At 43.8% G+C, this 57,671-nt stretch carries 53 protein-coding genes and 3 tRNA genes (1 of these 56 running past the window's edge); 44 read left to right on the top strand and 12 right to left on the bottom strand.

The features are described from left to right. The 5 genes from hflD to ACXAH2_RS16055 all read right to left on the bottom strand — a co-directional run. Window positions 1–478, bottom strand: partial view of a high frequency lysogenization protein HflD gene (hflD, locus tag ACXAH2_RS16075; protein ID WP_475079897.1) — the 5' portion only. The gene continues 152 nt to the left of window position 1, outside the view; the window shows 478 of its 630 coding nt (coding positions 1–478); it begins with the start codon at window positions 476–478; its stop codon lies beyond the left edge, outside the window. A 38-nt stretch (window positions 479–516) separates the two neighbouring features. After that, complete coding sequence (gene mnmA / locus ACXAH2_RS16070) at window positions 517–1,638, bottom strand: tRNA 2-thiouridine(34) synthase MnmA (RefSeq protein ID WP_475079901.1); 1,122 nt, start codon at window positions 1,636–1,638, stop codon at window positions 517–519. Window positions 1,639–1,795: 157 nt separating this feature from the next. Next, entirely contained in the window at window positions 1,796–2,191 is a 396-nt protein-coding gene (locus ACXAH2_RS16065) for an NUDIX domain-containing protein (RefSeq protein WP_475079895.1), read from the bottom strand. Next, window positions 2,124–2,837 (bottom strand): pseudouridine synthase, encoded by a 714-nt coding sequence (locus tag ACXAH2_RS16060; protein WP_475079893.1) that lies wholly within the window; start codon window positions 2,835–2,837, stop codon window positions 2,124–2,126. The genes ACXAH2_RS16065 and ACXAH2_RS16060 overlap by 68 nt, the downstream gene beginning before the upstream one ends. A gap of 118 nt (window positions 2,838–2,955) precedes the next feature. After that, window positions 2,956–3,231: a cold shock domain-containing protein gene (locus ACXAH2_RS16055; RefSeq protein ID WP_475079892.1), complete on the bottom strand. Its 276-nt coding sequence runs from the start codon at window positions 3,229–3,231 to the stop codon at window positions 2,956–2,958. A 305-nt stretch (window positions 3,232–3,536) separates the two neighbouring features. Between ACXAH2_RS16055 and clpS the strand changes: the two genes are divergently transcribed. Both clpS and clpA read left to right on the top strand, forming a co-directional pair. Continuing rightward, window positions 3,537–3,884, top strand: coding sequence for an ATP-dependent Clp protease adapter ClpS (gene clpS, locus ACXAH2_RS16050; RefSeq protein WP_475079899.1), 348 nt, complete (start codon window positions 3,537–3,539; stop codon window positions 3,882–3,884). A gap of 20 nt (window positions 3,885–3,904) precedes the next feature. Then, window positions 3,905–6,157, top strand: coding sequence for an ATP-dependent Clp protease ATP-binding subunit ClpA (gene clpA, locus ACXAH2_RS16045; RefSeq protein ID WP_475079891.1), 2,253 nt, complete (start codon window positions 3,905–3,907; stop codon window positions 6,155–6,157). Between the two features lie 121 nt (window positions 6,158–6,278). Here clpA and infA read toward each other — a convergent pair whose 3' ends face one another. After that, window positions 6,279–6,497 (bottom strand): translation initiation factor IF-1, encoded by a 219-nt coding sequence (gene infA, locus ACXAH2_RS16040; protein ID WP_013795500.1) that lies wholly within the window; start codon window positions 6,495–6,497, stop codon window positions 6,279–6,281. Window positions 6,498–6,720: 223 nt separating this feature from the next. Beyond that, window positions 6,721–7,512: a leucyl/phenylalanyl-tRNA--protein transferase gene (aat, locus tag ACXAH2_RS16035; protein WP_475079889.1), complete on the bottom strand. Its 792-nt coding sequence runs from the start codon at window positions 7,510–7,512 to the stop codon at window positions 6,721–6,723. Between the two features lie 619 nt (window positions 7,513–8,131). Here aat and ACXAH2_RS16030 point away from each other — a divergent pair. The 7 genes from ACXAH2_RS16030 (at window position 8,132) to cobA (ending at window position 16,424) form a co-directional block, all read left to right on the top strand. After that, a complete protein-coding gene (locus tag ACXAH2_RS16030) occupies window positions 8,132–8,968 on the top strand; it encodes a hypothetical protein (protein ID WP_475079887.1) in 837 nt (278 codons plus the stop codon). Between the two features lie 152 nt (window positions 8,969–9,120). Next, window positions 9,121–11,880 (top strand): DNA translocase FtsK, encoded by a 2,760-nt coding sequence (locus ACXAH2_RS16025; RefSeq protein ID WP_475079886.1) that lies wholly within the window; start codon window positions 9,121–9,123, stop codon window positions 11,878–11,880. 34 nt (window positions 11,881–11,914) lie between these two features. After that, window positions 11,915–12,541 carry an outer membrane lipoprotein periplasmic chaperone LolA gene (gene lolA, locus ACXAH2_RS16020; RefSeq protein WP_475079884.1) on the top strand — a complete coding sequence of 209 codons (627 nt, stop codon included), beginning with the start codon at window positions 11,915–11,917 and terminating at the stop codon, window positions 12,539–12,541. Next, entirely contained in the window at window positions 12,541–13,896 is a 1,356-nt protein-coding gene (locus ACXAH2_RS16015; protein WP_475079883.1) for a replication-associated recombination protein A, read from the top strand. Before lolA ends, ACXAH2_RS16015 begins: the two co-directional genes overlap by 1 nt. Next, window positions 13,896–14,267: a fluoride efflux transporter CrcB gene (gene crcB / locus ACXAH2_RS16010; RefSeq protein WP_475079881.1), complete on the top strand. Its 372-nt coding sequence runs from the start codon at window positions 13,896–13,898 to the stop codon at window positions 14,265–14,267. Before ACXAH2_RS16015 ends, crcB begins: the two co-directional genes overlap by 1 nt. A 55-nt stretch (window positions 14,268–14,322) precedes the next feature. Then, window positions 14,323–15,624: a serine--tRNA ligase gene (gene serS, locus ACXAH2_RS16005; protein ID WP_475079880.1), complete on the top strand. Its 1,302-nt coding sequence runs from the start codon at window positions 14,323–14,325 to the stop codon at window positions 15,622–15,624. 56 nt (window positions 15,625–15,680) lie between these two features. Further along, window positions 15,681–16,424 carry a uroporphyrinogen-III C-methyltransferase gene (cobA, locus tag ACXAH2_RS16000; protein WP_475079878.1) on the top strand — a complete coding sequence of 248 codons (744 nt, stop codon included), beginning with the start codon at window positions 15,681–15,683 and terminating at the stop codon, window positions 16,422–16,424. Between the two features lie 48 nt (window positions 16,425–16,472). Here cobA and ACXAH2_RS15995 read toward each other — a convergent pair whose 3' ends face one another. The 5 genes from ACXAH2_RS15995 to ACXAH2_RS15975 all read right to left on the bottom strand — a co-directional run bounded on the left by ACXAH2_RS15995 (window position 16,473) and on the right by ACXAH2_RS15975 (window position 18,583). Continuing rightward, on the bottom strand, window positions 16,473–16,790 hold the full coding sequence (locus tag ACXAH2_RS15995; RefSeq protein WP_475079876.1) for a TusE/DsrC/DsvC family sulfur relay protein: 318 nt from the start codon (window positions 16,788–16,790) through the stop codon (window positions 16,473–16,475). A gap of 5 nt (window positions 16,791–16,795) precedes the next feature. Then, window positions 16,796–17,083 carry a DsrH/TusB family sulfur metabolism protein gene (locus ACXAH2_RS15990; RefSeq protein WP_475079875.1) on the bottom strand — a complete coding sequence of 96 codons (288 nt, stop codon included), beginning with the start codon at window positions 17,081–17,083 and terminating at the stop codon, window positions 16,796–16,798. A gap of 2 nt (window positions 17,084–17,085) precedes the next feature. Then, window positions 17,086–17,433, bottom strand: a complete 348-nt coding sequence (locus tag ACXAH2_RS15985; protein WP_475079874.1) for a DsrE family protein — start codon at window positions 17,431–17,433, stop codon at window positions 17,086–17,088. Window positions 17,434–17,437: 4 nt separating this feature from the next. Beyond that, on the bottom strand, window positions 17,438–17,830 hold the full coding sequence (gene tusD / locus ACXAH2_RS15980) for a sulfurtransferase complex subunit TusD (RefSeq protein WP_475079873.1): 393 nt from the start codon (window positions 17,828–17,830) through the stop codon (window positions 17,438–17,440). A gap of 96 nt (window positions 17,831–17,926) precedes the next feature. Further along, window positions 17,927–18,583, bottom strand: a complete 657-nt coding sequence (locus ACXAH2_RS15975; protein ID WP_475079872.1) for a Bax inhibitor-1/YccA family protein — start codon at window positions 18,581–18,583, stop codon at window positions 17,927–17,929. 273 nt (window positions 18,584–18,856) lie between these two features. Between ACXAH2_RS15975 and ACXAH2_RS15970 the strand changes: the two genes are divergently transcribed. From ACXAH2_RS15970 to ACXAH2_RS15800, 35 genes are all read left to right on the top strand, one after another. Continuing rightward, window positions 18,857–19,756: a DnaT-like ssDNA-binding domain-containing protein gene (locus ACXAH2_RS15970; protein ID WP_475079871.1), complete on the top strand. Its 900-nt coding sequence runs from the start codon at window positions 18,857–18,859 to the stop codon at window positions 19,754–19,756. Beyond that, window positions 19,719–20,483, top strand: a complete 765-nt coding sequence (locus ACXAH2_RS15965) for a replication protein P (RefSeq protein WP_475079869.1) — start codon at window positions 19,719–19,721, stop codon at window positions 20,481–20,483. The genes ACXAH2_RS15970 and ACXAH2_RS15965 overlap by 38 nt, the downstream gene beginning before the upstream one ends. Window positions 20,484–20,618: 135 nt before the next feature. Then, window positions 20,619–21,260 carry a response regulator gene (locus ACXAH2_RS15960; RefSeq protein WP_475079868.1) on the top strand — a complete coding sequence of 214 codons (642 nt, stop codon included), beginning with the start codon at window positions 20,619–20,621 and terminating at the stop codon, window positions 21,258–21,260. Between the two features lie 15 nt (window positions 21,261–21,275). Then, a complete protein-coding gene (gene uvrC / locus ACXAH2_RS15955; RefSeq protein ID WP_475079866.1) occupies window positions 21,276–23,099 on the top strand; it encodes an excinuclease ABC subunit UvrC in 1,824 nt (607 codons plus the stop codon). Window positions 23,100–23,150: 51 nt separating this feature from the next. Beyond that, window positions 23,151–23,711, top strand: a complete 561-nt coding sequence (pgsA, locus tag ACXAH2_RS15950) for a CDP-diacylglycerol--glycerol-3-phosphate 3-phosphatidyltransferase (protein WP_475079864.1) — start codon at window positions 23,151–23,153, stop codon at window positions 23,709–23,711. A 96-nt stretch (window positions 23,712–23,807) separates the two neighbouring features. Next, window positions 23,808–23,882: transfer RNA gene (locus ACXAH2_RS15945), tRNA-Gly, on the top strand. Between the two features lie 21 nt (window positions 23,883–23,903). Beyond that, a tRNA-Cys gene (locus tag ACXAH2_RS15940) sits at window positions 23,904–23,977 on the top strand. A 9-nt stretch (window positions 23,978–23,986) separates the two neighbouring features. Further along, window positions 23,987–24,073 (top strand) — tRNA-Leu (locus ACXAH2_RS15935). 405 nt (window positions 24,074–24,478) lie between these two features. Beyond that, the gene (locus tag ACXAH2_RS15930) at window positions 24,479–25,186 is read left to right on the top strand and encodes a hypothetical protein (RefSeq protein ID WP_475079863.1); all 708 of its coding nucleotides are present in this window, start codon (window positions 24,479–24,481) and stop codon (window positions 25,184–25,186) included. Between the two features lie 17 nt (window positions 25,187–25,203). Continuing rightward, window positions 25,204–27,297 (top strand): MFS transporter, encoded by a 2,094-nt coding sequence (locus tag ACXAH2_RS15925; RefSeq protein WP_475079861.1) that lies wholly within the window; start codon window positions 25,204–25,206, stop codon window positions 27,295–27,297. Continuing rightward, window positions 27,294–28,310 carry an ABC transporter substrate-binding protein gene (locus ACXAH2_RS15920; RefSeq protein WP_475079860.1) on the top strand — a complete coding sequence of 339 codons (1,017 nt, stop codon included), beginning with the start codon at window positions 27,294–27,296 and terminating at the stop codon, window positions 28,308–28,310. The genes ACXAH2_RS15925 and ACXAH2_RS15920 overlap by 4 nt, the downstream gene beginning before the upstream one ends. Continuing rightward, window positions 28,307–30,370, top strand: coding sequence for a type VI secretion system Vgr family protein (locus tag ACXAH2_RS15915; RefSeq protein WP_475079858.1), 2,064 nt, complete (start codon window positions 28,307–28,309; stop codon window positions 30,368–30,370). The genes ACXAH2_RS15920 and ACXAH2_RS15915 overlap by 4 nt, the downstream gene beginning before the upstream one ends. Next, complete coding sequence (locus tag ACXAH2_RS15910) at window positions 30,370–30,948, top strand: DUF6931 family protein (RefSeq protein WP_475079857.1); 579 nt, start codon at window positions 30,370–30,372, stop codon at window positions 30,946–30,948. The genes ACXAH2_RS15915 and ACXAH2_RS15910 overlap by 1 nt, the downstream gene beginning before the upstream one ends. 24 nt (window positions 30,949–30,972) lie before the next feature. After that, window positions 30,973–31,272, top strand: coding sequence for a PAAR domain-containing protein (locus ACXAH2_RS15905; protein ID WP_475079855.1), 300 nt, complete (start codon window positions 30,973–30,975; stop codon window positions 31,270–31,272). A 63-nt stretch (window positions 31,273–31,335) separates the two neighbouring features. Continuing rightward, entirely contained in the window at window positions 31,336–32,403 is a 1,068-nt protein-coding gene (locus tag ACXAH2_RS15900; RefSeq protein WP_475079854.1) for a hypothetical protein, read from the top strand. A 41-nt stretch (window positions 32,404–32,444) separates the two neighbouring features. Next, window positions 32,445–33,782 carry a type VI secretion system protein TssA gene (locus tag ACXAH2_RS15895; RefSeq protein ID WP_475079852.1) on the top strand — a complete coding sequence of 446 codons (1,338 nt, stop codon included), beginning with the start codon at window positions 32,445–32,447 and terminating at the stop codon, window positions 33,780–33,782. A gap of 52 nt (window positions 33,783–33,834) precedes the next feature. Then, complete coding sequence (locus ACXAH2_RS15890; RefSeq protein WP_475079851.1) at window positions 33,835–34,359, top strand: Hcp family type VI secretion system effector; 525 nt, start codon at window positions 33,835–33,837, stop codon at window positions 34,357–34,359. Between the two features lie 23 nt (window positions 34,360–34,382). Then, window positions 34,383–34,880, top strand: coding sequence for a type VI secretion system contractile sheath small subunit (gene tssB, locus ACXAH2_RS15885; RefSeq protein ID WP_475079850.1), 498 nt, complete (start codon window positions 34,383–34,385; stop codon window positions 34,878–34,880). A 2-nt stretch (window positions 34,881–34,882) separates the two neighbouring features. Next, a complete protein-coding gene (tssC, locus tag ACXAH2_RS15880; RefSeq protein WP_475079848.1) occupies window positions 34,883–36,361 on the top strand; it encodes a type VI secretion system contractile sheath large subunit in 1,479 nt (492 codons plus the stop codon). Between the two features lie 36 nt (window positions 36,362–36,397). Further along, a complete protein-coding gene (locus tag ACXAH2_RS15875; protein WP_475079847.1) occupies window positions 36,398–37,819 on the top strand; it encodes a type VI secretion system contractile sheath domain-containing protein in 1,422 nt (473 codons plus the stop codon). After that, window positions 37,816–38,235 carry a type VI secretion system baseplate subunit TssE gene (tssE, locus tag ACXAH2_RS15870; protein WP_475079846.1) on the top strand — a complete coding sequence of 140 codons (420 nt, stop codon included), beginning with the start codon at window positions 37,816–37,818 and terminating at the stop codon, window positions 38,233–38,235. Before ACXAH2_RS15875 ends, tssE begins: the two co-directional genes overlap by 4 nt. Next, on the top strand, window positions 38,228–40,033 hold the full coding sequence (tssF, locus tag ACXAH2_RS15865; RefSeq protein ID WP_475079844.1) for a type VI secretion system baseplate subunit TssF: 1,806 nt from the start codon (window positions 38,228–38,230) through the stop codon (window positions 40,031–40,033). The genes tssE and tssF overlap by 8 nt, the downstream gene beginning before the upstream one ends. Then, window positions 40,024–41,013 (top strand): type VI secretion system baseplate subunit TssG, encoded by a 990-nt coding sequence (locus tag ACXAH2_RS15860; RefSeq protein WP_475079842.1) that lies wholly within the window; start codon window positions 40,024–40,026, stop codon window positions 41,011–41,013. Before tssF ends, ACXAH2_RS15860 begins: the two co-directional genes overlap by 10 nt. Next, window positions 41,013–43,631: a type VI secretion system ATPase TssH gene (gene tssH, locus ACXAH2_RS15855; protein ID WP_475079840.1), complete on the top strand. Its 2,619-nt coding sequence runs from the start codon at window positions 41,013–41,015 to the stop codon at window positions 43,629–43,631. Before ACXAH2_RS15860 ends, tssH begins: the two co-directional genes overlap by 1 nt. 21 nt (window positions 43,632–43,652) lie before the next feature. After that, window positions 43,653–44,363, top strand: coding sequence for a substrate-binding periplasmic protein (locus ACXAH2_RS15850; RefSeq protein WP_475079838.1), 711 nt, complete (start codon window positions 43,653–43,655; stop codon window positions 44,361–44,363). A gap of 51 nt (window positions 44,364–44,414) precedes the next feature. Further along, window positions 44,415–45,440 carry an FHA domain-containing protein gene (locus tag ACXAH2_RS15845; RefSeq protein WP_475079837.1) on the top strand — a complete coding sequence of 342 codons (1,026 nt, stop codon included), beginning with the start codon at window positions 44,415–44,417 and terminating at the stop codon, window positions 45,438–45,440. 35 nt (window positions 45,441–45,475) lie between these two features. Next, window positions 45,476–45,949 (top strand): type VI secretion system lipoprotein TssJ, encoded by a 474-nt coding sequence (tssJ, locus tag ACXAH2_RS15840; protein ID WP_475079835.1) that lies wholly within the window; start codon window positions 45,476–45,478, stop codon window positions 45,947–45,949. A 15-nt stretch (window positions 45,950–45,964) separates the two neighbouring features. Continuing rightward, complete coding sequence (tssK, locus tag ACXAH2_RS15835) at window positions 45,965–47,290, top strand: type VI secretion system baseplate subunit TssK (RefSeq protein WP_475079833.1); 1,326 nt, start codon at window positions 45,965–45,967, stop codon at window positions 47,288–47,290. Window positions 47,291–47,299: 9 nt separating this feature from the next. Beyond that, window positions 47,300–48,487: a type IVB secretion system protein IcmH/DotU gene (gene icmH, locus ACXAH2_RS15830; RefSeq protein ID WP_475079832.1), complete on the top strand. Its 1,188-nt coding sequence runs from the start codon at window positions 47,300–47,302 to the stop codon at window positions 48,485–48,487. 10 nt (window positions 48,488–48,497) lie between these two features. Then, window positions 48,498–51,899, top strand: a complete 3,402-nt coding sequence (locus ACXAH2_RS15825) for a type VI secretion protein IcmF/TssM N-terminal domain-containing protein (RefSeq protein WP_475079830.1) — start codon at window positions 48,498–48,500, stop codon at window positions 51,897–51,899. Window positions 51,900–51,901: 2 nt separating this feature from the next. After that, entirely contained in the window at window positions 51,902–52,708 is an 807-nt protein-coding gene (locus ACXAH2_RS15820) for a protein kinase domain-containing protein (RefSeq protein WP_475079829.1), read from the top strand. Then, window positions 52,705–54,108: an ATP-binding protein gene (locus tag ACXAH2_RS15815; RefSeq protein ID WP_475079827.1), complete on the top strand. Its 1,404-nt coding sequence runs from the start codon at window positions 52,705–52,707 to the stop codon at window positions 54,106–54,108. Before ACXAH2_RS15820 ends, ACXAH2_RS15815 begins: the two co-directional genes overlap by 4 nt. 20 nt (window positions 54,109–54,128) lie before the next feature. Then, window positions 54,129–54,812 (top strand): response regulator, encoded by a 684-nt coding sequence (locus tag ACXAH2_RS15810; RefSeq protein WP_475079825.1) that lies wholly within the window; start codon window positions 54,129–54,131, stop codon window positions 54,810–54,812. Between the two features lie 492 nt (window positions 54,813–55,304). Beyond that, a complete protein-coding gene (locus ACXAH2_RS15805; protein WP_475079823.1) occupies window positions 55,305–56,360 on the top strand; it encodes a lactonase family protein in 1,056 nt (351 codons plus the stop codon). A gap of 419 nt (window positions 56,361–56,779) precedes the next feature. Beyond that, a complete protein-coding gene (locus ACXAH2_RS15800) occupies window positions 56,780–57,550 on the top strand; it encodes a TIM barrel protein (RefSeq protein ID WP_475079822.1) in 771 nt (256 codons plus the stop codon). Window positions 57,551–57,671: the final 121 nt, after the last annotated feature.

Below are 57,671 nucleotides of genomic sequence, written 5' to 3'. Positions count from 1 at the left end.
AACGGCTGTCGCCATGTACTTGAATACGGAATGGCAACTTACTCAGTGAGTCCTGATATAAGCCAGAAATGGCGGCCATCATATTTTCATGCAATACCGAATCGTAGTGAGACTGCTTGGTGGCGATCTGCTCAATGCGTTGACCAATCAATGACAACATGTCGGTTTGTTTGGCCAGTTTGCTTTCCAAATGAACCAGACTTAACGCGTAGCGCAAAGTGTTTGGATTAAGGCTGTTTCTGTCTTTTCCCAAAGCTTGACGAGCAATGCGTCGCCCCATGGCCAGATTGGTTTGACAATCCCATTGGCCACCATAGATATCTTGTGTGGTTGGCGCGTCGAGAGTCAGTACACTCGTGATCAAGGGCTGCAAATAATCTTGCTCAACCTGACCTGTTTTGGCGAGATTGGCAACTAATTCTGCTGCTTGAAATACGGCGGATAGGGCAATAACTTGCTCTTTTTCTCGGTTACTCACGGCTTTTCTCTTTATCCATCAAGGTGAATCTGTCGCGATTATTTGTTAAACGCAGCGTTAATAATACCGCCACCTAGACACACATCGTCAAGATAAAACACCGCCGACTGGCCAGGTGTGATGGCACGCTGTGGCTCTTTAAAGCTCACTTCCACTCGGCCATCGGCTAATTCATTGAGTGTGCACTCTTGATCTGGTTGGCGGTAACGACACTTGGCTTTGCAAACCAGAGGGAAACTGGGTTTTTGTCTGGCAACCCAATCAAAATTGTCGGCAATCAAGTGTGTTTTGAACAAGGCTTTATGCTGACCACCTTGTGTGACCTTTAGCACATTACGCTCTAGGTCTTTTTCAACAACGTACCAAGGATCATCTGAGTAATTGGCTAAACCGCCAATCCCCAGCCCTTGACGTTGACCAATGGTGTGGTACATCAAGCCATGATGGCGACCAATTTTGTCACCTTCAAGGGTCTCGATATCACCAGGTTGCGCAGGAAGATATTGTTCAAGAAAATCTTTAAAGCGACGTTCGCCAATGAAGCAAATGCCTGTGCTGTCTTTTTTATTGTGAGTGACCAAATCATGTTCTTCCGCGAGGCGGCGAACTTCTGGCTTTTCCAGTTCACCCACAGGGAATAGGGTTTTAGCGATTTCGTCTTTCCCCACCGCGTATAAGAAGTAACTTTGATCCTTGTTGTTGTCTAACCCTTTAAGTAATAAAGGCTCGCCTTCTTTTTCACCACGACGAACATAATGACCCGTGGCAATGTAATCGGCGCCTAATGCTAAGGCGTATTCCAAGAAGGCTTTGAATTTGATTTCTTTGTTACAGAGTATGTCTGGGTTGGGGGTTCGACCGGCTTTGTATTCGGCAAGAAAATGCTCAAAGACATTGTCCCAGTATTCCGCTGCAAAATTCGCGGTGTGCAATTGAATACCGAGCTTGTCGCATACGGCTTGAGCATCGGCCAGATCTTCTTTTGCCGTGCAATATTCCGTTCCGTCGTCCTCATCCCAGTTTTTCATGAACAAACCTTCCACTTGGTAACCTTGCTGCATCAAAATGAGGGCGGAAACGGAAGAGTCTACACCGCCGGACATACCGACGATGACTTTTTGGGTGCTGTTTGTGTTCGTCGCAATGGCGCTGTCGTTCATTCTTTGTTCAATCTCACTCAAAATAGGCTTTTGCCATGAAAGGCTATAAATGGCCAAAATTGTAACATTTTACTCCGCTTGAATGTGACCTCTTTCTGGGATTTTGACATCTTCTTGCTAGGTTCTTAGTAATGGATATATTTAGGTTGACCCATTTTCAAGGCGTATCTGGTGTGAGGAATTGCTTTGATAAAAAATGCAATGGTATCGGTGCCTTGTTATTAGCATCTTCAATGCAAGCATTGATCAATGGGCTACGATGTGGCTGTGCTTGAATCTCTTCATAGGTAAGCCATTGGCTGGACAATATATCATCGTCTAATTGCTCAGAGACCTGTTTAATCGGCCGACACAAAAGACAGAGTCTATGGTAAGTGTCGGCGCCAGAATAAGGCGTGAAAGCGTATAAACCGACCAAACCTATGGGCTCCACTAACCAACCAGACTCTTCCTGTGTTTCACGGATGACGGCAGTGATGACATCTTCATTGTTTTCCACGTGGCCGGCGGGTTGATTGAGGACGATTTGCCCGTCCTGACGTTCCGTTACCATAAGATAGCGATCGCCCTGTGTGACCAGTGCGGCGACGGTGAGGTGAGGAAGTCGACTTGTTTCTTCGTTGTTCAAACTGGATTACCTCTTGTTGGAGTGCAGCGGTCGTCTCTGCGTATTGCCATTGTCCATGAGGTACCTGATCCAAGGTATAAGGTCCTATGGCATAGCGAATGAGTCTTAGTGTTGGAAAGCCTACAGCGGCGGTCATACGGCGAATTTGACGATTTTTGCCTTCTCGAATGGTTAGGCTAAGCCAGCTAGTAGGAACGGATTTGCGTTCACGAACCGGTGGCGTTCTTGGCCAGATTTGCGGTTCTGTCATGATCTCAGCCTGTGCTGGCTTAGTCATGCCATCTTTCAATTCAACACCTTGGCGTAACGTCTGTAGTGCTTGTTCATTGATTTCACCCTCCACTTGGACCCAGTAAGTTTTGGGCATTTTGAATTTAGGAGAAGCGATGAGATGTTGAAGTGCACCTTGATTGGTCAGTAACAACAAGCCTTCAGAGTCATAGTCTAAACGACCGGCAGGATAAAAATGCGCTGCTTGAATGTAATCTGCAAGAGTGGCTTTTTCACCCTCTGAGGTGAATTGGCTAAGTACTTGAAAAGGTTTGTTGAAAAGAATGAGGTTGCTTGGCATAACGCTGTAAGGTCATTAATCGACGAAAAGGGAAGGGCGAATCAAGGTCGCTTACTTCTTGACAGAAGCAAGATACCAAAAAACACCCCAAATATCGATACTGACAAGAGGGCGTCGCTTAGGCTGGAAGCGATTCTTTGCTGGTACTAACGGTTTCCTTTTTTACTGTCTCTTTTTTGGTGGTGTCTATTACAACAGGGTTGATGTCGATGGCATGAAGGCCACGTTCACCTGGTTCCACATCAAAAGTTACTGCTTGTCCGGCTTTTAGCGTCTTATACCCCTCGACGTTAATGGCAGAGTAATGAATAAACAAATCTTCATTAAAATCCTCTGAAACAATAAAGCCATAGCCTTTTGCATTGTTGAACCACTTTACGGATCCGTGATGCATGAGTCACTCCTTATCCACTCAAAATAATTACTCGATATTAATTTTGCTATAACCAACCTTGGTTGGTGAGCGCCAAAGGTGTCGCGTTTGTTGGGGTAGATTTCTAAATAGCTGCAAACTGTTTTGTGCCAGAGGTGGTAGAATCTTTTAGACAAAACATTGAATGCATTTTTAGATACCCTAATAATGAGCGTAGAAGTCGTTTTGGGATTTGTAAAATCCAATAGTCAATGTGTAGCGTAAATAAGTTGTAATGCGTCAGATTTGGCAAATTACGTGAAAAATTGTAGCCTCAGAGGCATATGATGATTGTAAATCAGAAAATTAAGCTAACATCAGAGGAAGATCAGCCGGGTCACTCTGGTGTTGCCATCGCACCAGAAGAAACCGAATTGAAACCACCTTCCATGTATCAGGTGGTGTTGTTTAATGACGACTATACGCCAATGGATTTTGTCGTATTTGTACTACAACGTTTTTTTTCAATGGACGGAGAGAAGGCCAAACAGGTAATGTTAGAAGTGCATACCAAAGGGAAAGGTGTTTGCGGCATTTACCCCTTTGATATTGCCGAAACGAAAGTGGCAATGGTTCAACAGTTCGTCCAGCAAAACGAGCACCCCTTAATGTGTGACCTACAAAAGGTTGATTGATTCAGAGAGAGGGAATAGCAATGTTAGATAAAGAACTAGAGCAAACCCTGAATACGGCTTTTAAAGCAGCACGAGACAAACGTCATGAATTCATGACGGTTGAGCACCTCTTGTTGGCTTTGATTGAAAATGGCGCCGCCTCAAGTGTATTAAAAGCTTGTGGTGTAAATTTAGAAACCTTAAGCAAGGAATTAATCGAATTCGTCGACAGTACGACGCCATTGATTCCTGAAGATGATGAAGAGCGTGAAGTGCAGCCAACATTAGGCTTCCAGCGCGTTCTGCAACGTGCCGTTTTTCATGTGCAATCCTCGGGTAAGCGTGAAGTGACGGGTGCTAATGTTCTTGTTGCTATTTTCAGCGAGCAAGAGAGTCAAACAGTTTACTTGTTAAAACGTCATGGTGTAGCACGCATTGATGTGGTGAATTACGTTGCCCACGGCATTTCTAAAATGGGCGATTCTACGGATGAAGTTGAGCAAGATGAGGAGACGGAAGAAACCAATACCGCGCCTCTGCAGAAGTTTGCACTCAATCTCAACGAAGAAGCGCGCAACGGTAAGATAGACAAACTGATTGGTCGCGAATACGAAGTAGAGCGTGTTATCCAGACTTTGTCCCGTCGTCGTAAAAATAACCCATTATTGGTTGGTGAATCTGGGGTAGGTAAAACCGCCATTGCAGAAGGCTTGGCCAAACGCATTGTCGATGGGCAGGTGCCAGATGTCATTGCCGATGGTGTTGTTTATTCCCTGGATCTTGGTGCGTTGTTGGCGGGTACCAAATACCGTGGTGACTTCGAAAAACGCTTAAAGCAGTTGCTAAGCGAGTTGAAGAAACTGCCTAACGCGATTCTGTTCATTGATGAGATTCATACCATCATAGGCGCAGGGGCGGCATCTGGTGGCGTGATGGACGCATCTAACTTGCTTAAGCCCGTCTTGAGTTCAGGTGGGTTGCGTTGTATTGGTTCGACCACCTTCCAAGAGTTTCGCGGTGTGTTTGAAAAAGACCATGCCTTAGCGCGTCGTTTCCAGAAAATTGATGTCAATGAACCTAGCGTTGATGATACCTATCAAATCCTCAAAGGCATCATTGGTGCCTTTGAAGAGCATCATCAAATCAAATACGAAGAACCGGCATTGTTGGCAGCGGCGGAATTGGCGCAACGTTATGTGACCGATCGTCATATGCCGGATAAAGCCATTGATGTGGTCGACGAAGCGGGCGCGTATCAAAGACTGCAGCCAGAAGAACAGCGTAAGTCTGTGATTACGGTGGCGGAAATTGAAGACATCGTCTCTAAAATTGCTCGCGTCCCTGTGAAAGCAGTGAATTCGGATGACAGACAGGTATTGGCAAACTTAGAACGTAACCTGAAAATGGTGGTGTTTGGGCAAGACGATGCGATTGATTCTTTGTCGGCGGCCATTAAGTTGTCGCGTGCTGGTCTGAAAGCCGAGCAGAAGCCGATTGGTTCCTTCCTAATGGCTGGCCCTACAGGGGTGGGTAAAACGGAAGTAACGAAACAGCTAGCCAAACAACTTGGTTTGGAGTTGATTCGTTTTGACATGTCCGAGTACATGGAACGCCATGCGGTATCGCGTTTGATTGGTGCACCACCGGGTTACGTGGGCTTTGATCAGGGCGGCTTGCTAACGGAAGCGGTGACCAAGAACCCACACAGTGTGGTTTTATTGGATGAGATTGAAAAAGCCCATCCTGAAGTCTTCAATTTGCTGTTGCAAGTGATGGACCATGGTACCTTGACGGACAATAATGGTCGCAAGGCGGACTTCCGCAATGTGATTTTGATCATGACGTCCAACGCCGGTGCGGAAGAATTGGCCCGTCGATCTATTGGCTTCTCGAATCAAGATAACTCTACCGATGGTATGGAAGTGATTAATCGTACTTTCACCCCGGAATTTAGAAACCGTTTGGATGCAGTGATTCAATTCCAGCAATTGGATGAACGCATCATCTTCAATGTGGTGGATAAATTCCTAGTGGAGTTACAGGCTCAGCTGGATCCAAAAGGCGTCTTGCTGGATGTATCAGACACCGCGCGGGGCTGGTTGGCCCACAAAGGCTATGATCGCCAGATGGGGGCTCGACCTATGGCGCGTGTGATTCAAGAGCATTTGAAGAAACCTTTGGCCGATAAGATACTGTTTGGCGATCTAAACGAAGGTGGTAATGTCAAAGTGACCTTGGACGAGAAAAAAGACATGCTTAAGTTTGACGTAGTGAAAGAAGCCGTTGTCCACTAACATGGCTAAAACATCACTTGCTTTACTTTATAAAGGTAAAAAAAACCACGCAATAGCGTGGTTTTTTATTAAGAAACAAACAAAGCTTCACAATGTAATTTGGTCGAGGAAGCAGGGATTATTAGCGAGCGCGGTAAACAATGCGACCCTTGGACAGATCGTAAGGGGTTAATTCTACTTTTACTTTGTCGCCAGTAAGGATGCGGATGTAGTTTTTGCGCATTTTTCCTGAAATGTGTGCGACAACAACGTGTCCGTTTTCTAATTCGACGCGAAACATGGTATTCGGCAACGTATCAATGATAGTGCCTTCCATTTCTAAGCCTTCTTCTTTTGCCACGATATGTGTCCTATGGTGTTAACTTAATTTGGTTTAATGACTTTACTGTTCAGTTTAGCGGCGCAGATGTAAAAAGCCTGTGAGAAGAATTCAGTGAGTATGTGCATTACTATAAATTCACTTCAATCAAGCCTAACGTTTTATTCACACCGAAAAAATTATCGAGGCATATTCTGCCTAAAAACCCAGCACAAGGCAAATTCCCATATGAGTTTTACGGGATTTATCCGAAAATTCGCTGCTTTTGCTGCATCTTAGCCAAGTCATTTAAGGCTTGGTTCTTGTCAGGTGAGACGATATTGCGCTCAAGTTGTGCCATGAAATCCCTGCGATGCATGAGCTTGGCTCCTAGTGATAACAAGTGTTCGGACTTTACTTGACAGTCGATAAGCTGGATGTGGAAGTCGTTTGCCCGGTCGCAGAAGGTTTTTAATGCTATTTTCGAAGCATTGGCCTCTAACGAAAACATAGATTCACCAAAGAAAACTTGTCCCATGGCCACGCCATAGAAACCGCCAATGAGCTGATCATCCTGCCAAACTTCAACAGAGTGAGCGTAACCCAATTTATGGAGTGATTGATAGGCTTGTTTGATGTCGTTGGAGATCCAAGTGCCTTCTTTGTCTGCGCGTAAGGCAGAGCAATGCCCAATGACCTCGTCGAAAACGGTATCGATGGAAAATTGATAACGCCCTTTTTTAATGGCTTTGCTGAGGGACTTTGAGGTATGGAAATCGTCAGGCCTGAGTACGCACCTGTGTTCGGGATGCCACCAGAGTATGGGATCTGGGTCACTGTACCAAGGGAAAAAACCGTGGCGATAGAGGTGAATCAATCGCTCGCATGATAAATCACCACCTAAAGCGGACAGGCCTTCTGGGTCTTGCAAGGCTTTATGAGGTTGTGGTGTATCGTAGGGGGACTCAGAGAGAATGATGAGTTCACAGGCGTCGTTACTGGTACTTTCCTGATGGTTTAAGTCATTTGAATGATTAGATTCTGAGTTAGTAGGCATGACGGTTAGGTTAATTCCTTACCATTTGATCATGAGTTTAGGCGCTTTTGTCATTTTTTCTGTCACCTTGTTCATATGACGGTCAAATTATCACCACTTTGAAAAAGTATAACCATTGTGAATGTAAATACCAAGCTTGATAAAAATCAAAAAAATCAAAAAAATCAAAAGAAAACAGTAAAGTTTTCCTAAAACCATTCGATATTGCCATTGTGGAAGAAAAGATATTCAAGTTGCGACTTGCTGTCACATTTTCACGATTATTTTGTACTAATGTGCACAAAGTAAAAAGGAAAAATGGCAGTACTGGTCAAAATTGACTGTTTTTTGTCCAAAAAAGGGTGCAAATAGAAAAAAAATAGAAAAAAAGTGCAAGGAGTGCTTGACCAATAAAGGAAAACTTGGTTTTAATCGATGCAGTCCTAAACGGTAATTCGAAAAATTGTTGGATGCAGTTTTGGAACTACTAGATGATTTGCTTTTATGGCAATTGTCACAAAAGTGAAACTGATTGGTTTTAAGATACATGAGTCGTTGATTTAACAACGTTTCTTGGTAAGACGAAAATCTATCAAAAGGTCTACAAGGCCACACAATATAATATAAAGGGGAATCTTGAATGAAAGCGATTAAACTTGCTTCTGTGTTTGCAGTATCTGCTGTGGCAGCTGCTGTGTCTACTACAACTCTAGCGGCTGAGCCTGTTTTTAAAGGTACTGCTGGTTTAAGTTACACATCAACTGACGATGCTAAAGATGCATCTTCTTCTAACGGTGAAGTAAACATCATCGGTGATACTGGTCTTGTTTATTTTGACCTAGATATGGATACTGATGAAGGTAATTTCGTTCTTGACGAAGCTTTCGTTAAAGCCGGTGCGGTTCAGTTCGGTGACTTCGATGGTACTTTGGCTGATGATGTTGCTTACAGTGCAGGTACTGAAAATGATGATGACGTTGCTAAGGATAACGACCTAGGTACAGATTTGGGCATTCGTTACATGGTTACTGATAGCTTGACTGTTGCTATTGAAAATGAAGAAGGCACAAACAAAGCCTCTGGTGTGGTTGCTTTTGAAACAACTGTTAGCGGTATTGATTTAGGTATTTCTGCTGCTGCAAGCTCTGATGATTCTGTATACACTTTGGGTGTAAGCGCGCCTCTAGGTATGGCTACTGTATCTGCTTTTTACCGTGGTGGTGAAGTTTCAGATGCTGATGTTGCAAACTATGGTGTTGGTCTAGATCTTGCCCTAACGGAAAGCTTAGCAGTTGCATTCCAATATTACACGCAAGATGGTGAGTCTGCAGCTAATGTAGATTTTGAAGACGCAGGTAACTCAGAAGTTACTTTGAACTACACTATGGGTGGCATTCGCTACTACGCAACATTTGTTGATTACGAAAGTGAAAGTACTAATGACTTCTCTATCATTGGTGCGGAAGCTTCTTTCTAAGATTCCCTCTTTTGTAAAAGAAAGTCTTTCTTAGGAAATACGAAAGCCAGCCCTTTGGGCTGGCTTTTTTTATGGTAAGCTTAACGGGTTTTTAGCCTGCTCTGGATTTGGCATGCTTTGGTTTTGGTTAGCATAAAATAGGAAGGCAAGTTTTGTCAGAAGAAATGAGTGAGTCTACTCGATCGCCAATGTGGGATATGTTTGCTAAGCAAGCGGCGTTTATTGCTGCTTTGTTATTATTGTTCTTTTTTGCCTTAGCAACTTATTCCTATCACTCTGATGATGCAGGGTGGTTTTATTCTGGTACAGGCGGTGCCATTCAAAATTCTATGGGGCCAATTGGTGCCACCTTGGCCGATCTCATGTCGGCATTTTTTGGTGCGCTATTTTACTCATTACCCCCTCTTTTTTTCTGGGTTGCCATTATTATTTGGCGTAATCCTCATGCTTTGTTACCGGTGAATAATGCCTTATTGAGCCTTATCGGCTGTATCCTGTACCTGTGTTTTGGTTCAGCGCTTTGCTTTTTGCACACGGTGGGCAATGCCGATTTACAATACGGCGCGGGTGGTATTTTAGGGCAAAGTCTCGGTACTGCTTTATATGGTGTTATTGGTTACGATGGCGCGACCTTGGTCAGCTTGGCTCTGGTGATTTTGGCGTTTACCCTCTTGTCGCAATTGCATTGGTTAGGTCTTATGGATAAGTTGGGCGAGGCTGTGTTCAAAAGCATTGCTTGGCTGAATAACAAATGGCGTGACAACAGAAATAAAAAAGCGCAGAAAAGAGCACAAAGAAAGAGCCTAGAGGCTGACCCTGTGACAGAAATCGAGGTGTCAGAAGAAGCGGAAGAGCCTGCCATTTTCCGTAAAAGACGTAATATAAACGCCCAAGCTCAGTCTGATGCAAGAGTAAACACCCTAGCGGATACTGAAGAAGAGAGGGCAGTCGGCTCTGTCAAAAAAGCAAAAAGCAGATTTGCCTTGTCGAGCTTGTTTGCGAAATCCACTTCAGCAGAATCGACAGACTCAGCAGAAGCAGAAACCAAACTACAGACGGAGCCAGAATTCGGTGGTCTTGACGATTTAACACTAGAGGATGCTGAGATCGACTTTGATGACACGCTTTACATAGAAGACCAATGGCCTAAACAAAGTGCTCAACATAATGAGCAAGCGTCATCTTCTCTAGACGCTGAAAGTGACAGCTTGTCGAGTGCCAAGGCGGATGAACTCTTGTTTGGTGATGCTCAGCCACTTATAGATCAAGATCCCATAGATCAACCATTTATAGATCAAGCTTCTTCTGATAAGTCGGTAACAGGCCAAGCTGGGCATAAGCCAGCGGTAAGAACCTTATCAGAAGCCAAGCAACTGGATAACTTGGCTGGGCCAGGGTCTTCTGATGAGCCGGTGAAACCACAAGAAAAGGCCTATACCTTGCCAGATCGTTCGGTATTGACTCAGCCTAAGCCAAAACAGGGGGGATATACGGAACAAGAGCTGCTGTCACTGTCCTCGTTATTAGAGCAAAGACTGCAAGAATTTGGCGTCAAAGCCGAGGTGGTGGAAGTGAATCCCGGCCCTGTGATCACGCGTTTTGAAATCCAACCCGCGGCTGGGGTGAAGGTCTCTCGTATTACCAATTTGGCGAAAGATTTAGCGCGCTCATTGAGCGTAATGAGTGTGCGTGTAGTGGAGGTGATTGCCGGTAAATCCACCATAGGCATTGAAATTCCAAATCAAGTGCGTGACACAGTGTATTTTTCCGAAGTCATTAACTGCGATATGTACGATAAGGCGTCATCTTGTCTGACCTTATCTCTTGGTCACGATATCTCCGGCGAGCCTGTGGTGGTGGATTTGGCCAAAATGCCTCACGTCTTAGTGGCCGGTACCACAGGGTCAGGTAAATCTGTCGGTGTGAATGCCATGATTCTCAGTATGTTGCTGAAATCCACTCCAGACGACGTACGTATGATCATGGTTGACCCTAAGATGTTGGAATTGTCTATCTACGAAGGCATTCCGCATTTGTTAACGCCCGTCATTACCGATATGAAAGACGCTGCCAATGGTTTGCGTTGGTCGGTCGATGAAATGGAGCGTCGCTATAAGCTGATGTCTAAACTCGGGGTGCGTAATATCGCTGGTTACAACAAAAAGGTGCGTGACGCCATTGCTGCTGGAACCCCCATTGAGGACCCTTTGTGGCAGCCTGAAATGGCCATGTTCTCAGAAGATGGCGTAGCACGCACTGTGCCTTATTTAGAGCCTCTCCCTTATATCGTCATAGTGGTCGACGAGTTTGCCGACATGATGATGATAGTAGGTAAAAAGGTGGAAGAGTTGATTGCTCGTATTGCACAAAAAGCCCGTGCCGCAGGCATTCACTTGATTCTGGCGACTCAGCGCCCTTCTGTGGACGTGATTACTGGTCTTATCAAGGCCAATATTCCGACCCGTATGGCGTTTCAAGTGTCTTCCAAAATTGATTCGCGAACCATTTTGGATCAAGGGGGCGCAGATCAGTTATTGGGTATGGGGGATATGCTTTACCTGCCTGCCGGTTTGCCAACGCCTATTCGGGTACATGGGGCCTTTGTTTCCGATGAAGAAGTGCACGCGGTAGTGGAAGAATGGAAGCAGCGCGGAGAGCCTGAGTACATCAATGATGTTGTGGTCAATCCAGAAGATTTGATGGCAGGCGATGGCGGGGAAGACAAAGATGCTTTGTATGATGAAGCGGTAAAGATAGTCATAGAAACTCGTAAAGCTTCTATTTCTTCTATTCAGCGCCGTTTGAAAATAGGGTACAACAGGGCGGCAAATCTGGTAGAAGCAATGGAAGCCGCTGGACTGGTTGGACCGATGGGAAGCAACGGTCAGCGCGACATTCTGATTCCAGAGTAGTTCTTGTTTAAGACAGGTCAATAGGAGAAACATCTTGAAAAAATCATGGCTGAGTGCCTTGTTTATCCTCACCAGTATGATGGTGACAGGAGCACTTTGGGCAGATGAAGCGGCGAGCACGAAACTGACGTCACTATTGGAGCAAAATCGTAATATTGAAGGGGAATTTCGTCAGGTTACCCAAGATGAAAAAGGCAAAACGCTGCAAATCAGTGAAGGCGTTTTTTTGCTGGCGAAGCCAAATCAATTTGTTTGGGACAGCATCAAGCCTTTTGCCCAGCGTATTGTTTCGGATGGCAAGACGATCACGGTTTGGGATGTGGATTTAGAGCAAGCTACGCAGAAACCATTATCCGGCGAGGTTGGGTCATCGCCAGCGGCCTTATTGGGCCAGCCGGCTGAAACGGTTTTACCCCATTACAATATCACCACCTTAGGACCTGAAACATTCCGCTTGTCGCCCAAAGAGGAACAGGATCTCTTCCGCACTCTGACCTTGTCTTTCCATGCTGGCCAAATAGCGTCCATGAGCATTTTGGATGCGTTAGGGCAAACGACTGTGATTGAGTTTAATCATGTTGAAACTCATGCGGGTGTGGCAAAAGAAAACTTCACATTGGAGTTACCTGATGAGGTGGATTTGATTAGAGAAGGGCAATAATGCAGGACTTGTTCGCAGAGGAGGATCATGGGGGTTATCAGCCGCTCGCAGCGCGGATGAGGCCCACTCGTTTGGAAGACTACATTGGTCAGGTGCATTTGGTCGGGCCAGGGAAGCCTTTGCGACGTATGGTGGAAACGGGTCATTGTCATTCTTTTATCTTGTGGGGCCCACCTGGTGTGGGTAAAACCACCTTTGCTAAGCTGTTGTGTCAGGCACTGAACGGTCATCTTATTGAAATTTCTGCGGTGATGTCGGGGGTAAAAGAGATTCGGGCTGCTGTGGAACAAGCCAAGCAGTTTCGGCAGATGAAGGGCACGCAAACCATCTTATTTGTGGACGAAGTACACAGATTCAATAAATCTCAACAAGATGCTTTTTTACCTTACATAGAAGATGGTACTTTTTTGTTCATTGGTGCGACCACTGAGAATCCTGCGTTTGAATTAAATTCTGCGCTATTGTCCCGAGCGCGTGTGTACCGCTTAAAAACACCTTCAGCGGAGGAGGTGAAAGCCGTTTTAAAGAGCGCTTTACAAGATGCTGAAAAAGGCTTGGCTAATTCAGGTTTGACATTAAGCGATCATTATTTGGATGTGATAGCGCAAGCGGCCGATGGGGATATTCGTCGCAGTCTGAATTTTCTTGAGATTCTGTCGGATATGGTTGAGCCGGGAGAAGCGGTCAGTCAACAGCAGTTAGAAGATGTATTGGGTGGCAGTATTCGTCGTTTTGATCGTAATGGTGATGTTTTTTATGATCAAATTTCCGCCTTCCATAAATCGGTACGTGGCTCCTCTCCTGATGGGGCTTTGTACTGGATGGCGCGCATGTTGGATGGTGGTTGTGACCCTTTGTATATTGCGCGACGTTTGTTGGCCATTGCCTCGGAAGACATAGGTAATGCGGATCCGCGAGCCTTACAAGTGGGCTTAAATGCTTGGGATATTTTTGAGCGAGTAGGGCCGGGAGAAGGTAACAGAGCCATTGCTCAAGCGGCGGTTTACATGGCTTGTGCGCCAAAGAGTAATGCCGTTTACAGTGCCTTTAAGCAAGCCGTGGCGGATGTGGCTGCGCAGCCTAGTTATGAGGTGCCGATTCATTTGCGCAATGCGCCGACTGCCTTAGCCAAAAGTATGGGCCATGGTGATGAATATCGTTATGCGCACAATGAACCGAATGCCTATGCAGCCGGGGAAAATTATTTGCCTGAGGAAGTGGCTCAGTCTCGATATTATCAGCCCAGTGATCGAGGTTTGGAGAAGAAAATTGCCGAAAAGCTTGAGTGGTTGGCTGAATTGGACAAACAGAGTTTGCAGCAACGTTACCCGCTAACAGATTGGGAAGACGAATAATGATGTATTTTATGATTGCTTTTGGTGGAGCGTTAGGGGCCTTGAGTCGATACAGTCTGACCAAATGGATTAACAGTTATTGGCATCATCATTTTCCCTTTGCCACCATGATGGTAAACCTATTGGGCTGCGTTTTGATGGGCATTGCCTTTGTCATCATAAGCGAGCGAATTCCCAGTCTGGAACCTTATCGACCTCTGGTCATAGTGGGTTTTTTAGGAGCTTTTACTACCTTCTCCACTTTTTCCTTAGAAATTGTGGCATTAATTCATATGCAGGCTTGGCTAACGGCACTAAGCTATTTATTATTGAGCTGCATTTTAGGTGTGCTTGGTCTTGCCCTAGGTATGGCACTGACACGCTATTTTTAGTTCGTTAATTTGGGCGAACACATATTATTCGGATATAGAGGATATTGTTGCTGAGATGTTAGATATTAAAGCGTTGCGCGCTGACCCAGAAGCCATTGCGGCGTTATTGAAAAAGAAAGGCTATGAACTGGATGTGGCGACTTTTTCTTCCTTAGAAGAGCGTCGTAAAGCCATTCAAATAGAAACGGAACAGCTGCAACAATCCCGTAACTCAGTATCCAAAGAAATTGGTCAGGCGATGAAGTCTGGCGATAAAGATAAAGCGGCAGAGTTGAAAGCGCAAACGGCAACCTTGGGAGATGATCTCAATGCCGCGAAAGAGCAACTCAGCCAAATTCAAGCGGACATGGATGCCTTGTTAGAAGGCATTCCAAATATTCCTCATGACTCGGTTCCGGAAGGCGAATCTGAAGACGATAACGTAGAAATTCGTCGCTGGGGTGAGCCAAAGGCATTCGCGTTTGAAGCAAAGGATCATGTGGATCTTGGCGAAGCACTGGACATGTTAGACTTTGAAGCGGCGGTTAAAATCACCGGTTCGCGTTTTGCTGTAATGCGCTCTGATTTAGCGCGTTTACATCGTGCTCTTACTCAGTTCATGATCAACACCCATGCAGACGAGCATGGTTACAGCGAAGTCTACGTTCCTTACTTGGTAAATGCTGCGTCTTTGAAAGGCACAGGTCAGTTACCCAAGTTTGAACAAGACCTTTTCAAAGTGCCGGTGGATAAAGACAGTGGCAACAGTGATTTTTATTTGATTCCAACCGCGGAAGTGCCAGTAACCAACTTGGCTCGTGATGAAATCTTTAACGATGCGGATCTGCACAAAAAGTTTGTTGCTCACACCCCTTGTTTTCGCAGTGAAGCGGGCAGTTATGGTCGTGATACGCGCGGTATGATTCGTCAGCATCAATTCGAAAAAGTGGAATTGGTTCACATCTGTCGTCCAGATCGTTCAGCAGCAGTACTGGAAGAATTGGTCGGTCACGCGGAAAGTATTTTGCAAAAACTGGAATTGCCTTATCGTACCGTCATTTTGTGTGGCGGAGACCTTGGTTTCTCTGCTCATAAAACCTATGACATTGAAGTCTGGTTACCAGGACAAGGTAAATACCGTGAAATTTCTTCTTGTTCTAACATGTGGGATTTCCAAGCGCGACGCATGCAAGCGCGCTGGCGCAATCCTGAAACGGGGCGTCCTGAATTGGCACATACCTTGAATGGTTCTGGTTTGGCGGTGGGGCGAACCTTAGTGGCGGTGTTGGAAAACTATCAAAACGAAGACGGCAGTGTTCGTATTCCTGATGTTTTAGTGCCTTATATGGGCGGCAAAACCCTATTGAATAAAGCGTAATAAAGGTATTGGCAAAAAAGCCTCCCAGTGAGGCTTTTTTTGTGTGGAAAAAGAGTATGACGGGTAAAGTTTATTTAATTGGTGCAGGACCGGGTGATCCTGATCTTTTGACGTTGAAAGCGCATCGACTGTTAAAACAGGCCGACGTGGTTTTGTACGATCGTTTGGTGGGAGAAGAAATCATTAATCAAATCCCCGAAAGCGCTGAAAAAATGTATGTTGGTAAGGCCAAGTCCTTACACAGCTTGCCACAAGAAGATATTAATTCTTTGCTTGCCGCCAAGGCCAAAGAAGGTCATCAAGTGGTGCGGTTAAAAGGTGGTGACCCTTTCATTTTCGGACGTGGCGGTGAAGAGTTAGAAGAGTTGATTGAAGAAGGTGTGCCATTTGAAGTGGTGCCAGGAGTTACAGCGGCAGCGGGATGTGCGGCGTACGCAGGTATTCCGTTAACCCATCGCGATTACGCCCAATCGGTACGTTTTTTAACAGGGCATCTGAAAGATGGCACGACAGATTTGCCTTGGGAAGAGTTGGTTCATCCTGCTCAGACCTTGGTGATTTATATGGGGTTAACCGGCTTGAAAGACATTAGTCAGTCATTGTTAAAATTCGGTATGTCGCCAAGCATGCCAGTGGCCGTGGTGGAGAAAGGCACCTCACAGGCGCAGCGTGTGTTCACTTCCACCATTAGTCAAGTGTATCAAGTGGCGATGGATAATGACGTTAAATCGCCTGCTTTGCTGATTATCGGTGAAGTGGTGAACTTGCAAGATAAATTGGCTTGGTACGGCAAGTACTGAGTGTCGAATACTGAACAAGAAAAGACATCTTGCTCAGTACAAAAAGGCTTATAAACAATTAGCGGGCTTGGGTAGGCCTGCGATTTTGGCCGCCAACTTAGGTGGACTGCCAGGAAATAAGGTCATCAGATAAATACTGCGGCCTTTCTCTGCCCCCAGTTGTTTACTGACGGCTTTGACCAATGGTCGCATGGCTGGCGATACTTCGAATTCTTGATAAAAGGCTCGTAGTAGGGTGATGATTTCCCAATGAGCATCGGTTAATTCAATGTCTTCCTGGAGCGCCAAATGATGCGCCAACTCAGGGCTCCAATTGTCCAGATTTAAAAGATAGCCTTCTTCGTCAAGTAAAGTGGTGTCCAGCATTGTCATTACCAGCTAATGTGTTTGTTGGCAGAAAAAGTCAATTCAACCCACTCTATGTCTGATAGGGCGATACCATAATCAGGTTCAATGCCGTAAGTGTCGGCGTCCTTCTGCAAAAAATATAATGCGATCGATTGCTTTGCTAGCGTCTCTAACCAGTCTGCATTGGCCTGAGGTAAGCGCAAACAGGCTTCCTCAATAAACACAATCGCATCGCCATTACGAAGACTTTGTTGCCAAAGTGTCTCGGTTTCACCTGAATAAGCCAGTTGATTAATCTGATGCAGTGTCATACTTAGAACCGATAAATTTGTTGATATTGGGTGGATAAGTTTTGCCACTCGCGATCATTGATTAAAATGGTTTGCGGCCAGTATTTATGCTGATCAGCGATTTCTTGATTGGCCAGTGCATAGACTTTTTCTATGTCATAAAACTCCAAACCATCGAGCAATTTATGCAGGTTTTTGCCATCTTGTTTTTCGGGAGCTTGCTGAGTATGAAGTAACGATAAAGCCGCACCTGACAAACAAATCGCCACTGGCTGCTCAAAGGTGGCTAACACCAGAGCCAAATCCAACCCTTCTTTACAGGCTAGGTTAGCATAGGGGCTGGAGGATAGATGTATAAGGGTTTTTGTCATGACGTCACCTAAATTGAATGACTTTCTCAGAAGTATTCATTAACTCTACCAAGCTACCCAATCCCTCTAATTGAAAGCCATCGGCTAGGGAAAAATGTTCAACTTGATAGCGTTTGGCTTCTGTCTCATTGATAACACCGCGTCGAACAGCCGCGGCGATACAGATATAGAGAGGAAGTTGAAACTGCTGAGCAAGTTCAAGCCATTCTTGTTTTAGGTTGATTTCATCCCGCGGTGGTTGAGCTAAAGCATTGCCGATAAGAACAGCGTCTTGATAAAAGAATACACCATTAATACTATCCGTTTGCTGCTCTAGAGCGGCTCTCGCAAAACGCAAGGCAGAATGACAAGCTTTGGTTTGATAGGGGGAACCCGTTATTAATAGAGCGTGCTGCATGAAAAATAAACCTAGAGTCTTTATGGCGTGAATTTTACACATAAAAAAGGCCGCAGTCAGCGGCCTTTGAAAAAACGGCTTATTTAAAAGCGTGTCTTAATCGTCACTAGACATGCCTAACAAAGACAAGATGCTTAGGAACATGTTGTACAAAGAGACATACAGGTTCACCGTTGCAATAATGTAGTTGGTTTCGCCACCACGAACTATTTGGCTGGTTTGCAGCAAGATAACCGCACCAGAGAACAAGGCAAAACCCGCAGAGATGAAGATTTGCAATGCTGGCATTTGCACAAAGAAACCAGCGATAACAGCGAACAACAGCACAAAGAAGCCAACTGTTAGGAAACCATTAAGGAAGCTGAAGTCTTTCTTTGAAATCAGGGCATAAGCAGATAAGCCTAGGAAAGACAGTCCAGTCATACCCAGTGCGCTCATGATCAAGCTGGCACCATTAGCAAGGCTGAGATAAGCACTTAAAATAGGCCCTAAAGTCAGACCCATGAAGCCAGTTAAAGCGAATACGCACAATAGACCAGCGGCACTGTTCTGACATTTGTAAGTTAAGAATAATAAGCCATAAAAGCCCACCAAGGTGAGAATTAAACCCGGGTGAGGAAGGTTAAAGGTCATGCTCAGACCTGCAGTAAAGGCGCTGAACAATAGGGTTAGCGACAACAATCCGTATGTGTTGCGGAGCGTTTTGTTGGCCGCTTGGGACGATGTTGTCGAAAGGGCATCTGTGTAACGCATTGGAGTAACTCCTATCAAGTTGATGTTTAACTATGGACTTAATATGCGGGGTAAAGTTCCAAAGTTCAAGTATGAATGTGTCTTTTACGTTTTAAAGTCGAACTAGGAGCATAATATCATAAAAAAAATTTGCTGGTGGTGAGAGACCTTCCCTAGGCTTAGCAGGGCTTAGGCTAGCAGGATTATCTCAATATTGTTAATACTTGTGTACTGTTCGTGCTTATGTAATAGGCTTTTGATAAACTAGGTAACCATATTGTTTAAGTGAGTGATATGTTGGAACACGATTATTCCTTACCCATCTCCTTTTCCATGGCTGCGCAAATCGGTTTAGAGGAAACGGTGTTGCTGACGTATTTGCAGCAGCAATGTTATGCGCAAAATACACAAGTATTAAGATTGGATGTGCGAGTGCTTAGTGGCCAGTTGTCTTTTTGGACTGCGCCCATCTTGATGCGGGTGTTGGGTAGTTTGCAAGTGGGGCAGTTGCTGAACTTTCAGCGTCAAAATGACATGATTGAAGTGCAATTGACCGGGCATAAAGTCAACGCTTATACCGTTAATCGTGATGCCGTTGCTGATCATGTGGCTTCTGCTCATAGGGTGACGCCAAACCCTCAACAAGCGAGCTATGTAAATCATGACATTCAGGCGGATTCAGCACATGTATCTACGCATGCTAAAGACGATGCCTTGATGGAAAAAATGGATCGCTTGCATAGAGCATCAAGACAAAAGAATGCTGAGTTCACACCGCAAGCAAAAACATACTCAACCCAAGCGCCGATAAGGCAATATGATGCTTCGCCAGCCGTTAGCAAAGATCGTCGTGGTGTAACGGATTTTGATTTGTACCTTGAACAGAAGGAAAGAGCGCGTCAGCCAGACCAATGGCAACCAGAAGAAGCGACTTTCGAGCAAATTCAGCAAGCGGGTATTTCACGGGAATTCGCTGTTGAGTTGCAGACAGAATTTTTATTGCGCATTAAGGAGCAGCGCAAAAATGTTAGAACGTGGAACAGTGAATTTTTCAAATACGTAAAACGTCAGTGGCAATATAAACAATCGGATCGGTCTTCATATGAAGGAACCTCAGACAGTTCAACATTTACTAAAACCTCTCGAGAACAAGTTAGTGACGCCCTCAGCAACATCCACGACACAGACTGGTGATTACACCAGTAAGCAGGGGGCAACGCGAGATTCTGCTTCATCGGAAGCGGAGCAACAAACTCGTGTTTTGGTGAATATGCTGTTCGCGCGTTTTAAAGCCATTTATACGCACAAATTTGCTTCCGCCTACAGTACTCCGGATGAGGTTAAGCTGGCTAAGCGAGAATGGGCCATAGCGCTAAAAGGTTTTCAGGAACCGTTATTGGCTTATGCAGTGGAACGCACCAAGGAAACTTATGCTTGGCCGCCAACCATCTCTGAGTTTCTGAAACTGATTAATACCGCTTACAAAGCCTATGGCTTGATTGATCCTCGTTCTGCTTATTTGCAAGCCTGCGCTTGTCGTGTGGATCCTTTGACCTTTGCTTGGAGTCATCCAGCGGTGTATTTCGCTGCTGCCGATACCGGATGGTATAAGCTGAAATCAGAAGAAGAACGGATAACTTGGCCTTTGTTTGAGCAGGCTTATGTGAAAATGATTGATCGAGTCATTGCTGGTGAACATTTGCATGTACCACAAGTGGTGATGATTGAGGATAAGCATACATTTGATGTGGCAAATCTTGTTGAACAGATTGCACAAGCAATAAACATGACGGAAGAGGATATTGCGCCACTTTTGTATTACACCCAAAAAACATTGGGTTCTGGTATTCGTAAGCGCTATCGCGAGCAGAGCCAGATGAAGTTGGAATCTCTTGGTTATCAGGGCAGTTTACCTAACTGATTGGTTGAGTTCAGTAAACGACTTGGTAGCGAAACAAAAAATATGGCTTTGTGTTTATTGACAAATTTCTCGATGCGCGTTGTTATAAGCCTATTGGATTAACGAAACCTGTATTGAAAAATATCTGGGGTAGCTATGTTGAAAGTGTTAATTGTGGATGATCATGATGTGGTCAGCCAAGGAATTAGCCTCGTTTTACAGGACGTTAAAAATGTAGAAGTGGTGGGTGTAGTACACAGTGGTGAAGAAGCCATTGCAAGGTCGCGTGTGACGACACCTGATATTGTCTTAATGGATGTGCATATGCCAGGCATTGGAGGCTTGGGTGCTACCAAAGAAATTAAACGAATCCTACCGAAAACTAAGGTCATTGCCTTAACCGCTTTGGATGACAATCTTTATCCTGTGAAGCTGCTCGAAGCGGGGGCTTCAGGCTATGTTACTAAGGGGACAAATTCTTCAGAATTGTTGGATGCTATTAGCATGGTAGCTAAGGGCGAGCATTATATTTCTAAAGACATAGCGCAGCGTATGGCTTTGTCTAAGTTTTCCATTGATGAGCAAGGTTCTCCGCTGGGAGAATTATCGGATCGTGAACTGCAAGTGGCGCAAATGATAGTGGATTGTAAAAAATCCAGTGAAATCGCCGAGCATTTGAATGTCAGTCCAAAAACCGTCAGTACTTATAAAACTCGCATCTTTACCAAATTAAACATCGACAGTGATGTGGAATTGATTCATCTTGCCGTGCGTTACAGTGTGCTTGGAATGGGTTAGGTCAACGAGGTTGGTTTGAGCCATTCGGAATTTGATGCGAAACACTTTGTCACTCATCTGACAACGCGCCCTGGTGTATATCGGATGTATGATAGTCAAGGCGAACTATTGTATGTCGGTAAAGCAAAAAATCTTAAAAATCGTGTCGCCAGTTATTTTCGTGCCACGGGATTAACCACTAAAACCATGGCCTTGGTGAGCCGTATTCATCATATTGAAATCGCGGTTACCAAGAGTGAAACCGAAGCTTTGTTGCTTGAACAAACCTTGATTAAGCAACATAGACCGCCTTACAACATCTTGCTTAGGGATGATAAATCCTACCCTTATATTTTGCTTTCGAGTCATCAGCATCCGGCATTGTTGTTCCGTCGTGGTGATCAGTCCAAGCAGGGGGCTTTATATGGTCCGTTCCCAAGTGGCACGGCGGTAAGAGAAAGCCTGAATACCATGCAAAAGGTATTTAAGGTGCGACAATGTGAAGACAGCACTTATGCCAATCGCTCGCGTCCTTGTTTGCAATATCAAATTAAACGTTGTTCCGGGCCCTGTGTCGGCTTAATTAGTGACCAAGAATACGATGCCGATGTGCGTCACGCCAAAATGTTCTTGCAAGGCCGTAATAAAGAGCTGACCGAAGAAATCTCAACACAAATGCATCAAGCGGCAGAGGAAATGGAGTTTGAGCGTGCGGCTGAGCTGCGTGATCAAATGATTCAGCTCAAGCATATTCAAGAGCAGCAGCATGTTCATGGGCAATCCGGTGAAGCCGATATTTTAGCTTCCATCATTCAACCTGGTGGCTTATGTGTGCATGTGATGATGGTACGTAACGGTAAAGTGGTGGGCAGTAAGAGCCATTATCCCAAAATGCCGTTGGAAATATCGGCAGGAGAGTTGTTGTCCTCCTTTATCGCACAATTTTATTTGGGCGGTGCACAGGAATTGCCCAAAGCCTTGATTCTAAGCCATGAAGTAGAGGATCTTGAGGCCTTGGTTGAAGGTATTTTGGAAACCACAGGCAAAAAAGTAGAAATTGCTGTCAATGTACGTGGCCAAAGGGCACGCTGGCTGGATTTGGCGAAATTAAATGCTGAGCAAGGCTTGCAGGCGCGATTAACAGACAAAAGAAACCACTTTAGCCGTATAACTGCTTTGCAAAAATTGTTAGGCTTTGCACAACCACCTGTTCACATGGAATGTTTCGATATTAGTCATTCCAGCGGTGAAGCTACGGTGGCTTCTTGTGTGGTGTTTGGGCCGGAAGGACCAGATAAAAAACGCTACCGCTCATTTAATATTGAAGGGGTGGAAGCGGGTGATGATTATGCAGCCATGAAACAAGCGCTAACACGTCGTTATAAGCGGGTGAAAAGTGGCGAAAATCCAGCGCCAGATGTGCTCTTGATTGACGGTGGTAAAGGTCAATTGAGTCAAGCGGAAGCGGTATTGGCCGAGCTTGGTTTGGTGGATATTTTCCTCTTGGGCGTGGCTAAGGGAGATACGCGTAAACCCGGTTTAGAGACCTTATACATAGGCTCAAAAGAAGATGAGGTGGTGTTGCCACCTGATTCGGCGGCATTGCATTTGATTCAACATATTCGTGATGAAGCCCACCGTTTTGCAGTGAAGAGTCATCGCCGACGTCGTGATAAAAAACGGCGTCATTCTGTATTAGAAGACATTCCAGGTATCGGACCAAATCGGCGTAAAGAATTACTGACGGCCTTTGGAGGTTATCAGGAATTGTTGTCTGCCAGTCAGGAAGACATAGCGAAAGTAAGAGGCATTAGTGCCAAGAAAGCGGAAGAAATTTATCTGCATCTACATAAAAGTTAATAATTCTTTGTTTTACTGGGGATTTGTGTCCCTGCATAAATTGGATTTAGAATGAACATACCAAACATACTGACGTCTTTCCGTATTTTGATGATTCCAGTACTGGTGATTATTTATTATTTGCCTTGGGAAGGGCGTTACTATACTTGTGCCATCATCTTTGCTTTGGCGGCCATCACTGACTGGTTAGACGGCTATTTGGCGCGTAAGCTCAATCAGACCTCAGCTTTCGGTGCTTTCTTTGATCCGGTGGCCGACAAGCTTATGGTATCTATTGCCTTGGTGCTGTTGGTGGCCAGTTACGCCAATCCCTTGATGACCCTTGCCAGTGCCGTCATTGTGGGGCGAGAAATTGTTATTTCCGCACTGCGTGAGTGGATGGCGGAAATGGGTAAACGTGCCAGTGTGGCGGTGTCATATATTGGCAAACTAAAAACGGCCATGCAGATGTTAGCCATCTTTATTTTGCTTGGCTCTCGTCCTGATAGCGTGATTGCCCATCTAGGTGAAGCGGTATTGATTGCAGCCGCCTTGCTTACTCTTTGGTCTATGTATGTTTATTTGAAAGCCGCCTGGCCAGAACTCATGGCGAAGGAATCGAGCGAAAACTAATCAGAATTGGGAAAAGTGTCTAAGTTAGTTATTTATTTAGAAATTTTCCTTGACGTGAAAGCTCAAATACATAGAATAAGCACCGTCTTTTGAGACGCGGGAATAGCTCAGTGGTAGAGCACAACCTTGCCAAGGTTGGGGTCGCGAGTTCGAGCCTCGTTTCCCGCTCCATTTCTTAAGACGTCTGATAAAGGCCGGATGGCAGAGTGGTCATGCAGCGGACTGCAACTCCGTGAACGCCGGTTCGATTCCGACTCCGGCCTCCATATCAGATTGCCCGGGTGGTGAAATTGGTAGACACACAAGACTTAAAATCTTGCGATAGAAATATCGTACCGGTTCGATTCCGGTCCCGGGCACCATTTATGGTGCCTTTTTTGTTTCTGCACCTTTCTCAATTCTTCTCTTTATAACGATTTTTCAGATCAATTTCTTTGTACCACAAAAAGAGCGATTCGTTTCATATTTCATTCTCTCGTTTGGCACTTAGGTATCTGTGTTGAACCAGCTTAACTTGAATGATTTCCAGCTGCTGCTTTAGGTCGCAAAGATTCCTGAAAATATACATTTGCACATTTTCAGTCTTAAAAATGCATATTTAATGCAAAATTCACTCATAATCTTCATTTTATTGCTGATTTTAATTATAGATATTGCTCTGGAGATATTTAGTAATGAGGGCTTTTTTTGAAGTACATTTGAGATTGGTCATTACCGTATGGCTAATCTTGCTGTCTGTATTAAGCCTTCTGTATCTAATGAATTACATGAAGTTCGATAGCCTGATGTCGAATGTGGTGTCTTCAAAACTTGAAGTGATTTCCGCGTCTCTTGAAAACTCAATAAAGCGTGCTGAACGCTTAGGCATTTCTTATCAATCTGCAGACAACGTGAAAGAGCAAATTGATCGTTCCCGTTTGCGTGAGCCGAATGTTTTGTCCATATCGCTCATCGATCAGCAGGGTAATTTGGTCTATCAGTCTCGCGCTGAAGGTGAGGCAAATGTTCCTATTTCTGAAGATGTTGTGCGCCGCGCTCTGAAATCGAATGAGGCGAAGTGGACCTTTAGTAATGATTCTGAACTCTTTAGCGGTTTGCAAATTACCAGTAGTTTTGGCGCCCTATCCGGCAGCATAGTAATTGAATATGACAAATCGGCCTTGTTCGGTATGTATGCTTTAGTACGTTTGCATTTGTTGGAAGCGACTATTTTGATTTTCCTTGTCTCTGCTTTGATCGTATTCCTCATTATTCGCTTTGGTTTTGCTGATGTTGCCAATGTCATCAAGCTAATTCACGGCTATTCATTGGGTGAGAGAAAAGCCTTGGACGGCGTTGAGCAAGGTTCAATGTCGCACAATATTGCTCAGCAGATAAGACAGAGTGAGAAAATGAAATTTCATGTTTCTGAAGAGCTTGAGCGTATCAAAAAATTGTCTAAGAGCTCTGTCGAAGAAGGTGAAGCAAGACGATGAATAATAAGGTTAAGAGCATGGCTAGCCTGATCAATAGTCGTCTTATTTTGATCACTGTGATCAGCGCATTTTTGGCCTCCATTTTGAGCGCTATTTATACCTTGGTTGAGTTTAATTTCTCTGTTAAGCCTGAGTTGTTAAAAAAGGCTAATGCCATTGCACAGGTTATTCATGACGATGTTGGGCTGGCCGTAACAGCTGGTGTGCCGTTTGAGCAAATTCGAGGCATGGATAGTTATCTTTATAACACCATTTCTAAATATCCAGAACTTACCTTTATTGCTGTCACTGACAATGGCTCTGTATTGTATTCGGTTGGTCAGGTAGCAAACCTAGATAATGTTGACAATGCGGCTTTTGAGCAAAACTCTGCTCGATACTTGAATGCTCCATTCTTGGAACGATTAGCTGTTGTTGCTAATGAGTTGCCCATGCTTATGCCTTCTTTCTTAAGAAGTGACGAGCAAAATCAGGATGATATTTATCGACTTGATCTCGACAATGAGGGGGTAGAAAACAGTGCGGTTTATGTTGGGTTGAGTTCAACTTATGTTCAGTCTCAGCTAACGGATATTTTCTTTGATATTGCCATTGTGTTAGTGGCGGTTTTGTTAGTTTGTTTTGAAGTGGTCATGGTTGTGGTGATGTTTTATATCTCAGGACCACTGGAAGAATCCGAATCGATCTTGAAACGTCAAATCGCAGGAGATTTTTCGGTTAACGAAGCGGTACCTGCACATGGCGCGATTGGCTCATTTGCAGGTCGATTAAATGAGGATTCGAAAGAGCTACAAGGGCGCTTTAGTCGTCTGTTAAAGCGTTTGTCCACTGAGCAAAATAAAGCCATTGATAATCTTAAGAACATTGCTGATCGATTTAAACTGCAGACCAGTTTGGGGATAAAAAAAGGCGATATTGTGGATGCCCGAATTCCTTTGTTCGTCTTTTCGTTTGCCGAAGAATTGCAAAAATCCTTTATGCCTTTGTTTGTCGCAGAGTTTTATGAACCCAATTCATGGATCTCTAAAGATGTCATGTTAGGGCTGCCTATCTCTGTCTTTATGTTTGTGATTGCTGCCTGTACGCCTTTCGCTGCTAAGTGGGTGGATCGTTGGGGGCAAAAAAATCTATTTCTATTAGGCTTGATACCTGCTATTGGCGGTTATCTTGGTTGTGCGTTTGCGAATGATAGTGTGGATATTGTGATCTCTCGAGGTATTACCGCACTCGGTTATGCTGTGATTACCATCAGTTGTCAAAGCTATATCGCCGCTGTGGTCACTTCTGAAAATCGTGCTAAGGGTATGGCAATCTTCGTTGGTGTACTAATGACCGCGACTATGTGTGGTACGGCACTTGGTGCGATTATCGCTGATCGTGTTGGCTATCAACCAGTCTTCCTAATTTCAGCTGTCTTATCTTGTTTTGCTGGATTGCTTGCTTGGCGAATGTTTCAAGGTGGCGTTTCTGGTGCTAAGAAAGCGGCTGGCAAAAAAGGTGGACTTAAATACCTGGCACGCAATGTTCGTTTTGTTGCGGTCGTTATTTGTTGTGCTATCCCAGCGAAGATTGTGTTGACTGGTTTTTTGTATTTTATGGTGCCTTTGTATCTTGTTTCTCTAGATGCAAGCCAATCTGAAATTGGTCGAATCATGATGATTTACTCATTGATCATTATTCCTATCAGTCCAATTGCATCTGGTATAGCGGATAAGACCAAGAAAATGCGCGAGCTAGTTGTGCTTGGCACCATACTTTCTGGTGTGATTCTGATTTCGCTTTATGGTGAAGCATCCTTGTTGAAGATTCTTTTAGCTGTGACTTTGATGGGGATTGCGCACTCTATTCTTAAAGCGCCATTGATTGCATGTGCGTTGGAAGCATCCGAAAACACACCAGAAGTTGGGAGAACTGAAGTGCTTGGTATTCTCCGAACATCTGAGCGTATTGGTAGTGTGTTAGGGCCAATTATAGTGGCCTTCCTATTGTCCATGTACGATTTTGGTCAGGCGATGGCGATTGTCGGTGTTGGTATTGTATTGGCTGGTATTTGTACTTTGATTTTTCTTAGATCTCCTTCCTCGCAGGACAATAAGGAGGTTGAGGTATGAAACAAATCGTTTTTGCAATCTGCTATGTCGTGTTTTTGTCTCAGGCTTTTGCGTCACAAAAATTTGATGAAAAAAAGACGGTGTTTATGACAGTTTGGCGTGGTTGTGAAGAAGCTTGTCAGGGTTTTCATGACTACTTAAAGGGAGAGGATGTTGACATTATTGTCCGTAATGCTAACCGTGATCGAACTAAATTAGCTGGCTTGTTAGAAGAAGCAAAAACCTTAGATCCAGATTTGGTTGTGACATGGGGAACCAGTGTCAGCAAAGCAATCATTGGCACACGAAGTGAGTACGGTGAAAGTACTAAGCTGGGTGATATCCCGGTGATGTTTATGATAGTGGCCGATCCGTTAGGTGCCGACATTATTGAATCTCAACATAAGAGTGGTCGTGCAAGTGTTGCAGGGATTCGGAATCGTATCAGTGAAGATGTTCAAATTAAGGCGATGCGCGAATATTTTCCAGTCAAAAAAGTTGGGGTATTGTTCTCTGCGGCGGAATTAAATTCCGTACTGAATACGCAGAAGCTAGAACACTTATCTAAGGAAATGGATTTTGAAGTGGTGAAGGCGACCTACCAATTGGACAGTTTCGATGTCCCTTTGCCTAATCAGTTTGATACCAAGATGGCGGAACTTGCGGCGCAAGGCGTGGATGTTGTTTACGTTGGTTCAAGTTCTTATAACCAGACCAACAGTGATGCTTTTACGGAAGCTGCGGTAAAGCATGGTCTGCCAGTGGCAAGTCCATACGATTCAATGGTGACAGATTCGTCTGCCCTAATTTCTGTGTCTAATAAGTATTATTTAGTTGGTCAGCTGGCAGCGAATCAGGCTAAGAAAATTCTCTTTGAAAATGCCCTGCCGGGGAATTTACCCATCGCGGAATTAAGCAGCTACTCCATGTCTATAAATATGGCGGTGGCCCGTAAAATGCAGCTTTATCCTCCCATTCAGTTGCTCAGATTTGCGGATCTGGTCAATGTTGACGGTAAGGATGCTCAGAAATGAATGAACTGATCGACCCAAGCGGCAGCTATCTTGTTGTCAAGGACTCAGGTAATACTGAGTTTGTTGCAGCAAACCTCTTAGTTGAAGAGTCGCTAAGTGAATCTTATGAATGGGTGGTTGATGTCTTAGTATCTAAATCATCACCTTCTGATTGGATTGGTGAAGAAATATCGTGTGATGTCTACAGTATTGTCGGGACAAGTCGTTCCAGCGCGCGTCAGTTCAAGGGCTATGTCGTCAAAGCGCAAGCTCAATCTCAACGTATCGATTCCACCTACTACACGATCAAATTGACCGTTAAGCCGTGGCTTTTCTTACTTAAACATTCTCGTCAATGTCGTGTTTTTCAAGAGCAAACGACCCAAGCCATTGTGACTTCCATTTTTGATGACTTAGGTTTCAAAGGAAACTACAGTGTTAAAAGCATGCCTTCAACTAAGCGTGAATACTGCGTGCAGTTCAACGAATCCGATTTTGATTTTGTCATTCGGTTGCTCGCTGAGGAAGGCGTTCACTTCTATTTCGGAAAAGATAGCAAAGCAGACACCTTGTATCTGCAAGACGCATCGAAGCCTTTCGCTAAGGATGATACAGCGACGCTTGATTATGCGGCTGCGCCAACGGGAGACTACGAAGTTTTAAACAAATGGCAACGAGAGCATGCGTTTCACAGTGCCTCTGTCGAATTGACGGCGTACGATTACAACCAGGCGAAGCTGATAACGAGTAAAGCGAAGAAAACCAAATATTCAGTCTCTGGGAACACAAAATTAACCGAGTACGTTTATCCAACTGCAAGTAAAACAGGGGCTTACACCGACCTCGCCTCATCCATTGCAGATATTCAACGTGGGCAATTGGATTCCGGTTATCACAAAGTGTTTGCTGAGACCGAGTCTGTCGACCTGTGTGTTGGTCATTATCTTAAGCTGAACTCTCATCCGAATAGCAGTGATAAAGGTAACTACTTGGTTTCCAAAGTTAGTTACGAATTCAGTGAAAATGGCAATGCGGGGATGAAAGTTGATAGTTCCTTAATCTGCATACCGGAAGATCAACAAAGTTATCCCACAATGCAGGAAAAGCCTGTCGTTCATGGTCTTCAATCCGCTGTTGTTGCGGGCAGTAAAGACGGCGAACCGGCGAATGACGCATCGGGTCGTGTTCGTATTAAATTTCATTGGGACCCAGAGACAGGAGATAAAACCAGTTGTTGGGTAAGGGTTGCTCAAGGAATGGCAGGAAGCAGTTACGGTATGCAGTTTTTACCCAGAGCGGGACAGGAAGTGCTTGTTAGCTTTATCAATGGCGACCCAGATCAACCCGTCGTGGTGTCTAGTGTTTACAACAACGCCAATAAACCTCCATATCCTACAGCCAATACGACACAAAGTGGTGTCAAGACCAAGTTGGTTGGTGAGTCCAATGAGATTCGGTTTGACGATAAGAAAGACAAAGAAGCTTTCTATATGCATGCCGCTAAAGACTTTACTAGCGAAGTTGTCAATGACCATACCGAAACCGTAGGCGGTGAGATGTCGCTTGCTGTTTCTAAGAACATTAAGCAAACCGTAGAAAAAGCTCACAGTTTAACTGCCAAAGAAGATATCACCGTTAAAACGGAAAAGAACTACAGTCTTACTGCAACAGAAAATATCACAGAGAAAGGCAAAGAAATTACCCTCGAAGGGGACAGCAAAATCACCTTAAAAGTGGGAAGCAGTGAAATTGTAATGACCAGCAGCAAAATTGAGATTTCCAGTGGAACGGTCGAAATTTCAGGTAGCTCTAAGGTGTCTGTCGACGGCGGTAGTTTGAGCCAGTCTGGTACTTCTGTGTCAATTAAGTCGGATGCTGGGTTTACTGCAAAAGGCGGTACTTCAATGTCCCTTCAGGCTGGAACAAGCTTGAGTGCGAAAGGAACAACAGGTGTGACCATAAAGGGCTTGAATTGCACCATGCAAGGCGACGTCGGGGCAACGGTTAAAGGTAGTGCCACAGCGGAATTGTCAGCCAGCGGAGCGACGACCGTAAAAGGCGGCGTGGTGATGGTGAATTGATGATGAAAAAAGTGCCCTTCCAAAGTATTGCTCCTATCTTGAAGCATTTTGACTTGTCAGACGAAATGCATGAATTGGTTGATCCAAAGAGCACGCCGCAAGTGTTGATTGAGCTGTTAACGAAAGCGGAAGCCAACATTGATTTGGCCAATTTTTGGGCGCATGCCTTGCCGATGCGAGAGTCGATTTGGTGGGCGTGTATCGGAGTGAGTAAAAGAGCAGAGGTGTTAAATCCACTCGAAAAACAAGTGTTAGAAGCCTCGTTGGCTTGGGTAAAAAGTCCAACCGAGCCACTGCGTCGGCAAATCGAAATTCAGATAGAAAAACTGCCGAATGAAAGCGCTGCAAAATGGTTGGGAATGGCAGTTTTTTGGAGTGGAGCTGGCAGCATTGCCCCGATTGAGAACCCCATTGTTATGCCTGCTGAGTTTTTGTATGCCAAAGCGGTAGGTGGAGCCATCAATACGGCAGCCGCTCTTCCCGAATGGGATGGTTATAAAAGGTTTTATCAAGATATTTTCCGTTCAGCGTTCGACCTAGCCAATGGTGGAACGGGAGCGGTTGATGCGAATAACTGAAATGAATAGAAACGGGGAAAGACTATGCCATGTGCTGCACGCTTAACGGATATGCACACTTGCCCGATGCAAACCCCGGGTACGCCGCCAATTCCACATGTGGGTGGGCCGATTTCCAGCCCGGGGGCGCCGACTGTGCTGATTTGCAAATTGCCCGCAGCGAAAATGGGAGACATGTGCGTATGTGTGGGACCGCCGGACAGCATAGTAAAAGGTAGTTCCACGGTAATGGTCAGTAAAATGCCGGCGGCTCGTATGGGAGATACGACCGCACACGGTGGATCCATTGTTGTTGGAGCGCCTACCGTTCAGATCGGTGGTTAAGAGAAAAGTTTATAAGATTTAATGGAGACAGCAGAAATGCCAACACTTTATACGAATCCAGCTGTGATTGCACAATCTACTTTTGCAAGTCTAGATAAACCAAGAGCCCAGATTGAAGAGCTGATGGAGCAAGCAAAAGAAGCAAAAGTGAAACTTGAATCCTTCATGCAAATGTTATCGAACAATGTCGAGAACGAATCTGGCAAAGCGATTGTTTATAAACGTGTGCCGAATAAATCAAGGCAGCGTATTTGCGAAAAATGTGGCATTAAAGATTGGAATGATGAAACAAAAGATATCAAAGCCGACAAAACGCCCATTCTCGTTAAAGATATTGCGCGTGCCAGTATTGTATTTTCGACAGTCGCGCAAATGATGGCTTTTCGCGATTATATTTATAACACCCCAGAGTACATGGCGTTACAAGATAAGCAGACACCAGCTGTGAAAGATTTGTGGACAAAAGGGGCGGATGACATTGATTCCTATAAGGATGTTAAGTTTTTCCTACAGGTAATGATTAAGTTTAAAGGGCAAATGATTCCGCATATCGTCGAGTTGCAGTTAAATGCTAAACAAATGGACCGCGGTAAGCGCTATGGTCATGCTTTCTACAATATTTCACGTCTTGCGAGAGTTGAAGGCGTTCAAAGATTCTCTCCAGCAGATCCCAAATGCGAAATCGTTATCCCGAGTGATATCAAAGGCAAAGTTGGTAACAAGCTCAGAACAGCGTTAACGCAATGTCGCAGTCTTTCCAAAGGTAACGAAGAGATTAAGTGGGCAACAGATATCATGTCAAAAATGCTATCGACTGAGTTCAAAATGGCCCAACAGATGAAGAAAAAGCCTAATGCAGCTTCTGCATCAGGAGGTCAAGCCGATTCCGCTGCTCCCGCCGCTGCAGCTGCAGCAGCGGTAAATCCCTATGATTATGTTAATGATGGTAAACCTCTGATTATAAGAGGCGGTCCTTATTCTTTTGATGCTAAAGACAAGAGTGATATGACAGGTGGTCCGGCTCGCGCATGGGCAATCGGTCGTTTGTCTAGCTTGATCTGGGGACATTTTACTAAGTGCCAAGCGGCTCCAGGTGTGACCGGGGTGGCTGCTGACTTCCACGCTAAATAAGTGAGCGGCATTTTCGAGGCCTCTGTTTTTAAGGAATGATCATGTTTGAAGAGTTAATTAATCCGATATCTGAAGAGCAGCCAAGTGGCGAGTATTTGAAAGATAATCGCACTTTGTACCGTGGTTATCGTAATGCCTTCAATATGGCGCAATCGTCTTTTCGCCAGCTTATTGAAACACCTGATGCGCTAGAAGACGCGGAAGCGGTTAATGCAAACTCGGAGAATTGGGCTAATTTGGCAGATGAATGCCATAAGTGCCTAAAGGATGTTTCCAAAGATGTTGAGATTTTTTCATGGTTTACCGTTTCTCAACTTTTCTCAAATGATCCGTTTAAACGCCTAGCAGGCGCTTTGGCAGCATTCGAGAGCGTCGTTGAATCCAACTGGGATACGTTGCAACCAAGTCTTCCGGAAAAGAAACGTAAGGGCGAATCCGAAGAAGCGCAAGCGAAAGAAGTTGCTGAGTTTCGTGTAAAGCCGCTTCTACAGCTTGTTGGTGATACGGCTGAAAGTGGTCTCTTATACATGCCTCTGCAAATGCTGCCTTTGGTTGGTGAGACAGATTACGGTGTATTTTTTAAGGCTGAAAAATCCGGCACATTAGCGCAACTGAAGGAAAATGCGATTGCTTCGTTCTCTGGCGAGCGTGCAGAAATCGAGGAGCGTATTTTAGCACTCGGTGAGGCGCTTGAAGCGCTGATTAAACTGGAAAAAACACTTGGAGAGAAGTGTTTCAGCGTAGGCGCACAATCGATTAGTTTCCGCTTTGTTAAAGATTCAATAGAGCGTTTATTAAACGCAATTCAGTATTTGGTCGGTGATCAATTCAATCGTTGGCCATTGGATCCAGAGCCAGAAGAAGTGCCAGTAGAAGAATCCTCTTCTGCTGATCTGAATGAGACGACTGCTGAGTCTTCTACGGGGGCACCTGTTCAGGCTGCTGTTGCTGCTGAAGGTGGTGTTCCAGTTGCAGCATTTTCCAGCGCGGGTGCGGTCGCCTCTAGGGAGCAAGCCTTGGCGCAATTACAGAGTATTGCAGACTACTTCAAGCAAACAGAGCCGCACAGCCCTATTTATATGCTACTCAAGCGTGCAATTCGTTGGGGTGGATTGTCTTTGCCAGAGTTGCTGGCGGAACTGGTGGGTGATAACGGTTCGGTTCAGCAACGCATTGAGCAGTTAGCTGGACTAGAAAGTGTGGAGCATCAAGCCAATATTAAATCTGCTGTCTTATCGACGGTAGCTCCTGTTGCTTCAGCAAAGGCCGCAGTAGCAACAGGGCAGGCAGCGTCGGCAATGCCAGCGAATCATCAACAAGAAAAGAATTCAACGCCAACAGACAGCGGAAGCAGCAGTCTGTCAGCAATTGAATGGTAGTTTTTAACAAGCAAACGTCATTTAGTGACATTTAAAATTAAGGGGTAATTTCATGGCTTCTATCTACATGCGTATTGATGGATTAAACGATATCAAAGGTGCAGCAACCGTTGGTGAAATCGGTGGCAAAAAAGGCTTTTTCGCTATCGACACTATGAATTGGGGTGCAAACCGCGGTGTCAGTGTTGACGTAGGTAATGCAAACAATGCGGATAAAGGCATGGTGTCTTTGGATGCAATCAGTGCATCGCGTATTTCTGATGGTGCATCACCTTACCTAACCACTTTCCTATTTGCGCCGGGTGCAGAAGGTAAAACAGTTGAAATCCTATTGACTAAGCCTTCACGTGACGGAGCGGGTGCAGATCCTTATCTCGTTATCACACTAGAGAAAGCACGTATTGCGAGCTACAACATTTCAGGTTCTGACGGCAACTTGCCTTCAGAAGATTTCACTTTGACTTACACCACTTTGACAAAAGTGTATTACCAAGAAGGCGACGGCGGCAAAATCGAAAAAGGCGATACCGTCAAGTTTGATTGCACTACTGGTAAGCTTGAGTCAAAAGCTAATTAAAATAGACAGCGAGGAGAAGCAACGTGGCCTTAAATTCGCAGCATAAACGTGTCAGTAAAAACCGAGTTAGTATTACCTATGACGTAGAAACAAATGGTGCAGTTGAAAATAAAGAACTCCCGTTTGTTATGGGTGTGATTGGGGATTTTTCTGCTCACAAAGAAGATCGTGAAGAGCTGGAGGATCGTACCTTCTATCAGATCGATAAAGACAACTTTGATCATGTTCTAAACCGTGTCGGTCCAGAGCTGAAGCTGAAAGTTGATAACACTTTATCCGACGATGGTAGTCAGTTTGAGGCGGCGTTGTCTTTCTCTTCAATGAAAGATTTCGAGCCTGATTCTTTGATTGATCAGGTGGAACCTCTGAAAAAATTGGCAGAAACTCGCCAGCAATTAAAAACACTTCTTTCTAAAGCGGATCGCTCTCGCGATCTTGAAAAACTTCTAAAAGAAGTGCTTCAAAGCGCGGATCAAATCAACGCTTTGTCTAGTGAACTAGGCATTGAGAAAGGAGAATAATCATGAGTGCAGAATTAGAAAATCAAACCGGTGCTGAAGCCGAAGCGGGTTCTGCAAGTCTGTTGGATCGAGCTATCGCTGCAACGACTCAAACGCCAGCCGATACCACCAAAGAGTTATTCTCTGTGTTAGCAGAACAAGCCTTGGATGGCACGGTTACCTGGGACAAAAACGTTACCAAGACCATTGAAAACGCGATTGCTGAAATTGACAAGCAAATGTCTAAGCAACTTTCTACTATCATGCAGCAAGATGAGTTCCAACGTCTGGAAGGTTCTTGGCGTGGTTTGAATAAGCTTGTTAAAGAAAGTGAGACAGGTAGAACACTGAAAATCAAACTGGTTGATTTCAGTAAAGATGAATTGCTAGAGCAATTCGAAGATGCGCCAGCAGTTGATCGTAGCCCATTGTTTGATGCGCTTTATCAGAAAGAATTTGGTACAGCAGGTGGTGAACCTTATGGTGCTTTGATCGGTGACTACAACTTTTCTCACAAAGACGAAGACGTTGCTCTATTGCGCTATATGGGTGAAACCGCGGCGGCAAGCCACGCTCCATTCGTTGCGGCAGCGAATCCGCAAATGTTCGAATTTGACTCTTTCGAAACATTTGATGAAGGCAAACCAGTTGGAGCTGGTTTTGATTCCCCAGCGTACGCTTCTTGGAATGCTTTCCGTGAAAGCGATGATTCCCGTTACGTCGTTCTAACGCTTCCTCAAACTTTGTCTCGCCTTCCATACGGAGCAAAAGGTCTAGGTACAGACGCGTTTGACTATGAAGAGCTCGCGGTTGATGCGGACGGTAATCCAAAACCAAAAGACAACTCTCAGCTAGTTTGGTCGAATGCGGCTTATGACCTTGGTCTAAAAATGAACCAAGCGTTTACTGCATTTGGTTGGTGTACTGCGATCCGTGGCCTTGAAAACGGTGGTAAGGTAGAAAACCTACCTAACCTAACTTACAAGTCATTAGCGGGTGATCTTCAACAACAATGCCCTGTTGAAGTGAACCTGACGGATGAGCGTGAGAAAGAGCTTAGCGATCTTGGCTTCTTACCTCTAGTTCACTACAAGAACACAAACTACGGTGTGTTCATTGGTAGCCAAACTACTCAGAAACCAAAAGTGTTTGCTGACCCTGATGCGACAGGTAATGCGGCGATCTCTGCTCGTCTTCCTTACATCATGGCAAGTAGCCGCATTGCGCACTATTTGAAGGTAATGGGACGCGACATGCTGGGTTCCAACTTAGAAGCAAATGACATTCAGAAAGACCTACAAACTTGGATTGATCAATATACCAACTCAGGTGCGGTAGGTAATGCTGAGCGTTCTAAGACACCGTTATGTGAGTCGCAAATCCAAGTGGTTGAGCAACCTGGTCGTCCAGGCGCTTACTCTGCTGTTGCTCACCTTCGCCCGTGGTTGCAAATGGAAGAGTTGACAACTTCTGTTCGCATGGTAACCAAGATCCCTGGTTAATAAGTATTAGCAGAGAGTTTAAAGTTGGGTGAGAGTATGCTGAGCTTGCAGATACAATCAGATTTGTGCGATTTAGATACTGAAGACCAGGGCTTTTTAGCGAAAGCACTTGGGCTTTTAGTTGATCTTGATCCACAGATACTCTTAAGTCGCGATACGTTATTTGCGGCAGTTTCTCGACTGATTGCGGAAATTGATGTGCGAGTGTCGCGGCAAGTGTCTAAGCTGCTTCATCACCCAGACTTTAAACAACTGGAAGCGGCGTGGCGAGGAGTTGAAGCTTTGACTTCTTTGCCCGTTAGCTACCAAAAAGTTCGTATTAAGGTACTGGATTTATCTTGGTCTGAGCTTTCATATGAATTAAATAACGCCATGACCCTCCGTCGTTCCTTTTTATACAACCTGATAGGGAACAAAGAGCTAAATACTTCTGGTGGTCAGCCGTTTGGTATGATCATTGTAGATCATGCGCTTTCTACCGATTTGGATAACGACTATGACGACCTTTATACGGCAGAGTTGTTAGCGAATTTGGGAGATTTATGTCTATGCCCATTTATTCTATCTCCGGCAGACGATTTCTTCGGAGAAGAAGGGGCTGATTGGTTGTCAGATACAACGCGAGTGAAGAAAATACTCGATGGTCCAGACTTTGTGGCTTGGCAGCATTTGCGAAAACAAGCCGTTTCTCGCTTTTTAGGGGTAGTGCTACCGAAAGTAAAACTGCGTGAAGAGTATAAATCTCAGCCATTTTCTGGTGTGGTTTTCACTGAGGAAGAAGAGCCAAATCCTGGTTTATTGGGGAATGCTTCATTTCTATTTGGCAGCATTGCCCTGCGCGAATTTAATCGAATTAACTGGTTTGGTTTTATGAAATCCCGTTGGCAGGATAAATATTACGGTGCTTTGGTGAATGTTCCGCCAACAGGAACAGGATCTTTCGCCACCTTGTCGCCCAGTCCAGATATTCGAATTATTACGGATATGGGGAATTTCTACGCCGATCAAGGCTTTATTCCTTTATGTCATAGTTTAACGACTGAAAAGTACTTTTTCCGTGGCAATAATTCCATTTGGGATCACGGAAAAGAGGACAGTGAAGCTGTGATGGGGCAGATTCAAACGACTTTGATGATTTGTCGTATTGCACATTATCTTAAGGTGCAGATTCGCGGCATGATAGGCAATTTCCAAACCGCTGAGGAATGTGAAAACTTCCTTAATAACTGGCTAGACCGTTATGCCAGCAATCTTTTTAACGCTGATGAAGCAACATTAGCCAAATACCCTTTAAGCAAAGGGCGAGTGGAAGTCAAAGAGATCGAGGGGCAGCAGGGGCGTTACACTTGTAATGTGTTAGTGCAGCCACAATACCAGTTTGACAATGTGTGCGGTGAAGTCTTGTTGTCTACCGATCTTGGCACTGACTCTTCAGCTTACGCAGGAGGCCGTGCATGAGTTTTTGGGGAACCTTTATCGACAAAGGGACAAGTCAGGATGTGTTATTCGAATCTATCCGCTATCAACTTACTGCTCTGCTTAATTCAGAAGCCCCCATGCGAACTTTACCTGAAGAATTTGTGGAAGTTGCATCGTCAAACTTTAGTTTTGGTTTGGATAGTATTCACAGCATCAGCAGTCAAATAAATCAAGATCAGTTTGCACGGTCCGTTGAAAAATGGGTGAGATCCTTTGAGCCCAGACTGACGGAGGTTAGTGTGTTTTTAGAAGACAGTGATCCAACAAAAAATATCATGAGTTTCTCTTTGATGGCCAAAGTAGACACAGGGCATGGTAGTCACGTTTTTCTGTTTGATTCCAATATCAGTCTGTCTAATCAGATTGCCAAAATGGAGGGACAGGAAGTTGTCTGATCAATTGTTAAGTTATTTTGAGCGAGAGCTCGCTTATGTGAGACGTGCGTTAGATACCTTTGCGAAAGAGTTTCCAGATCATGCCAGCTCCTTGCGTGTTAATCAAAGTGGCCAAGAGGATCCTAATATCAGTCGCTTAATTGATGCCATGGCATTGTTAACGGCAAAAACGGAAAAGCGCTTAGACGAACAGTTTCCCGATTTTCTGCAGGACCTTTTCAATCTTCTGTATCCGGGGTACCTGCAAATTGTGCCAAGTTATACGCCATTTACGGTTGAGTTGAGTGAGGATCCTATAACAGAAAGGGTCATCTTACCCAAGGCGTCTCATGTTGCTCAACAAGTAAATGGTGAAGAATGTCTCTTTTCATTGTCTGATGATCTGATTATTGAACCCTTTATCATCAAGCAGATTCAAGCGGAATCAGCCCCTTTCAATTTTCCAGCACCAAGAGCACTACGTCGTGCAGATTCTGTTGTGCAAGTGGAACTCAGTTGCAGTGATGCAGGCATGTTTTTTTCGCAATTGACTCAAGGGGCAGGGCAAAATGAAAAAATCCAATCAGGGCATTTTGATTTTTACGTAAGAGGCTTTGAGAACAGCTCCCGAGGTTTAATTGATTTACTTTTGTTGAATACGGAAATCATTTCGTTATTTGATGCAGATGGCAAACACAAGGAAATTGATCCTCGACGATTGCATACTAGGGCTGCAGATTTGACGTTTAACTGGTTGCCTACCCACGGCAATCATCAAGCTGGATTTGATTTACTGCGGGAGTATTTTGCTTACCCTGATAAAGCGGCGTATTTGCGTATTGATCATCTATGGGACGAGTTGTCTGAATTCGATTCCAATACGGTTACCCTTAACTTCTTTGTACGCCAATTGCCAGTTGAATTTTTAAGGCTTTTCGACCGTAACGTTTTTTTGCTTAATACAGCTCCTGGGATCAACTTGTATCAGCAGCGTAGTGAACCCATGCGCTACGATTTTACCAAACTCTCCATACCGGTTGTGGCGGATACCCAAGCAAATAATGAATTGACGGTGATTTCTGTCGAACAGGTTTATGAAGTCTTGCCGACAGGTGAAGTGCCATTAAGTCCATTGTATGAGGGTGGCTACTGGTTTGATGACAGTGCGCCCAAATGGCAAGTACGCCAATTCTGGGATGAAAAAGGCCGTCGCATGATGGATATGTCTGTTAGTTTTGGTGGCAATGTGGCAAACCAGGATGCCGTGGTGCTGGCCATGAATTTAAATGTTTGCAATGGTCGTTTACCTTGTCTCATCTCCAGTTATTCGCCTGCAGAATCCCTAGCAGCAGTGGATTTTCCAGGGGGATTAACAAATGTCCGAACGCCAACGGCTCCTCAATATCCTGCTTTGGATAATCAATTAGGATGGCGCTTTATTGCCATGCTCAATGCGAATTTTTCGAGTTTGACGCAAACGGATGACCCAACCAAAGCACTGCAAGAAACCCTTAGATTGAGTACACACAGTGCTAAGTGTGCAATTGCTGATGCGATTAAACAAGTCAACTATCGTCATCTTGTCGCTCCCCTTACCATTGATCGACAAAGTATTTTTGCTTCCGGTACACAAGTTAATCTGTTAGTTGATGATGAGTTATTGGCGTCTGATTTCGCGGTCGTGAGTAGTGTGTTGAATCGTTTTTATCAGCAATATTGCAGCTTTGATCGCTTTATCCAAGTTAAGGTGGAGCGTTTTGGTAGCGATGTCCCCGGTATAGAGTTTGAAAAGTGTCATGGGAGTCAGATATGTCTGTGATGCAAAGGCTGATCAATCAATCGTATCGTTTTGATTTCGGGCAAGCTGTGCGCATTCTGACGACATTGAGTGCCCGAAAGGGCATGTCGCTACAGTTAGATGCTGATCCCATGCCGCATGGATCACCGAACGACATTATGTCGGTCGAACAGAGTAGCCAAGGGGTAAAGTTAAAACTGGGGTTAGAGGCGCTGTCTGGTTGTAAAGGGGTCATTCCTGATTACCTGTACGCAGAACTATTACACAGTCTTCACCAGGATGACGAGGCGTTGCAGCGCTTTTTAGGCGTCTTTAATCAGCGTTACTATGAGTTGCTTGCTTATGTTGAAAGTACCTCAAGTCTCATGCTGAGAGAAGAAAGAGAAGTAGCGGTCCGTGAAACCTTAAATAGGTTGACGCAGCAAAATGCTCTTTCGCTGATGTTTTCATTGCCAACCGATAATTCGCAAGTTCAGGATCCTAGTCGATTACGCTATGGCTTGATATTAGCGAATAAAAGCCGCAGCTTGTCTGCTCTAAAAGGCTTATTGTGCGATTATTTTTCGTTGGACATTCGCCCACGAGCGATTCCTGCCATGTTGTATCGTATAAACCCAGCTTATCAGACTCGATTAGGCCATGTATTAGGACAAAATCATAATTTGGGTAATGGCGTTTTGCTTGGCAGAAATGGTATGCAATCCTTTAAAGCCATAGAAGTTAGTATTACACCTCGTTCTAGAAAAGAATATTTTGGTCTGCTTAATAACCGTCATTTTTCCCATGCTTTAACTACGCTGGTACGTTCTTTTTTTAGAGAAAGAATCACGACCAAAATTTATTTATATGTAAAGCGGGAATACATAGATGCACCAGTATTAACATCTGCAGCTGTATCGATTGGAAATCATAGTTTTTGTCTTGGCGAAACAAATTGTCTAGCACCAGAGCGCCAGTCAACCCAGTATCGCAAAATACTCTTACAATCGGAGAAATATTAATGTCACAGGTCAAGTTGGGAAATCTCGTTGGAAAACTCGAGCCAGAATTAAAGAATACGTTGGAAGAAGCCGCTGGTGCAGCAATGAAACAAACTGTGCCTGCGATTGAAGTTGAGCACTGGTTTATTCAACTTATTGCCAATAAAGAAGCCAATTTACATGCTTTTTTACAGCGTCAGAAAGTTGATCTTAATGGCTTACTAACAGAATTAACCGCGCGAGTCGAACGATTGACCAAAGGCGCGACTGGCCAACCCACCATTAGTGCGACAGTCAGTGAGGCTATGGAAGAAGCTTGGTTACTTGCTTCGGTAAACTATGGACATGGTCAAATTACCAGTTTGCACCTGCTTCAAGTCTTAATTCAAGCAGACAGTTTTGGTATGAAAAAACTCTCTCTTGAATCACTTCAAACACTGTCGACCGAAGCTCTTTCTGGGCATATTGCGCAATTAAAAGTCGCAGGGGGGGCAACTAGCGCTCCAGCAACAGGTGCTGCTGGTGAAAATGCTGTGGCTCCAACCGTTGGAGGGGCGCTCGAAAAGTACACGGTGAATCTGACTCAACAAGCTCGTGATGGCAAGATTGACCCTATTTCAGGGCGTAATAGTGAAGTGCGTCTAGCGATTGATATTCTTTGTCGTAAACGTCAAAACAATCCAATCCTTGTTGGTGAACCTGGCGTTGGTAAAACAGCCGTCGTGGAGGGTCTAGCGCTTCGTATTGTTGAAGGGGAAGTGCCACCTGTTATTCAAGGGGTAGAAATACATTCTCTTGATCTTGGCCTTTTGCAAGCAGGTGCCAGTATTAAAGGCGAATTTGAGAATCGCTTGAAAGATGTGATCAATGAAGTGAAAAGTTCGGAAACCCCGATTATTGTCTTTATTGATGAAGCGCATACTCTAATTGGCGCGGGTGGTACTGCTGGCCAAAACGATGCTGCTAACTTGTTAAAGCCAGCGCTCGCTCGCGGTGAGTTTCGTTCGATTGCTGCGACAACTTGGGCAGAATATAAAAAGTATTTTGAAAAAGACCCAGCCTTAACTCGCCGTTTCCAAGTCGTGAAAGTGGAGGAGCCAAATGCCGAAGACGCGATGCAAATGCTGCGTGGCGTTGCAGCCTCACTTCGTAAGCATCATGGTGTGTTTATTCGTGAGGATGCATTAGAAGCTGCTGTTCACCTATCTATTCGATACTTACCAGCCCGTCAATTGCCAGATAAAGCGATCAGCTTATTAGACACGTCCTGTGCTCGTATTGCTTTAACACAAGGTGCTAAGCCAGAAAAAGTAGAACAACTTGAGCAACAAATCCGTTATTTAAACAGTGAGTTAGCGGCCTTTGAAGTAGAGGATGCGGTCTTGACTGAACAAGCCGAAGACCGTGAAGCTTTGCGTGAGAGTATGGCCGAAAAAGAAGCTGCCCTAGCAGAGTTGATGACTCGTTGGGAAAAAGAAAAAGCGCTGGTTGATGAGATTACTGCTCTTAGTGAAGAGATAGAGGCTAACCTTAAAGAAGGTACTGATGCCTCTAAACAAGCAGCTTTGCAAACCAAAATGGAGGCATTGACAGAGTTACAAGGTGAAGAGCCTTTGGTATTTGCTTTGGTGGATAGCCAAGTGATCGCTTCGGTTATCGAAAGCTGGACAGGAATTCCAGCGGGTAACATGGTGAAGGGAGAAGTTGCGGAACTACTGTCATTGGAAGAGGCATTGCACAAACGAGTGATTGGTCAAAAAGCCGGCATCAGCGAGCTGGCTAAAAGTATCCGTATTTCTCGTGCAGGCCTGACTGACAGTCGTAAACCTGTTGGTGTTTTCCTCATGTGTGGCCCAAGTGGTGTCGGTAAAACTGAAACAGCCATGGCTTTAGCTGATGAAGTTTTTGGGGGTGGCGATAATTTAACCGTTATCAATATGACGGAGTTTAAGGAAGAGCACAAAATTTCTATGTTGCTTGGTTCACCTGCTGGTTATGTTGGCTTTGGTGAAGGTGGTGTGCTGACAGAGGCGATTCGTCGTAACCCATACTCAGTGTTATTGTTGGATGAAATGGAAAAGGCGCATCCCGGTGTACATGATTTGTTTTATCAAATTTTTGATAAAGGTCATATCAAGGACAGTGAGGGTCGCACCGTTGACTTTAAAAACACCATTATCGTAATGACCTCTAATGCGGCAGATCAGGCCATTTGTGATATTTGTGATGCGTCTGAAGAGAGACCAATTAATGAAACCTTGGTGGAAGAGATTCGGCCAGCCCTTCAACAATATTTTAAACCTGCGTTCCTAGGTCGAGCCACGATTGTGCCTTACTACCCGTTGAATGCTGAAGAACTGGGTAAAATAACAGAAATCAGCTTACGCCGTATCGCTAAGAAATTGAACGAAAAATATAAGGCAGAATTCAATTGGGATGAGGCATTTGTTGATTTCGTGGTATCGCGTAATACCGACCCAACTACTGGGGGGCGTGCGATTGAACAAATCATTAATCGTTCTTTGATGCCTAGACTGGCGGAAGAGTGTATTCAACGTTTAAGCGAAGGCTTGCCAATAAAAAATGTGACTGTCAGCGTCGCGCCTTTAACAGGTGAGCTTGAGCTCGTGATTGAATAACAAACTGGAGAAAAGGCTACCGTGTTTAGACTCAAATCCAAAATGGAGCGAGCCGCATTAGCGGTTTTGCTCCTAGTGGTCAGTGGAACAAGCTTAGCGCTTGATCGGGTAAAACTTGCGACCCAAATTTGGACGCCTTACCAAAGCGTTGACCAAAATGGCGTAATCGGTGGGGTAGCCGTTGATCGTGTGAAGTGCTCAATGCAGCGCTTGAAGCAGCCATACGAAATTCATGTGATGCGATGGGATAAAGCGCAACTATTGGTCGAAACAGGACATATGGATGGTTTTTTTTCAGGCTCTGTTAATGGTCAAAGAGCGACCTATGCACAGCCATCTGAACCAGTAGTTTCTGAATATTTAGCTTGGTTTATTGCGCCTAATGTTACACAAAATGTCGAAGAAGAAACCGCTAAATATAATTTACGTTTCGGTGCAAAATTTAACACGAGTAAATGGTTGTTCTTAAAAAGAAATGGCTACAATGTAATTAAAAAGCCACGTGATGCCGATGCCTTATTACAAATGTTGTGGCAAGGCGATTTAGATGTGGCTTATGAATATGAAAGAGTATTTGAAGAATCGTTAAAAAAAGCAGGGATTCCTTTAGATTACTTCAAAAAAATCAGGTTGAAAAAGCAAGACTTGATGATGCATTTTTCGAAAAACTTTTTAGTGGACAATCCCGGGTTTTTAGAAAAATTTAATGCATCTTTAGAGGAATGCTATTAGCCGATTCCCATAATTAAGGGAATGTATAAGGTTAAAACAAAGAGTAACGATATGACGGTTAGTTTCCAATTGATAGAACTGCCAGAAAATGAGCAGGTAGCCAGCAGGCAAGTGTCTTTGCCAGATGTGGGGGGCACAATAGGTCGTTCATTTGAATGCACGATACAGCTTCCTGATTTTGGACGAACTTTGTCACGTGTGCATGCTGAAGTATTGCCTCATCCCCAAGGAGGTTTTCAAATCATCGACAGAAGCACTAATGGTGTGATGGTGAATGATGTCATGTTGGGCAAGGGGGAAGCGCAGCGTTTGAGTGATGGCGATAATATTCGTTTGGGGGCTTACATACTGTTATTCAGTGACATGGAATCTTTATTTGCTATCGATCAGGAGGGACTCTCTGTGCCTACACAGGGCAAGGTGACCACACCGAGTGAGAGGGCAGCGGTCGACTCTCCTTTTAATCTAGAGGAAGTTTTGCAAGATAAAAACGACGCCACCTTATCGATCGAAAGCACCCTGTCTGATAAGACAATGTCAGTAGAATCCACAGGAAAACAAGAGGATAAATCTTTCTCTGCTGACAATGTAATAGGTGAAGATATCTATAACTTTGATCCCTTCGAAGATGACGAGCGTTGGGTCATGGATCAACAAGAAGAGAATGATGATGTACTGGAAGACATTGTCATGGTTGAAGCGTCGAAACCTGAATTAGGCGGCAACAAAGTTGCGAGCATGCCATTGGCGGTATCAGAAAGTGCTCAGGTAGCGGCTTTGGAAAATAGTATTAACCGTTTGAATAGTATTATTGAACAGCAACAGAGGGCGTTGTCGAGCTCGGTTGACAGAGACAACTTGGTGGCCTGTATCGAATCCACTTTGGATAAATTTTTGAATGACCTTAATCCGGAGCATCTTGAAGATGAATTTAATGATTACCTTTCCGGTTGGGGAAAAAAGGATAAGAAATATTGGTCTTTGTTCAAGAAACAGTTTAATCGCAAGGTCGAACGACGTGAGTTTTATCGTCAGTTTTCTGCGCTGTTGTTTGAAGAATTAAGAGATAAGCGATGAGAGCGATGTTGCGGATTTTTGGGGTTATTTTGAGCATGGCTTTTATTTCGCTTAGTACGGGGTGCAGTTCTAGTAATAAAAGTGCTTTTCAACCTGTTTTGAATGTGGAATTGCATCTTGAAGCGACAAAAGACATCAATGTTTTTGATGATGGTAGTGCCAGAACGGTGGTGGTACGCATTTACCAACTGACGGATTTAGGTAATTTTTCGAAAGCCAGTTTTACGGAACTCTACAATAATGATCAAGCTGTGTTAGCAGGTGCTCTTATTGCTTCCGATACTTTATCGCCGGTATTACCCGGTGAACAAAGAAAATTGACTTTAGATGTGCAACAGCAAGCAAAATTTTTAGCGGTATTCGTAGAATTTTCAAATTACGAAACAGCGATGGCAAAGTCGACTGTTGCATTGGTGGAAGAGCCGGAAAATTATCCGGTATACATAGTTATTACTCAGGACAAGGTTGATATTTCTCAGCCCATTAATGAGTCATGGTGGACGTTTTAGCTTAAGGAGCGCCATTTGAAACATCATAGTAAAGTTGTTTGGAAAGAGGGGATGTTTATTGCCCCTCAGCATTTTCAACAGCAAGAGCGCCATTTCACACAATACGTTCAAAAGTATCATGCGTTGACATCTAAAGGACGCTGTTTTGGTGTGTCCACTCTTGATATTGAACAGAATTATTTAAAGCTGGGGAAGTTTAGTGTTACTCGCTACAGTGGCGTGTTTCCAGATGGCACTTTATTCGACGGCTCGAAAGAGTTACTGCTTGATATTCCAGAAGGCACGCTTAATAAACGCATTTTTCTGGCCATGCCATTGGCGGTAGATGGTGAAAATGAGTACGGTAGTGAGGGGGATCAACGCCGATATGTGGTTGGCAATATTAGCTTATTTGATGCGAGTGATGAAAGTCAAAGTGCTATTGAAGCACTGGTCGCTGACCCAAATATTCGTTTGGTGCTGGAAGGCGAAGACACCACCGGATTAGTGTGTATCCCAATTGCCCGAGTACTGGAGTGCAGTGAGGGGGGGGATTTGGTACTGGATAAAAGTTTTATTCCTACTTGTATTCAATATGGTGCTTCTCACTTGCTTAAAGAGCGAATGAAGGAGTTATACATACTCACTGAGTCTAGAGCGCAAAGCGTTGTGCAACGTATAGGGGGGGGACAACAAACGAAAAGTGATGTTAGTTTGATGCGTGAATTTTTATGGTTGCAAACATTGAACCGTTGGATTCCGTGGCTACATCTCACGATAGAGCAGCCTGAAACACGGGTGGAAGAATTGTATGAAGGGTTACTGGCTTTTTCAGGTGAACTAGAGAGCTTTAAACCTGCTGTCGTGGAAGCTCCTAAAATACTGAATCGAGATAACTTAAGAAGTGTGTTCTCTGGGGTTTTTGCGGATCTACGAGAAAAACTCTCTATGGTACAAAGTGATAATGTTGCTGAGTATGTTTGGGATGACAATCTGTTTGAACGCCGTAGGTTATTACGTTTATCCATTCCTAATTTGAATCAGATGGATGGTCGACGCTTTGTTATGTCGGTGCAATCGCCAGTTGGTACTCAGGCGCTTAATAAAATATTCCCCAGTGCTTGTACTTTAAGTGGCTTATCGCAAATTGCGGATTTGGTTCGTAATGGTCAGTCAGGGGTTGGCATTCATTTGCTTCCGGTGGCACCAAGTGAATTAAAAGCTCAGCCGGATGTGGCTTATTTTGAAGTCGATACATCACATGAATATTGGAGTCAATTAAAAGTGAAGCGTGAACCGATAGGCTTACATGTTGACGGTCGTATTCCAGATTTAACTATCAAGCTCTATGCGTTGGGTTAGGAACTGGCTATGAGTATGAAAGACTTGTTAGATGAAGAAACTCTGGCGATTGTCACAGGTAATCAAGAATCTGCAACGGAATCTTATTCTGCTTCGATACATTTGAACAAGGTTAATGCGTTAAAAAATCATGCCCGTTATAACATCGCTCAAAAAAACGCTTCCTTGTTTGAGAATCGAATCTTAAAAGCGGGATCAGAGCTTTTATCGTTAACCATTGCGGTTAAAAGAATGCAGTGTCCGACGGATATGTTTGCTTTTCGTTCTGGCATTAAAAATGCGTTAACCGACCTTAAATACAAAGTAGCTAAACTTGATTATCCACCATCTGTAGCAGATAAAACCTGTTTTTTGTTTGCTGTTATGCTAGATGAGCAGATACTCCATTCTTCTTGGGGCGAATCGTCCGGATGGGAAAATCAGACCATCGTCAGTGAATTATTTGGTATCAAGAACGGTGGTGAGCAATTTTATGTGGTGGCAGAGCGTGCTTTATTACAGCCTATTTTGTTAGCTGATTTACTAGAGCTTATTTATATCATGTTGAAAATGGGCTTTCGTGGTCGTTATCGTCTGAATGGCAAAGAGCAATTGGAAGCTCTGATGAAACGGTTAGAAGAGACTGTTTTGGCACAGGGAAGGTCCTTTTCAGAGGCAGAAAGATTACCTTTAATGGTGTCTGACATCGCAGAATTCCCTAGATCCGTTAAACCTGGTAAGCCGGTTTCGTTGTGGCGTGCCTTGTTCTTTTTCGCTCTACTCATTACCGCTACTTGGGGCGCTGCTTTTTATTGGTATGACATCAACCTGCCGCAAAAAGGGTTACCTTTTATTCAGTTAGCGGATTACACCGAGCCTTACTATGGACAGACCAGTGATCAAGATATGGAATATGTCTATTACAGTACGGATGAAGAGATGCAGGCTTCAGAAATAAAGGTTCAGTCTTTATCAAGTGATTCCCTATCTCAGCCTGACTTGTGGGTGATTCAATTGGCAACATTCAACAAAATCAGTGACGCTCAACAATTTATTGCTACTTATAAACGGGATTTGCCTAATGCCACGATTGATGCTTGGCAGGGTAAGTTTAGAGTAATCAGTGAAAACAGCAGTAGAACCTTGGCTGCGCAACGATTGAAAACGGCGCGTGCCGCCGGAATTTTAGATGCATTTATGTTAAGCGAGAATGAGTAGGCCTTTAAAGATGTTAGGAAAGAAAAAAACCATCGCAGTGGCATTGAGTTTGGGCCTATTAACGAGTCTGATTGTAGCAGCCATTGTTTGGTATGTTGGCTGGTTACTGTTTTCTCCTTTATGGCTTGTTATTACTGAAGCGAGTGTGTTTTTCGTTTCTGTCGTCGTATTGACAGTTGCTTTTTACGCATTCCTACGTCGACCAAAAGTGGATAAAGACAAGAAGAAAATGAGTGATTGGCGAGAGCGTATTGTCAAAACACGTTTAGCCCAGATTCAAAAGAAACACCGACAATTAGCGTCCAATCCTTATGCTGTTCCTTGGTACATTCATATATCACCAAGTATCTCTAAAGAGCAGTTGTGGTTGCAGCAAATGGGCTTCGACAGCATTGAGTCTTCAGAATCGATACCAGACGATTTGTTGGCATTGCGTTTTTGGGTAGCCGATGACGCTGTATTAATTTCTTTAGACTTGAGTCATAACAAGGAGCTGATTACGGCAAGTATGGATATGCTGTATAAGCATGTCTTACAAAAGCGTCCACGCCAGGCATTTAATGGTGTGGTTTGCTCTGTTAGTTTGAACAATCTTATTAATCAAAATGAAATTGCTGTCAATGATATGAGTCAGCAATATCGAGCTATTTTAGCGGATTTAAATGCCCGAACCGGCTTATCTCTGCCCGCTTATTGCCTATTTACTGAAATGTCTAGTGTCCGAGATCTTTGTGAGCTGTTTTCCACATTAGATGAAAGTGAACGAGAAAAAGCCTTTGGTTCCTTGCGCGCCATTGCCGATGGCAGTGGTTATGACAAAGGCTGGTTTGACAGTTCTTTTGATGACTTGTTAGCGCGTTTATCCGTAACATTGAGTGAGTCATTACAGCGACAACTTAATGCGGAATATCGAGAATCTTCTGTGTCTGGTGTGTTTCAGCTTTCCGCATTGCGTTATGACATTGAAGACTTTTTATCCCTTACTTTTAGCCAGCATCAGTTTGATGATATTGAGATTCGATTTAGAGGCTATTTCTTCATTAATGCTGGTGGGGAAACGGCATCAACCGATATTCTTACTTATATGCATGCTTCTGATTTAGGATTTGAATCGTTAGAAGGAGCGCAGGGGACAAACTCCAGTCTCAGTTTGTTTAGTAAAAGTGTGTTCAAGCATTATATTGTCAAAGAAGCGGCATTAGTGGGCGTGCATAAAAAGAAAGAATGGCAGTATCGTTTACTAAAATACGGTGTGATTCTTGGCTTAAGTTCTTTATTTTTCAGTTTTATTTGGCTTCTCAAGCTCAATTATGATTTCCAACAAAATTTAGATAATAATGCCTTTGCTAACCTGGAAAGGTTTAAGGAAAACCTTAAGCAAGATGTGATTGTACGGGATGATTTATCGTCGCCCATATTCAGTCTTTATGAATTGCGAGAAATCAATGAGCTATACGAAGTCAGCCAGCATCCTTGGTATATTTCAAAATGGTTACCCGATTCCAGCATTGAGAGATTTGTTCATCAGTCGTATTACGAAGAATTAAATGATGTTCTGTTAACCTTGATGCGAGATTATATCCTCAAAGATATGTTTGTTTACAATTCCCTTGATGACAAAGTAAAAACGCTCGAGTTACTTAATTATCATCAGCTTCTTTATAACCCAAATCGAACGGATGTTAGCTCATTAATTGACTATTACATCTCTACCCTTGAAGAAGAGGGTGAGGGGGATGTTGAATTGGTCGAGCGTTTTAAACTGCTCGCCCAAGATGTGTTGACTTCGGGGGCTGTGCCTCCGCAAGCGGATTCTGAGTTGTTGTCATTAGTGCGCTCTTCCCTTTCGTCTGAGGACCTGAATGAACTCTTGTATCAACATATTTTACAACATCCAAAATTTGCTCGCAGAGTGGACATTCGTAAAGGCTTAAGTCCTTCTTACACGGATGTATTTCAGTTTACGCCAGGATTTACTGGCTATCTTGTGCCATATCTGTTTACTCGACGTGGCTTTGAAGATCTTTATGCAGAAACTGGATTTGAGTTAGCCAGTGAGGCGATCCAAGCCTATCAAGGTGTGATGGGGCGAATTAGCGGCGATGCGGAAATGAACCGAATAAATCGTCAGTTACGTGATCGTTACATTACGGATTATATAACCTACTGGAAAGACATTACCTCTAATGTGACTTGGACAAGCGTTTCTTCTTGGGGAGACAGCCAGCTTCAGTTGGAATTAGCAGCGGATAAAGTGTTTTCTCCTATTTCTCAGTTCTACCAACTCATTTTATTGAATACCGATTTGGTGAAAAAAGGTCCTGAAGAAATGGCTAAGGAAGAGGAAGCATCACTAGCAGATGAAAAAGAGAAGTTAGCGCAGGCTTCATTAAATAGTACGATTGCCAGAACGGCTACGTCTATTGGCTCCCCTTTTCTTTCTTTACACAAGTTAGTTGAGATCAATCAAGAAGGGCAAACGCGTCTGGATATTGCTCTAAATCATCTTAGTCAAACTCATGATTGGGTAGCCAAGTCGAAAGAAATTCAACAGCGAGGCAGTTACTTCTTAGAGCAGTTGATTAATACCGATTCCAGTAATGTGTTGGCGCAAATGGAAAAACTGGCGGATGATTATAGTGACCCAATTTTGCCCTATATGCTCAAAGGTCAGGCTAGAACTATTAATCGTCTCGCCTTAGATGCCATGCGTTTGGTTATTAATGAGGACTGGTCTCCGCTAGCGAGTTATTTTCAACAAAGGTTTTCAAGTCGATATCCCTTTAAAGAGTCTTCAGATATTGACGCATCACTAGCCGATTTTGAGAGTTTTTTTAAGGTGGGTGGTCGTTTAGATGCATTCCAGCAGAAATATCGTTCATATCTGCAATCATCCGATAGTGATAGTACCTATTTGCGAAGCTTTATACCTCATCAGTACGTGACTTTATCAATGCAATACGCGCCTTTTATGGTGGCTGCCAAACGTTTGCAAAATGGGCTTTTTATCAATGATAAATTGGGGGTTGAGTTTTTCTTACGAGCAGAAGGGATGTCGCCCAGCCTGACGCGATTTGCGTTGGAATCTAATGTACGTTTTTTTGAGTATCAGAATGGACCTTTATTTTGGCGTGAACAAAGTTGGCCAATACCCAGTAATCAGGTGCAGGAAATTAGCATAGTAACCACAGATCAAAAAGGTTCAGTGACGCGTGCAAAGGCGAAGGGGCAATGGAGTTGGTTTAGGCTTTCTAAGTTTATAAAAGCTGCGACCATCGTTGGCTCAGAGGATATTTCATGGCGCTATAAATCTGCCGCTAATTATGTTGATTTGAAGGTGAGATCGAAAGGACAAGATCAGCCTTTTTCACCACGATTCTTTGATGGGATCATCCCGCCAGATAAGCTATGAACATGTTATTTACGGATTGTATTAATGCCGTTTTTCCCTCTGCAGTAGCAGAAAAAATTGCTTCAGCCTGCTATGTCGTGAATGTGGATCCAGCGAAATATGGCGAGATAGAAAACCATGAACATAAGGTTCGAGTAAAGATAGCAAAAACACCGGTAGAGACGCATTGTTTACAACGAGAAGCTCTTTGGTTACAGCGTTTAGGCCGTATCGATTTATGTGCTCAGCGTTGCTACTCATTGGAAAGACGAGGGCCGCTTACGGTCTTGGTGACAAGCTATGTACCGGGAATCAGTCTTAATAAGCTTTTACAAACATCGAGCTTATCGACAAATAAACAGAGAGGCATCATTACTCAATTTATTATTCAGTTGGAGTCATTACATACCGCAGAATTTGTTCATGGTGATATCAAGCCAAGCAATGTAATTCATCATGAGGAACAAGGTATCAGCTTAATCGATTTTTCAAATACTCGGCGCCTTGGAAGTACGCTGATTGAACGCGACATTACTCAGTTAACTCCGAGTTTTCAGTATCCAGTTATTAGTCAGGGTGCGGTAAAGAATCAGGATAGGTTTGCTGCACTTGTGATGATTTACATGCTTATCGAAGCACAGTTTAGCACTACAACGACATCAGAATCGCTTAGAAGAGAGGCTGATTTGTGGCCATTGATGGCGGATTTTTATGAAGCTGGTGGACTTAAAGAGTTAGCTTTAGATGCAAAGATAGAAAATACCATCATGAACTATTTCATGGCGGTTAATAAAGCAATGCAATTGTCCAAATGTGGGGTGGAACAATGAAAATTTGGGATACCTTAACCCTTTTTCAAAAGCTGATGGTGGTTCTGTTATCCGCTACCTTGGTGCTTGTTGTTGCGATGTTGATATTGGCTCGCTGGAGTTATGAACAAGGTTTTTTTGATTATACCAATGCATTGGAGCAGACTCGATTACAAAGGTTAGAACCTAAATTGATAGATTTGTACGAGCTATCAGGATACCGTCTTGAACAAATGCCTAAAGCTGAGATCGCTGATATTATTTCAAGTTTTCCTGGCCGACTGCCCAGTGAGAAGGGGCCGTTACCTCCGAATCGCCCTAAAATTCTTCCTGGACAAAAAGCCAAACCACCAACCGCTCTATTTGATCTTGAAGGGAATTTCATCGCAGGTTCTGAAAAGTTAATTAATCCAGAACGGTCTATTGTTAAAGTAGAAGTAAAATATAAGGGAAAAGTCATCGCAACGCTTGTCAGCATTCCTTCTCGTCATTTTTCTACTACTTTAGAAACTCAGGTTTCTCAACATCAATGGGAAAGAAGTCTTCTAATGGCCATTGTGAGCATTGCTGCTGCTATTGTGCTGTCTTTTTTAGTTTCACTGATTATTTTGAAACCAATTAGAAGGTTGATAGGAGCGATTGGCAGCATTTCAAAGGGTAATTATGACATACGCTTAAAAGAAACCTCCAAGGATGAAATGGGGGCATTAATGCGTGACGTGGATTATTTAGCTTACACCTTGCACAGTACACAATGGTCGCGAAAGCAATGGTTGGCAAATATTTCTCATGATATGAGGACGCCGTTAACAGTATTAACTGGTGAAATTCAGTCGATAAAAGACGGCATTCGTACATTTAATTTGGAGCGTTTGCGTTCCATTGAACAGGAAGTGAACCATTTGCGTAAGTTCACGGAAGATATTTATGAATTGTCTTTGTCTGATATTGGTGGCTTAAGATATGAGTTTCAGCAAGTAGATTTGTTAGAAATTGTAACTGAGGCTACGAATTCACTGCGTTTGAAGGCGGAGAAGCGTGACCTTACGTTGACGTTAGTGGGTAAATCTGTATTAATCTCAGGCGATCGTTCTCGGTTACTGCAGCTGTGTAAAAATCTTTTGACTAACTCTTTAGATTATACGACATCTCCGGGACTGATCGAGGTTTCTGTTTACTGGAATCAGGATAAGGTTGTACTGAGTGTCAGTGATTCGCCACCTAGTGTCTCAAAAGGAAATTGTAAGCATTTATTTGATCCGCTTTATAGGGAAGACAGTTCTCGTAGCAGTGTTAAAAAAGGCGGCGGTTTAGGTTTGGCAATTTGTAAAAATATTGTAGGCGCTCATAAGGGCTCGATAACTGCAAAACCATCTAAATATGATGGTTTGGAAGTGATAGTGGAGTTGCCTAGAAGCTAAAAAGAATAGGTTCATTAAGGATGTTACTCGTATACATCATAGAAGATGAAAATAAAATTGCTGAAATCCTTTCAGATTATCTTATAGAGTTTGGTTATGAGGTAATGATATTCAATTCAGGTGACCATGTTGTTAGAGAGATAACAAAGGGCAACCCCGATCTCGTGATTTTGGATGTTATGCTTCCAGGGGTGGGAGGTTTCGAAATTTGTCGTCAGCTAAGAGCGATGGAGAATGATGTTCCCATTATTATGCTTACCGCTAGAGTGGATGAATTAGATCGTATAGAAGGTTTAAACATAGGTGCGGATGACTATGTGTGTAAACCCTTTTTACCGAATGAGGTCGTGGCTCGTGTTAATGCGATTCTGCGTCGACTTAATAAGAATCAGGCTGTTGATAAAACAGAGCCAACTAACCTGATCAGCTACCGAAATATTGCAATTGATATCGAAAAATATCAGTGTTTTGTGAGTGGCTTAGAAATAGAACTTACTCCAATTGAACTGAAACTATTGCATATTATGATGACTCGGCCGAAACGTATTTTTTCTCGGGAAACGTTAATGGATCACTGTTATGATGATGATAGAATCATCAATGATAGAACCATTGATAGTCATATGCGTAATCTGCGCAGAAAGCTCGGTGATGGAGAAAAATTGATCCATACAGTATACGGTGTGGGCTACAAATGTGAGTAAAGACCAGTTGCCTGTAGTTGCTTACTTTAAGTTTACTTTTGTGTTACAAAAAATTTATTTGTTGATTTAAATTTATTCCGGTCCCGGGCACCATTTATGGTGCCTTTTTTGTTTCTGCACCTTTCTAAATTCTTTCTATCCCTTCTATATCAAGCCTTTCAGGCGTTTTCTCGATTTTCTCAAATTGTAAGCTTTTCCGCTTTTCCGCTTTTGTACTTTTCTGAAATTCAGCACTATTTATTTGAGGACATATCATGTCTAGTGCCTTTAAAATTGAGCATAAATGAAGGGCTTGGTTTGGGCTGCAAAACGAAGTATAAAGCTCTGGCTAGGCTTGTATCGGCTGTTAAAGCTAAAGCACAATTAAGGGTCGTATCGTCGGCTCAAGCCTTCATAACGAAAACGCTAATACACATGATAGTTTAAGGATCGTATATGTTTTTAGGGATAAGAAAATTCTCATTAAAAATTATTTTTGCCGGATTATTGCTAATGTTTACGCAGGTAGGCCTTGCCGAAACGAAAAATGTTTGGGTCGCCGCCGGTGCTGATGGCATCTATGCTAGCCAATTGGATGTCCTGACTGGTAAAGTCTCTAAAGCTCGGCAAGTCGTCAATGACCTTTACTCGGCCTATATCACTAAACACCCAACGTTAGACGTTATTTATTCTATTAATCGGTCTAGTACTGACAACAGTGTGAGTTCTTATCAGTTCGATGAAGCTGGCAATTTAACCTTGCAAAGTCGTCTCGGCGGACAGTCAAATGGAGGCGTGCATATTGAGGTTAGCCCAAATGGTCAGTATCTTGCTGTTGCTTACTATCGTGGTGGTGTGGTCAGTGTTTATCGTTTAGATGATCACGGCGCGATAGTAGGCGAATTTGCAACTGCCCGTCATGAAGGTCATGGTCAACATGTACGCCAAAAATCACCGCACCCACATTGGATAGGTTTTGATCGCAGCTCTTCTTTAATCTACGTTCCTGATCTTGGTAATGATCACATTTGGGTTCACGCCATCGATGAAGACAATCAGCAGCTTACATTGCATCAAAAAGTAGCAACGCCTAAGGGCGCTGGGCCACGTAATATGATCTTTCATAAAGATCTCAATATGGCTTTTGTCAGTGATGAGTTGGTTTCTCGAGCAAGTCGATATCAAATCGATCCAGAAACAGGCAAGTTACACTACCTTGATAGCCAAATTAACGCGAAAGAAGCTGAACATGAGGCCTGGCACAGTGTATCCGACATTCGCCTTCATCCAAATGGTGAATTTCTGTACCTAGTAAGTCGAGGTTTTGATCAGGTTTCCGTATTTAGCATCGACCAAACTTTTGGAACACTCACTCCGGTGGAGCGGGAGCCTGTGCGTGGCAGTATTGCAAGAAGTATGGTTCTTGATGGTAGTGGACATTGGGCTCTCGTCGCTGGCAGTACCAGTAATACGGTGGCTGTTTTTCATGTCAACAATGAGACGGGAGAATTGCAGTATCGCCGTCAAATACTTTCTGTTCCCAACGCAATGGCAATTGTGACAGAGTAAACATGACGAGTGGAAGGGTATTATCTATAGAAAAGATATCAGTATGGTTATCTTGGCGTTGTTGAGCTCTATTGTTACAGAGTTTTTAACCTCTGTTCGAGGGCAAGCCTTGATGCCATATGAATGGTATGTTTTTAAATTATCTTTTTGATAAAAATAATATCAAAATGATTGACTTCATTTGCTTCAAGATTGCATACTCGACAGCAATCAGCTTGCACCCAGTGTAGCTTGTTACCACTATGACAATAAAAATATGAAAACTAGTCGTAATAGCGCCAGCTTGTTCATCACTGTGTTTTGGGTATCTTGGTTTTGATAAACCACCTGACATGCAGTTTGATCCTCAAGCATCTTTTCATATGAGCGATTGTCACAATTTTTTGTACGATGTTAAACGCTTAGAAGAGGTAATACCTATGGAAAAATTCACTCTGTCCTGTTGTTCAGAGACCATGTTCACTGACTTGTCTATTGTAGAAAGGGTGAAGAAGATTTCTGGACTGGGTTTTCTGCCAGAGTTATGGGATTGGACCAATCATGATATCGATGCGTTAGCGGCCACAGGTGTCGAGTTCTCATCCATGACAGGTTACATTGAAGGTGATTTCCTAGAGAACAGTGATCGTTTAATCGCGACCATTCACGAATCGGTTGTTGCCGCCAAAAAATTAGGCGTGCCTCGTCTTAATTTGCATGGCACTGGTCTTGATAATAAAGGCTTGCCGGTTAATCCGCGTCTTGTTGTATCGGGTCGAGACTGGATTAAGGCGTATAAAGTCTTGTCTGAGATTGCTGAGATCGGCGCGAAGAATGATGTCATGTTTGTGCTGGAAAATCTTAACCTTAAGGTTGATCACCCAGGGACGCCTTTTGCGACCGCGGAAGACGTTTTCACCCTAGTATCTGAAGTGAATCATCCAAACCTAAAAATGATGTTGGATTTGTATCACCAACAGATAGATGAAGGTAATATTTTAGATTCTTTGACACGTTACTTGCCACATATTGGAGAGATTCAAATTGCTGATGTACCTGGTCGTCAAGAACCTGGCACAGGGGAAATGAACTACCCAGCCATTGCTCAGCATCTGCGTAAAATTGGTTATAAAGGGGTGATTGGTTTTGAAGGCTTCCCATCCAGCGATTCCGCACTGGCGTTAGAGCGCTTTGAAAAAGCCTTTAATTAATAGCGGATAATGTCTTTAAAAAAGCTCGCCATTTGAACTGACCCCATAAAGTTGGACTCTGTTCTAAGCGGCTTTCAAGGCCTGATTCCGATACTCTATCGGACTCAGGCCTTTTAGTTTC

This window comes from Marinomonas sp. ABL3_031 (genome assembly GCF_056161265.1).
Note: the sequence above shows the minus strand (reverse complement) of the source record. Positions and strands in the feature narration are given on the sequence as shown.

Coding starts and splice junctions, on each gene's coding strand:
- icmH (WP_475079832.1), top strand. CDS start 47,300: ATGAGTATGAAAGACTTGTTAGATGAAGAAACTCTGGCGATTGTCACA.
- ACXAH2_RS16060 (WP_475079893.1), bottom strand. CDS start 2,837: ATGCCAAGCAACCTCATTCTTTTCAACAAACCTTTTCAAGTACTTAGC.
- tssC (WP_475079848.1), top strand. CDS start 34,883: ATGAGTGCAGAATTAGAAAATCAAACCGGTGCTGAAGCCGAAGCGGGT.
- pgsA (WP_475079864.1), top strand. CDS start 23,151: ATGAACATACCAAACATACTGACGTCTTTCCGTATTTTGATGATTCCA.
- ACXAH2_RS15930 (WP_475079863.1), top strand. CDS start 24,479: ATGAAGTTCGATAGCCTGATGTCGAATGTGGTGTCTTCAAAACTTGAA.
- tssJ (WP_475079835.1), top strand. CDS start 45,476: ATGGCTTTTATTTCGCTTAGTACGGGGTGCAGTTCTAGTAATAAAAGT.
- tssE (WP_475079846.1), top strand. CDS start 37,816: ATGAGTTTTTGGGGAACCTTTATCGACAAAGGGACAAGTCAGGATGTG.
- ACXAH2_RS16055 (WP_475079892.1), bottom strand. CDS start 3,231: ATGCATCACGGATCCGTAAAGTGGTTCAACAATGCAAAAGGCTATGGC.
- ACXAH2_RS15845 (WP_475079837.1), top strand. CDS start 44,415: ATGACGGTTAGTTTCCAATTGATAGAACTGCCAGAAAATGAGCAGGTA.
- clpA (WP_475079891.1), top strand. CDS start 3,905: ATGTTAGATAAAGAACTAGAGCAAACCCTGAATACGGCTTTTAAAGCA.
- mnmA (WP_475079901.1), bottom strand. CDS start 1,638: ATGAACGACAGCGCCATTGCGACGAACACAAACAGCACCCAAAAAGTC.
- clpS (WP_475079899.1), top strand. CDS start 3,537: ATGATTGTAAATCAGAAAATTAAGCTAACATCAGAGGAAGATCAGCCG.
- ACXAH2_RS15890 (WP_475079851.1), top strand. CDS start 33,835: ATGGCTTCTATCTACATGCGTATTGATGGATTAAACGATATCAAAGGT.
- tssH (WP_475079840.1), top strand. CDS start 41,013: ATGTCACAGGTCAAGTTGGGAAATCTCGTTGGAAAACTCGAGCCAGAA.
- ACXAH2_RS15905 (WP_475079855.1), top strand. CDS start 30,973: ATGCCATGTGCTGCACGCTTAACGGATATGCACACTTGCCCGATGCAA.
- ACXAH2_RS15970 (WP_475079871.1), top strand. CDS start 18,857: ATGTTGGAACACGATTATTCCTTACCCATCTCCTTTTCCATGGCTGCG.
- ACXAH2_RS16015 (WP_475079883.1), top strand. CDS start 12,541: ATGCAGGACTTGTTCGCAGAGGAGGATCATGGGGGTTATCAGCCGCTC.
- ACXAH2_RS16065 (WP_475079895.1), bottom strand. CDS start 2,191: ATGGTAACGGAACGTCAGGACGGGCAAATCGTCCTCAATCAACCCGCC.
- ACXAH2_RS15875 (WP_475079847.1), top strand. CDS start 36,398: ATGCTGAGCTTGCAGATACAATCAGATTTGTGCGATTTAGATACTGAA.
- ACXAH2_RS15815 (WP_475079827.1), top strand. CDS start 52,705: ATGAAAATTTGGGATACCTTAACCCTTTTTCAAAAGCTGATGGTGGTT.
- serS (WP_475079880.1), top strand. CDS start 14,323: ATGTTAGATATTAAAGCGTTGCGCGCTGACCCAGAAGCCATTGCGGCG.
- crcB (WP_475079881.1), top strand. CDS start 13,896: ATGATGTATTTTATGATTGCTTTTGGTGGAGCGTTAGGGGCCTTGAGT.
- ACXAH2_RS15960 (WP_475079868.1), top strand. CDS start 20,619: ATGTTGAAAGTGTTAATTGTGGATGATCATGATGTGGTCAGCCAAGGA.
- ACXAH2_RS15910 (WP_475079857.1), top strand. CDS start 30,370: ATGATGAAAAAAGTGCCCTTCCAAAGTATTGCTCCTATCTTGAAGCAT.
- ACXAH2_RS15860 (WP_475079842.1), top strand. CDS start 40,024: ATGTCTGTGATGCAAAGGCTGATCAATCAATCGTATCGTTTTGATTTC.
- ACXAH2_RS15995 (WP_475079876.1), bottom strand. CDS start 16,790: ATGCTGGACACCACTTTACTTGACGAAGAAGGCTATCTTTTAAATCTG.
- ACXAH2_RS15895 (WP_475079852.1), top strand. CDS start 32,445: ATGTTTGAAGAGTTAATTAATCCGATATCTGAAGAGCAGCCAAGTGGC.
- ACXAH2_RS15810 (WP_475079825.1), top strand. CDS start 54,129: ATGTTACTCGTATACATCATAGAAGATGAAAATAAAATTGCTGAAATC.
- ACXAH2_RS15920 (WP_475079860.1), top strand. CDS start 27,294: ATGAAACAAATCGTTTTTGCAATCTGCTATGTCGTGTTTTTGTCTCAG.
- ACXAH2_RS15805 (WP_475079823.1), top strand. CDS start 55,305: ATGTTTACGCAGGTAGGCCTTGCCGAAACGAAAAATGTTTGGGTCGCC.
- ACXAH2_RS15800 (WP_475079822.1), top strand. CDS start 56,780: ATGGAAAAATTCACTCTGTCCTGTTGTTCAGAGACCATGTTCACTGAC.
- ACXAH2_RS15990 (WP_475079875.1), bottom strand. CDS start 17,083: ATGACACTGCATCAGATTAATCAACTGGCTTATTCAGGTGAAACCGAG.
- ACXAH2_RS15985 (WP_475079874.1), bottom strand. CDS start 17,433: ATGACAAAAACCCTTATACATCTATCCTCCAGCCCCTATGCTAACCTA.
- ACXAH2_RS15825 (WP_475079830.1), top strand. CDS start 48,498: ATGTTAGGAAAGAAAAAAACCATCGCAGTGGCATTGAGTTTGGGCCTA.
- cobA (WP_475079878.1), top strand. CDS start 15,681: ATGACGGGTAAAGTTTATTTAATTGGTGCAGGACCGGGTGATCCTGAT.
- ACXAH2_RS16030 (WP_475079887.1), top strand. CDS start 8,132: ATGAAAGCGATTAAACTTGCTTCTGTGTTTGCAGTATCTGCTGTGGCA.
- ACXAH2_RS15975 (WP_475079872.1), bottom strand. CDS start 18,583: ATGCGTTACACAGATGCCCTTTCGACAACATCGTCCCAAGCGGCCAAC.
- tusD (WP_475079873.1), bottom strand. CDS start 17,830: ATGCAGCACGCTCTATTAATAACGGGTTCCCCCTATCAAACCAAAGCT.
- aat (WP_475079889.1), bottom strand. CDS start 7,512: ATGCCTACTAACTCAGAATCTAATCATTCAAATGACTTAAACCATCAG.
- ACXAH2_RS15925 (WP_475079861.1), top strand. CDS start 25,204: ATGGCTAGCCTGATCAATAGTCGTCTTATTTTGATCACTGTGATCAGC.
- ACXAH2_RS15915 (WP_475079858.1), top strand. CDS start 28,307: ATGAATGAACTGATCGACCCAAGCGGCAGCTATCTTGTTGTCAAGGAC.
- ACXAH2_RS15820 (WP_475079829.1), top strand. CDS start 51,902: ATGTTATTTACGGATTGTATTAATGCCGTTTTTCCCTCTGCAGTAGCA.